Genomic DNA, 56,992 nt, shown 5'->3' on the forward strand with positions numbered 1-56,992 from the left:
ACATTCTTCGCCAAATCTATTCCGATCGTGCTAACTTCCATGGCGGACGCTCCTTCTCTGCAGTGGCTGTTTCAACACCACCATCTTGGCACATTGATGCCGTCGAGGGGGGCGTCCACCCCATCACAGGCCGACGCCGCGGCTGGTCGGATGGAGCTGGAACAGATCGTCCGGGAGCTGCCGCTTGTAGCGCCAGTATTCGTCGCCGGTCTTGGCGTTCAGCGCGATCACCTGCCCCATCGGCGTTGCCACGAACATCACGCCGTTGTTGACGATCGGCGGCGCCTCATGACCTTCGATCACGCCGGTGGCGAAGGTCCAGACCGGCGTCAGATCCTTGACGTTGCTGGTGTTGATCTGATCGAGCGGACTGAAGCCCTGCCCGTCATAGGTGCGGCGATACAGCATCCAGTTGCCGGGTTCCGGATTTTCCAGTCGCTGCGAGGTGACCGGCGCGTAACTCTCGATCGGACCGGCGCCGGCAGAGGTCGAGACGATGCAGGTGAAGGCGACGAAGCCGGACAACCACCATTGTTTTCTGGTCATGGACGTTTCCCCTTTTTGAATTCTTGCTGCTTGAATTCTTGAAGTTTGTTTTGTCTCCTCGCCCGCACGCCTGCGGGCGCGACCTCTTCCGGCGCGCGGGCGCGACCCGCGGCTGATCACCCTGGCTGCTGGCCACCTACCTTTCCGATGAAATTGCCGGCGACGCTGAGCGCGCCGTCAGTGAGTACCAGCGGCAACGCTGCAAGCCGTCGCGGCGCCGGCCCGAACACGACCTGCGCACCCTGTCGCGGATCGTATTCGGAGTTGTGGCACATGCACTTGAACACCTCCTTGTCGCCGACGTCGCTCTTGACCCAGGCGGTGACGGGACAGCCGGCATGGGCGCAGATCGCCGAATAGGCGACGACGCCGTCCTGTGCGCGCGCGCGCGTCTGATCGTCGAGCTCGGCGGGATCGAGCCGGATGATCAGGATCTCGTTGAGGCGCGAGGCACTGCGCACCACCGACGTCTTGGGATCCTTTGGCCAGGCGTGGACCGGCGGCCCGCCCACCGGCAAGTCGGCGAGCGTGATGAGCTTGCCTTCCTGATCGCCTTCGGAGAATACCAGCACATCGCCTTTCTGCGGCCGCTCGTCGGCGCCGGCTGGATCTTCATCCGCCGCCGCTTGCCCTGAACCTGCAAAGCAAGCAGTCGTAGCGATCGCACCGATCAACAAAGTTCGTCTTGTCTGTGCCGCGCTGGCGCGGGCATCAGGTTCCGCAGTGTTGTCGGAGGATGGAGATGACGTGCTGTGCGTTGAATGCGTCATGCACGCCAGCAGGCGCTGCGACTCTGCCAAAAAGAAGGCGAAGAATTTGCGCCGCAGTGCATCATTGTCATGATGCTCGCTTTGATTGAATGCAAAAATGCGCATTCACGAGCGTTTTTCGATTGCAACGTCAGGATGCGCGATAGGTCATGATCATTTTGCAGATCAGACCGAACATGTTGGAATTGGTGCGACGCGCCATTGCGTGACGCGTTGAGGATTCAATTCAAGATGTCGGCACTTTTGTCAGGCAGGCATATCGTACATATCGCGTTCAAGAGCGGAGCATGTGACGCGGCGTAAACATGCGCCCGCTTTGCGTCGCTGCCGCCATTTCAAAGCTGTCGGCGATGCGCCGTGCCTTGTCGATGAACAAAGCCGCCGCGGCCGGTGGGCAGACCTCACGCGCGGTCTGCTCGAACAGATCGAGCCAGCGATCGAAATGATCGCCGATCAGGCTGAGCGGAAGATGCGCACGCATCGGCTGGCCGTGATAGCGCCCGGTGGTCAGCACCACCGACGACCAGAAATCGCTCAGCTTGGAAAGATGCTCGTCCCAGTTCTTCACAATGGCGAACACCGGACCGAGCAACGCGTCCTCGCGCACGCGGCCATAAAACCGCGCGACCAGTTCCCCGATCATCGCCTCGTTGATCCCGGTTCGCTCCATCACGTCCTGGGCCAGCAGGCTGCGCCGCTCCGCCGCCGCCTTGCGATCGATCGTCATCCGGTCAGGCATCTCGTTCTCGGTATCCATTCGCGTTGTTCCAAGTCCTTGTGTTCCAAGCGTTCTTATTCCAAGTCCGTCAGCGCGCCACGAACTTGTCAGCGGTCGATAGCACCGACCCACCGGTTTCGTCGCTGGCGGTGAAAACCACATCGGCATCCTTCGGATTCGCCATGGTCAGGGTGACCCGTAGCGATTCCGAGCCGTCCGCTTCGACGGTGATGGGAGTTCCATCGTCGTGACCAACGATGCTCAGGCTCGCATCTATGCCTTTTATCGCCAAAGTGTAGTGGTGAGCGACGTTTGCCTTGTTGAGAAGCTTGACGGTATAGGCATTTCTAACCGAGCCATCGGACAGGGTCACAGCCAGCGGATCGCGGTCGTGCAGCACCGCTATGGCGCCCGTTGCCTTGGTTGCCAGCAATCCGGCCAGGCCGGCCGCCAATCCAACGCTGACCACCGCGAGCGCGACGGTTTTCGGGCGCACCAACCGTGAGACGCGTGCCTCAGCGCGATGACCCCGCTCGATGTTGCGCCAGCTGTCATAATCGATCAGGCCGCGGGGACGATCGAGCCTGGTCATGACGCTGTCGCAGGCATCGACGCACAGCCCGCAATTGATGCAGGCGAAATTCGGCCCCTCGCGGATGTCGATTCCGATCGGACAGACGTTGACGCACAGGCCACAATCGACGCAATCGCCGGCGGTCTCGCCGCGTGCGCGAAGTTCCGTGGCCTTCTTGGCCGACATCCGCTGCTCGCCCCGATAATCGCGATAGTTGACCGTGAAGGCTTCCGGATCCCAGATCGCGCCCTGCAGCCGCGGCCAGGGGCACATGAAGGTGCAGACCTGCTCGCGCGCGAAGCCCGCAAGGCCATAGGTCGTCCCGGTGAAGACAGCGATCCAGGTCAGAGATGTCGCGGAGACGTCGCCGCCTGCAAGCGCACGAACGAGGCTTGGCGCATCCGTGAAATAGAAGATCAGCGTGCCGCCGGTCATCAGGGAGATCAGCAGCCAGGCCCCATGCTTGATGCCGAGCCGCAGCGCCCGCGCGGTGGTCAGCGGTGCGTTCATGCTTTTCAGCCGCTCGCGCCGGTCGCCTTCAATGAGGCGTTCAACCAGGAGGAACAAGTCGGTCCAGACCGTTTGCGGACAGGCAAAGCCGCACCACACCCGCCCCGCAAGCGCGTTCGCCAGGATGAGGATGACCGAGGCGAGGATCAGCAGCCCGGTGACGAGGTAGAGGTCCTGGGGCCAGATCTCGACGAAGAAGGCATAGAGACGGCCATGCGCGAAATCGAGCAGCACGGCCTGATCGGGCGCATTCGGCCCCCGGTCCCAGCGCAGGAACGGCGTGACGTAATAGATCGACAGCGTCAGGACGAGGATGGCCCACTTGATCCGCCGCATGCGCCCTGAGACGGCTTGCGGCACCACGCGCGATGTTGCCATCGCGGCGCTCTTGCGCATGTCCACCCTGGCCGCACCCGCCCTGGCGCGCGTGCGGGAGTGATCGATTTCGATGACAGTCATCGCAGTCCGCAGTCCCGATTTCGCTGGAGCAAGGCGACGGTATGCGGATAGCGGCACGCCCTCTTTGTTGGGGCACAAACTTCGGAACGAAAGTACAGATTTAGAGAATGGAACTGGCGGCCACTCGAGCGGCCGGCCGCCAGTTACGGAAATGGGTTGGCCGCTTCGGCGATCGCGGCCTCGAGGTCTGTCAGGCGCCGTAAGTATAGAAGCCCTGGCCCGTCTTGCGGCCGAGATGGCCGGCATCGACCATTTCCTTGAGCAGGGGCGCCGGACGGTATTTCGGGTCGTTGAACCCTTTATAGAAGACCTCCATCACCGACAGCATGGTGTCGAGCCCGACGAGATCGGCGAGCGCCAGCGGCCCGATCGGATGATTGCAGCCGAGCTTCATGCCGGCGTCGATTTCCTCGGCAGTCGCAATCCCCTCCTGAAGCGCGAAGATCGCCTCGTTGATCATCGGACAGAGAATGCGGTTGACGGCAAAGCCCGGGCTGTTCTTGGCCGTAATCGCGACCTTGCCGACGCGCTGGGCAAAATCGAGCGCCTTGGCGTGGGTGTCGTCGGAGGTCTGCAAGCCGCGGATCAGCTCCAGCAGTTGCATCACCGGCACCGGATTGAAGAAATGCATGCCGATGAAGCGATCGGGACGATCGGTCGCAGCGGCGAGCTTGGTGATCGAGATCGACGAGGTGTTGGTCGCGACCAGCGTGCGCGGCGACAGCGTCGCGCAGAGGTCTTTCAGTATCTTGACCTTGAGCTCCTCATTCTCGGTCGCGGCCTCGATCACGAGGTCGCAGTCGGCGAGCTTGGCGCGGTCGGTCGTGCCGGTGATGCGTTTGAGCGTCGCCTCGCGATCGGCCACCGACATCTTCTCTTTCTTGACGAGCCGCTCGAGGCTGCTGCCGACGGTCGCAATCCCGCGCCCCACCGCCGCGTCGGAGATATCGACCATCACAACCGAAAGCCCGGCCGCGGCACAGACCTGGGCGATGCCGTTCCCCATGGTGCCGGCCCCGATGATACCAACGGTTTGGATCATTGCTTCAATCCTTCTTCATCCTGTCGGGCGCGCCAACCGGCCCCTTCTGCCTGAACCAGGGATATCCTGCCTGTGGCGGGCCGCCCCGATCCTGATAGGTCCTTCCTTAAAGCATCCATGGCGGGAATAAAGCCGCCTCTTCGGTCGCAGATAGCGCAATCTGGCACTCTCGCGGCCTGTCTGGCCCGAAGTTGCGCCTCGTCCATCCTCGGAAGTGCCAAGGGCATTCCGGATGACGAGACGCTGAACCATCCCCTCGCCGCTTAGTCCATTGGGACTAGCATGAAGTAACGGCTGTCGGCCGGCGCGACGCGAGTTCATGGTCTGTCGCCCGGACGCGTCTGACGGGGAAGCGGCCGAGCGTGCATAGCCGAGCGCAGCATCAGGACGAGGCCGAGCGCAAAGTCAGGCGACCTCTATTCAGATGCAACGCCAAACGCAGAGGGAGATAGCCTATGCGCAGCGCACGAATTCGGATGGCCGCAGCCCTGCTCGCCAGCTTTGCTCTGACAAGCGCGTACGCCATGAACATGAAGCAGTCGGACGGCGGGCGCCCAGCCAAGCCGGCGCCGCACCGGCTGGTGATCCAGGTCGACCAGAACGACCCTGGCGTGATGAATCTGGCGCTCAACAACGCCACCAACGTGCTCGAATATTATCGCAAGAAGGGCGAAGACGCCGACGTCGAGATCGTCGCCTTCGGTCCCGGGCTGCATATGCTGCGTGCAGACACGACGCCGGTCGCCGAGCGCATTCACGCGATGAAGGATATCGCCTTTCCGGGCAAGGTGAGCTTTGCCGCGTGCGGCGTCACCAGGGAGGGCATGGAGAAGAAGGAGGGCAAGCCGCTCGAGCTCGTGCCTGAGGCCTCCATGGTCCCGTCGGGAGTCGTCCACATGATGGAACTGCAGGAGAAGGGATGGAGCTACGTGCGGCCCTGAACGGGAGGCAACAGGAGGATCGTGATGATGCGCAGACTGCTGCTCGCACTGATGTTGCCGCTGCTCCTCGTGTCGCTGCGCGCCCCAGCGGCTGCCGCCCAGGATGCCGCGCAGCGGCCGCGGGGCCAGGCCGCGCACGGAGCCCGCCCGGCGCAGCCTAGCCAGCCGCGGAGCGGAGAGCAGGAGATGAAAGACCGCGTCAACGCCGGCACGGTCGGGCTCGCGGCCGGACTGCTGGAGGGTGCGCCACTCCGCTTCGCCACCGAGATCTCGCGCGTTGTCAACGAAGGCGGAAAGGTGCACGTGCTTCCAGTCGTCACGCGCGGGCCGACCGAGAACGTCAACGACCTGCTCTATCTCAAGGGAATCGACATCGCGATCATCAACAGCGACTCGCTGGACGAATACCGCGCCCAGGTCCCCGAGGTCGGAAAGCGTATCGTCCACGTGATGAACCTCTTTCCGTCCGAGCTGCACGTCTTCGTGCGTCCCGAGATCAACTCGCTCGCCGCGCTCGCGGGCAAGAAGGTGAACTTCAACACGCAAGGCACTGCAGCCGCCTATTCGGGGCCGCTCATCTTCAGCCGCCTCGGCATCGAGGTGGAGAAGAGCTTCCTGCCCCATCCGGTCGCGCTGGAGCAGATGGTGCGCGGCGAGATGGCCGGTGTCGTGTTCGTCACCTCCAAGCCCGTGGATGCTTTCGTGAAGCGCAAATGGGGCGAAGGCTTCAAGTTCCTGCCGGTGCCGTACAGCCCGAAACTCTCTGACTACTACGTCCCGGCCCGGCTGACCCCGGCGGACTATCCCGCGCTGGTGCCTGCCGGGCAGGACATCGAAACGATCGCGGTACCGACGGTTCTGGTTGCGTATAACTGGAATCCGGGCACGCCGCGCTACGACCACGTTACAGCCTTCGTGAACGAGCTGTTCGGCAAGCTCGACCAATTGCGGGGGTCGGGCTTCGATCCGAAGTGGAAGGATGCCGATCCCATCGCCAGCGTCCCCGGCCTGCAGCGCCTAAAGGCAGCCGAGAGCTGGAAGGACGGCCAGATGGCGAACCGGTCGGCGGCGCCGTGAGACGGCTGGCGGCTGTCCTCGTCGTGAGCCTTGCGATCGCGGAAACGCGCGCTCAATCCGCATCGGACTCCATCAGAAGCCTGGATGATTGCTTCGCCCTGACGCGCGCGGCCGAGGCCGCTTGCGACCAGCCAAGCAGCGGCACCACCATGCGTCTCGAATGCCGGCTGAAGGCGCACAGCGCCGAGAAGGCGTGCGTCGACCACCTGATCGCGCATCTGGGCGAAGGCGCAATGCATAATGATACGTCCACCGAATTCCCTACCCAGACGCTGCCGCAACCGTCCCGGCCGGCGCCCGAAACAAAACCGCCCGGGCGCGACACGACGACCATGGAGGCGCCGGCCGGAAGGGGCTGGGTCATGGGCGAGACCGCCTCTCCGGTCGACTTCTCCCCGCTCCTCGTCGCCAAGCTCCACGCGCTTTCCCCCGCCGCGGTCGATGCACCCGAGATTCTAATCCTGCGCTGCCGGAAGCAGCGGACCGAGATGTCCCTCGGCGCCAACGGTTCATGGCGGGCATCGCGCAACGGCGATGTCGAGGTCACGATCTCCGCTCACGAGCCCACGGCCGGGCGACTGCGCTGGTCGCTTTCGACCGACGGCCGAACGGCTTCCATGCCGGAGGACGCAGCCGAAGCGATACGCGCGCTCCGCGGCGAACGGATGTCGATCTCGGTTACCGACGGCGCTGGCCGAAGCACCAGCTCGATCTTCGATCTCGCCGGCCTCGATGCCGTCCGCTCGAGGCTCGCAAGCACCTGCCATTGGCCAAATGCGGCGGCTCAATCGGGCCCGCGATGAGGCCTCGAGGGCAAAACGGACACGGCCCGTCTCGCATCCTGCGAGGTCGCCTGGTGGTCTAAGCAGGTTCGAAAATCATCTGCCAACCCTTCCGGGTATCCATATATTCGCGAACCAGCTTGATGCGGTCGTCTGACAGGACGAAGACGAAGCAATAGTCATTCTCGTAGCGCTTGTCGCCAGGAAGATCGGCTCGCATCCGCTCCTCGACAACCACAGTATCGCCATCGGCGTGAAAACCTCGAAACGAGATATCAACGTTCGAGAACAGACGATGCATCTCAGAGGCAATGAAGTGTGCGATTTGCTCCGGTCCGATCATGTGGTCGGTATGCTTGAGAGCGACTGCCGTGGCATTTCCGGCCGGCGCGATCCATTCGGCATCAGGAGTGAACAGCCCCGCGATCAATCTGGCATCACGGGTTTTGAAGGTCTTCCAGGCGTTGATGACAACCTCTTTGGAATTCGTGCTGTTCATTTTGCTTTCCAGTTATTCAGCGGATCTGGTCTTGCTCTATAAGAAGAGCGAACCGACATCGCTGGCCGGAATCGGACCTGATCATCTCGCGGCTGTTCTTCGAGCCGCAGCCTGCGCTAAAGTGAGCCATGCTCAGTTTTGAGGTATGCAACATCGCGCGCCTGCAGCGCGATCCGGGCTATGACGGCCATTTCTTCACGGCCGTGAAGACCACGCGAATCTACTGCCGCCCGGTTTGCCCGGTGAAGCAGCCGTTGACCCGTAACGTGGCCTATTATCCGACTGCGGCAGCGGCCGAGGCTGCAGGATACCGGCCTTGTCTGCGCTGCCGTCCGGAGACCGCACCCTTTTGCGCTGCCTGGAATGGCACGCGCTCAACCGTCGCACGCGCCTTGAAACTGATCGACGGTGGTGCATTGGATAACGGTTCGGTTGCTGCACTGGCCGACCGGCTCGGGGTGAGCTCGCGCCACCTTGCGCGCCTGTTCGAGCGGCACGTCGGGGCCAGCCCGCAGCAGGTGGCAAAGACCAGGCGTGTACAACGGGCCAAACGCCTGATCGACGAAACGAATGAGCCGCTGGTCCAGATTGCCTATCGGGCCGGCTTCGGCAGCGTGCGGCGGTTCAACGCGACCTTTCTCGAACTCTATGGACGCTCACCGTCCAGCATTCGCCACCGCCGCAAAGTATCCGCCTGAGATTCGCGTCTCGCGAATCCTGTTCGAGGACCGGCCAACCTACTTCGCAATCCGCTCCACGACATCCCGAACCAGGCCAACCAGCAGATCCAGCTTATATCCCGTCATCGGCAGCGGCTTTGCACCTGATGTCGCAAGCTGCGCGGCTTGCGCGATAACGTCCGCGTTTGCCGACCTTCCCTCCAACGCAGCCTGGCACGCCGTCAGCCGCAGCGGCACCGGAGCGATGCCACCGGCCGCGATGCCGACATGCTGGAAGACGCCATCGGATAGCACGGCACGCGCGCAAACTTCGACCAGCGGCCATTCCGCGTAACTGCGGCTGATGGCGCGCTTGTAATGAGCACGCTCGGCCGCGAGCGGCGCGGGCAGTGAGATGGCCTCGATCCTTTCCTCCGGCTTGAGCGCGTTATCTGCGGCGCCGTTGGTGCCGTCGCCGATGAGATCAGGCAGCGACAATCGGCTACGCCGGTCTGTCGCGATCGTCGCATCGTAGGCGAGCAGCGCCATCGCCATGGTCGACGGATGCGGCGCCACGCACGGCCCGAGATCGAATGCTGCATGATAAAGATGATTGCCCGATCGCGCCGGGCAATCGGAGCCGCCCTTCTTGAGACAACCGATCTGCGGATTGCGGAAATACCAGCAGCGCGAACGCTGAGCGAGATTGCCGCCGAGCGTTGCCAGATGCCGGATCTGCGGCGTGGCGAGGCCTTGCGCGGCGGCGGCGATGCCGGGATAGGCACCCCGGATGCGTTGATCGGACGCGATGGCCGCGATCGTGGTGAATGCGCCGATGCGCGCCGAGCCGTCCGCAGCCCATTCGATCCCGGTCGTGCCTGATGTCGCGTAGAGATCGACGATGGGTCCGCGGGACACCCCGCTGCGGCGACGCTCGGACAGATCGGTGCCGGCGGCACGAAACTCGGGCACGGCGCCTGCTGATATTGCTGACGAGGCGTTCATGCCGCAGTTCTCCCCTTCAAGGCAGCGACGATGCGATCGGGCCGGATCGGGATTTCGGCAAGGCGAACGCCGATCGCATTGAAAATCGCGTTCGCAACGGCAGGGGATGTCGGCACGGTTGCCACCTCACCGATGCCGACGCTATTGCCCTGCACATGATCAAAACCGGCCTCATCGAAATGCACGTCGATTTCTGGCGTATCGGCAATGCCGGGAATGCGATAATCCTCCATGCCGGCGGTCAGGACGTCGCCGCTCAGCGGATCGACCTCGCGCGCCTCGTAGAGCGCGTAGCCAAGCCCCTGGATCACCGCGCCGCAGGCCTGGCTGTGCGCGAGCTGAGGCGCCGCGATCTTACCGACCGCCAGTCCCGTGTGCACCTCGAGCACGCGCACGTGACCGAGCCAGGTGTCGACCTCGACCTCGATCACTTGCACCGAGCTCGGCACGCCGGCGCCGATCACGATGTTGGAATTGCGCCGCATCATCCAGCCGAACACGAGGCCGAGAAGTCCCAGGTCCTTCAGCGGTGAGCGGACGCCGGGCGCCGTGTTCTTCCCGTCCTCGGCACGCGTCTCCGAAATAGCGATGTCTCCCGATCGCGCGATCAGCTCGCGCCACGGCGCGTTCGAGCCCGGCGCGGGCTTGCGCGTGGCTTGCTCGACAAGCGCGGCCTTCAACTTCTGGATCGCCGTGAGCGTCGGCGGCAGCACCGAGGCGGTGACGCGGCTGCCGCCGGAGCCCGGGCCTTCGGGAAGCGACGAGTCGCCGATGCGCACCTCGATCTCGCCAGCGTCGAGATCGAATTCGCGCGCAACGGTGTCGGCCAGAACGCTTCGGGTGCCGGTCCCGATATCCTGCGTGGCAGTCGATACGACGATGCGGCCGCCCTTGACCGCGACTTCGACCTTCACCTTGGGTTGCCAGAGATAGAACCAGTAGCCAGCCGCGACACCAACGCCGCGGCGATAGCGACTGCTCCCGGCCGAGGTCCGATTGCGCCAGATGTCGAGGCCCAAGGCCCAATCATAGAGCCTCTGCCGATTGGGATCAGGATCCCAGCGCTTGCGCAGAGCGATCGGATCGGCGTTGAGCTTCAAGGCCGCTTGGTCGATCGCCTGCTCCACCGCGAATGCCATCGGCGGACCGCCGGGCCCGCGAAACGCCGCACCCGGCGGCAGATTGCTGATGACATCAAAATCGGAGAGCTCCTTGGCCTCGGCCGGATACATCAGCCGCGCCAGTCCCGCGATCGTCGAGTTGATCGCGGCACCCGTATCGGCGTGCGCGATGACGGAGAGTGCTTTCAGATCGCCCTGGTCGGAGGGCAGCAGCGCGACCTTCACCTCCGCGGCCGGCCGATAGCCGGCGACCGACAATTCTTCATGACGGTCATAAGCGACCCGCACCGGTGCATTGGCCGCGCGCGCGAGCACGATCGCGGCGATCGTCTCGCCGCCCAGGCTCGCCTTCGAGCCAAAGCCGCCGCCGACATGGTCGGCGATCACGCGGACGCGCGCAGGATCGAGCTTGAAGCGCTTGACGATCTGCTCCTTGAGGTGAAACACCCACTGGGACGAGGCGTGCACGGTCAATTGCTCGCCATCGAAACGCGCCACCGCGGCATGCGGTTCGAGACAGGCATGTTGCTGCGTGCCGGTGCGGAACGTTCCCTCGACGAGAAGACGATTATTCGCCTGCCGCGCCTCGTTCACCCAGTTGCGTGCCTTCTTGGCGCGCTTGGCAAACACCGAGGTCGGCCCGCGGACGTTCTGCTTCCACGGCGCTGGTCCCCCGGCCGCCTCCGAAACATTGCCCGCCTTCTTGCGGTTTGCCCGGTCGAACACCAGGGGCGCATCATCTTTCCGCGCCGCATCAAGCCCGATCACCGCGGGCAGCGGTTCGCAGGTCAGCTTGATCGCGGCGAGCGCAGCGAGCGCGGTCTTGCGGTCCCTGGCCGCAACCGCCGCGATGGGCTCGCCGACATAGCGCACGATACGATCGTCGGACAACAGCGACACCGCAGTGACGCCGTCAAGCGCGTGCGCGGGAGACAGATCAAGCACCGTGACGCGCGCATGCGCATCGCGGGAGCGCAAGACTACACCCTCGAGCTGGCCGCCATGCCTGATATCTACGGTATATTTTGCCGCGCCCGTCACCTTGTCGCGCGCCTCGATGCGAGGACTTGCGAAATGGTCGCCGTCGAAGCGGCCGGCACAGGCGTCCGCCACGGCGCGAAAGATCGCGTCATAGGCGCCGCAGCGGCAGAGATGGCCCGACAGCGCCGCGCCGATCTCCTCGCGCGAGGGTACGGCCGTGCCCTTCGCCGCGCGCCAGCTATCGCAGAACGCAGCCGCCTCCACGATGAAGCCCGGCGTGCAGAAGCCGCATTGCAGGGCGTCATGCGCCATGAACGCCTTCTGCACCGGATGCAGCTCCCGAGCACCGATGCCTTCCACGGTCGTCACGGATTTTCCGGCGGCGGCACGCGCCGGCATCAGACAGCTCGTGACCGGCACGCCGTCGACGAGCACCGTGCAGGCGCCGCACACGCCGCCACCGCAGACAAGCTTGGTGCCGGTGAGACCGAGCTGATCGCGTACGATATCGACGAGTAGCGCATCGGGATCGTCTGGCAGAGGCTCGACGCTGCCGTTGATGGTCATCGTGCTCATGGACGTGCTCCGGCTTTGCTGCGTGAGGATCGTGCTCTGGTTCCGGCCTTGCTCGCGGGCCGCTCCTGCGATTTCGGCACGGCGCCGGCGCAAAGCGTCCGCACCATCATCGCCATGTCCTTCAGGAAAGCCTCGGCCGGCTGCATCGCCGGGTGCTGTGACTTCGATCCGTGCACGGCCATCTCGACGAGCCGCGCGAACTCGACCGCCGACAATCCCTGCGGCAGCGCAAGCTTCTGCTTGCGCGCAACCCGTGCGATCGTCGCGACCAGTCGCTCGGCATAGAGCGCCGCATATTTCTGGTAGAGATCACGCCCATGCACGAGGTGCTCGGAATACAGCTCCTCGATATGCGGCGAGCCGTCGAAGGAAGCGATCATGGTCTGCATGCGCGCCGTCATGCCGGCGACGAGAATGTCGGAAAAGCCGCGTCCCGCCTTCTCCGCTCCGCTGATTGCCACCTCTTCGGAGGCGATGGCGGACTCGTGGACCCGCTCGATGACGGCGCGGAACAGCGCCTCCTTGGATTCGAAATGATGATAGAGCGCCTGCCGCGTCAGGCCGGCGGCCTCGGCAACCTGCTCGATCGAGGAGCGGCGAAAGCCGTGGCGGCGAAACACCAGCATGGTCGCGTCGAGAATGCGGGTTTTCGGTCCCATTTGTCGATTTTTACAAAACATGACGAAGTGTCAAATCGCGATCCTGTGAGTGCTGCGTCGGACCAATCGCGATCGGGCAAGCTGCCGGCACGATTTTCCTCGCGCCTTCCGCGACTTGCGGTTCGCCAGGCGCATCAGAGCCGCAGGATCTTGCCCGGGTTCATGATGTTCTTGGCATCGAGCGCCCGTTTGATCGTGCGCATGAGATCGAGCTCGGTCTTCGAGCGGTAGTGCGCGAGCTCGTCGATCTTCTCGATGCCGATGCCGTGCTCCGCCGAGATCGAGCCGGCCATGGAGGCGATGATGTCGTTCACACCCCTCGTGATCGCGGCGGAATATTGCGTGAGCGTTTCGCGGTCCATCCCTTTCGGACCCATGAAGGAGAAGTGCAAATTGCCGTCCCCGATATGGCCGAGCGGATAGGGGCGGATCGTCGGGAGGATATCGAGGACGGCCTTGAGGCCCTTGTCGATGAATTCAGGGATTCTGGAGATCGCGACCGATACGTCGTAGCTCAAACCAGGTCCTTCGGCACGCGCGGCCTCGGCCACGCTTTCACGAATGCGCCACATGTTGCGCGACTGAGCCTCAGCCTGGGCGATCACCGCGTCGAGCACGCGGCCCGTCTCCAGTTGATCGGCCAGAAACTGCTCCATCTTCTCCGAGATGCCCGCGTCGCCGTCCAGCCGCGGCCGGGACGACGACCATTCGAGCAGGAGATACCATTCGGTCTCCGCCTTGAGCGGATCCTGCGTGCCGGGGATGTGACGCAGCACCATGTCGGTGCAGGCGCGGCTCATGAGCTCGCAGGAGCCGACATTGTCGTCAGAGCCAACGTATGCCTCCGAGAGGATCTCGATGGCAGCCTGCGGATCGCGGATCGCCAGCCACGCCGTGCACACGTCTTTCGGCGACGGCCACAGCTTCAGCACCGCCTTGGTGATGATGCCGAGCGTGCCTTCGGCACCCACGAAGAGATGCTTGAGGTCGTAGCCGGTATTGTCCTTCTTGAGCGCGCGCAGCCCGTTCCAGACGTCGCCGTTCGGCAGCACGACCTCGAGGCCAAGAACCAGGTTGCGCGCATTGCCATAACGCAGCACCTGCACGCCGCCGGCATTGGTGGAGAGATTGCCCCCAATCATGCATGAGCCTTGCGAACCGAGGCTGAGCGGAAAGAAACGGTCGTGGTGCGCCGCCGTCTCCTGGAGCGTCTCGAGAATGCAACCCGCCTCCACGGTCATGGAATAACCGACGGGATCAACGTCGAGCACGTGGTTCATCCGGCCGAGCGACAGGAGGATGCCGCGGTGGATTGGCCACGGCGTGGCCCCGCCCATCAAGCCGGTGTTACCGCCCTGCGGCACGATGGCGATGCCGTTGTCGTAACAGAGCTTCACGACTTGGGACACCTCGGCGGTACTGGCCGGGCGCACGACTGCAGCGGCCTGCCCGGCAAGCACACCCCGCCACTCCGTCACGAAGGGCTGCTTGTCGTGCTCGTCGAGGATCAAGCCCCTGACACCCACGATTTCCCGCAAGACGTCGAGGATGGCGGCCGTCACCGGCGCGCCAGGAACGGAGGGATCGGTGGGAAGGGCTGCACCCGGCATGTGTTCCTCTCCTTTGCGACCGGGCTCGAGCGCGCCGGCCTTCGTTCTTGTCGTCAGTCGTTTTCGACCTTTGGAATTGACTCTAGCATGAAGCTTTCGCCCGCTGGAACGTGCTGACCTCCGACGTTTGCGCAGATCAGGTTCGAGCATCCCCACGAGCGGGCTTCCGCCCACGACCGGCATACCCTAGTGTGACCCGATCAGCCCCCAGGTCAGAGATCATGAGCCGCTTCTGGAGTCCCGTCGTCCACACCTTGTCGCCGTACGTGCCGGGCGAGCAGCCCAAGCAGGGCGGCCTCGTCAAGCTCAACACCAACGAGAATCCCTATCCGCCCCCGCCGCGCGTGCTCGCCGCGGTCGCATCGGCTGCAGAGCGGCTCCGCCTCTATCCCGATCCGCGCGCATCGCAGCTGCGCGAGGCGATCGCCGTTCACTACAAGGTCGCGCCCGCGGAGGTGTTCGTCGGCAACGGCTCGGACGAGGTGTTGGCCCACACCTTCCAGGCGCTATTGAAGCACGACGCGCCGCTTCTGTTTCCCGACGTCACCTACAGCTTTTACCCCGTCTATTGCGCTCTCTATGGCGTCGCCCATCAGGAGGTGCCGCTCGATGCGGCGATGCGGGTGCAGATCGCGGACTACCGACGGCCATGCAGCGCGATCCTTCTCTGCAATCCGAACGCACCGACCGGCATCGGCCTTCCGCGCGATGCGATCGAGGCGCTGCTTACCGAGCATCCGGACCAGCTCGTGGTGGTCGATGAAGCCTATGTCGATTTCGGCGCCGAGAGCGCGGTGCCGCTCGTTGCACGCCACGACAATCTGCTCGTCATCCACACCTTCTCGAAATCGCGGGCGCTCGCCGGCCTGCGGGTCGGCTTTGCGATCGGCCAGCGGCCGCTGATCGAGGCGCTGGAGCGGGTGAAGGACAGCTTCAACTCCTACCCCATCGATTGCCTTGCGCTTGCCGGCGCCGCCGCAGCGATCGAGGATGATGAGTGGTTTCAGGAGACGCGGGCGCGCATCATGGCGAACCGCGAAATGCTGACGCGTGAGCTCTCCGGGCTCGGCTTCGAGGTTCTGCCGTCGCAGGCCAACTTCGTCTTCGCGCGCCATCGAAGCCACGGCGGCGCCGATCTCGCGGCTGCACTCCGGCAGCGCGGCGTGCTGGTCCGACATTTCAAACGGCCGCGCATCGAAGACTTTTTGCGCATCACGATCGGCACGGAGGAAGAGTGCGGCCGGCTGATCGCCGAGCTGCGCAATCTGATCTGATCGTACGCCGGTCCCACGCTGCTCACGCTGCCGCGCGGACGGCCTGCCAAAGCCCCAGCACTTCTTCGCGCGCGATGCTGCGGGTGATGAACACGATGCGTGAACGGCGGTCGGCGTCAGGCCATTTTGCGAGCGCCACCGGCGGATGGAAGACGTGGTGCACGCCGTGGATCGCGACCGGCGCCGGCTCGCCGCGGAGGTTGAGGATCCCCTTGACGCGCAGGAGATCCTCGCCTCGCGCGGAGCGCAGATGCGCAAGCCAGTTCGTGATCGCCATCCAGTCGAGCGGTTCGTCGAAGGCAAGCATGAAGCTGGCGATCGATGCGTCGTGATGGTGATGGCCGTGCCCATGGGCGTGGCCCGCGTGCGCATGGGCCGCGTCGAAGGCCTCCTCGTTGAGCCAGCGCGCGATGTCGACCGTCTTCCGCTCGGGATCGATGAGACCGGCGCCAAACAGCCGCGCCGGATCGATCTCGCCATGCGCCACACGCTCAATTCGCGCACCGGGGTTGAGCCGGTGCAGACGCGCCTCCAGCGCGGCGATGTCGCCGGCCAGGTCGCCCTTGGTGATCAGCAACCGGTCGGCGAGCGCGACCTGCTTCGTCGCCTCGTACTGACGATCGAGCTGATGCGGCGCGTTGACGGCATCCACCGTGGTCACGACCGCATCGAGCCGCAGGAAATGCGAGACCAGCGGATTGTTCAGAAGCAGTTGCACGATCGGAGCGGGATCGGCGAGGCCGGTGGTCTCGACGAGGATACGACGGAACGGCGGCACCTCGCCGCGGTCGCGTCGCACCAGCAGCGCGCGCAACGTCTCCTCGAGATCGCTGCGAACGGTGCAGCAGATACAACCGCTCGCAAGCACGGCCACCTCGCCATCGACGCGCTCGACGAGGAGATGATCAAGGCTGACTTCACCGTATTCGTTGATGATGACCGCGCTGTCCTTCATGGCATCGTCGCGCAGCAGGCGATTGAGCAGCGTGGTTTTCCCGCTGCCGAGAAAGCCGGTGATCAACGATACCGGTAGCCGCTCGGCGGATTTGTCGCTGTCGAACAAGCTCATCGGCGTCCCTCACTTTTGCTGTCTTATTTTTGTCGCTGGACAACAACCTAACGTAGGAGGAGCATGCCGAAAACAATTTAGAGCCCGGCTTCTCCGGGCCACAACCTGGGAGAGTAAAATGCCTAATGAAATCAAGGGCGAAGAACAGCAAGGCGGAATGGTCGCGACCGATCGTCGGACCTTGCTCCGCACGGCAGGTCTCGCCGGCGCCGCAGGAGCAGCGCTTGCGGGCACGATGCATGGCAAGTTCTCGCTCGCACCGGTCAGCGAAGCCCAGGCACAGACTCCCACCTCCATGCCCAAGGGAACAGACAAGCCGTGGTGGCCCTCGAAATGGGGCCAGGACGATGAAGCCGGCGCCTCCAACCACATCACACCGGAAAAGGTTCTCGAAGCGGCGAAATGGATCAAGGACGGCAAGATCTACAAGATCGGTCGCGTCTACGAAGGCGGCATGCCGCTGTTCGGCCCGCGCGTATTCACGTTGCGAATTCCAGGCAGTCCGACCGGCGGTCCGTTCGGTGAGAACAAGATGGTCTATCACGACGAGTTTCTGACCACCGAGATCGGCCAGACCGGCACGCAGTTCGACGGTCTAGGCCATATCGGCATCCAGCTCGGCAAGGACGGCGACAAGAGCGAGATGCGCTTCTACAATGGTCACACTGCGGCGGAGATCAGCGACGCCTACGGCCTGAAGAAGCTTGGCGTCGAAAAGCTCAAGCCGCTGTTCACCCGCGCTCACCTGATCGACATGGTCGCACTCAAGGGCGGGATGATGGATGCCGGCCAGGAGATCACCTCGGCTGACATCAAAGCGGCGCTCCAGAAGCAGAATATGTCCGAGAGCGACATCAAGCCGGGCGATGCGATCATGTTCCACACCGGCTGGGGTTCGCTCTGGATGAAGAACAACGATCGCTTCAACAGCGGCGAGCCGGGCATCGGACTGGACGCCGCGCGATGGGTGATCGAAAAGGACCTCGCGCTCACTGCAGCCGACACCTGGGCGGTCGAAGTGGTGCCCAATCCCGACAAGTCGCTCGCCTTCGTGGTGCATGCGGAGCTGCAAACCAAGCACGGCATCCACAACCACGAGAACCTGATCTTCGACGAGCTGATTGCCGACAAGAAGTACCAGTTCGTCTACTGCTTCACTCCGGCCCCCATCAAGGGCGCCACGGGAAGCAACGGCTGCCCGATTGCGATTACGTGACGCACACGCATCGGCGCGCGGGCGGAAACGCCGCCCGCGCGGGCTTTGGCTGCTGCTACCAGTTGAGACGGATTGGCATGCCCCGACAGCGGATTCCACGCGGTATCGCCGTTACCGTCCGCCGTTCGGTCACTTTCGGCGAGATACACACGATGAGTTTGGACGCGAGCGTTCGCACGAATACTGACGCAGCGCTGCAAAAGGAATTGCCTGCTTCGGACTTAAATGAAACGAGGAGCGAGAAACTCCACCGATCCGCACCGACAGCACTTCACGCTGCCACGATCTTTCCCTCTCGCATCTGATTGGCGTTGGCAGCTTGTTGTGGTTCCACCAGCTCGTTCGAGCCGGCCGTGCATTCCCTGAAATGCTCCTGCACGGCCGCGTCTGCGGCGTGCTCCCAGTATTCCGCCTCAGCGAGCAGCTTCCAGCTTCTTTCAGGACGATACGCCGCGCTCTGTCGGCAGAGCGAGGCCATTGCACGCAGGCGGCGCACGGTTTCCATTCACTTCCTCCCCTTCTTGCCGGCCCATTTTCATGCCGTGTTTTCCCACAGCTTAATTTCTATTTCTGCATCTGAACCATCATGATTATGATCTAGAACTATTTTTTTGCTCGATGATTAACCCATCGCGCGAATGGTTGCCGCGCTTGTTGCGATCCCGTTTCGGTTCCCCTTCACATCGATTTCGAATGCTGCTCTCGCCGCCTCAGTCTCCGTGCTATTACGGCCTCTGATCGGGGCCATCATGAACCGACGCCGGCTTTTTCTGGGATCTGTCCTTGCCGCTACGCTCGCGGGCATCGCTCGCGCGCCTGCGGCGGCCGACGGCAAGCGCGTAGCGCTGGTGATCGGCAACGGTGCCTACAAAAGCGTGCCGGCGCTGCCCAACCCGCCCAACGATGCCGGCGACGTCGCGGCCGCGTTCAGGCGTCTCGGCTTCACGGTCACCCTCATCGCCAACGGTTCGTTCGACGAAATGCGGCGCGGCCTGATCGCGCTCGGCCGCGACGCGGCGGGCGCCGACATGGCGGCGGTCTATTTCGCCGGCCACGGCATGGAGATCAGCGGAGAGAACTGGCTGATCCCGGTCGATGCCGAATTGAAGAAGGACACCGACGCAGCCAACGAGGCAATCAGCTTGCGCAGCGTGATGTTGCAGGTCGCGAGCACCACGAGCCTCGGCCTCGTCATCCTCGATGCCTGCCGCAACAACCCGTTCGCGGCGAAGATGCAGCGGTCGCTGGTGCTGCGTGCGGCGCCGACCAGCGGCCTCGGCCGCATCGAGCCGGCCGGCAACGTCCTGGTTGCCTATGCTGCGCGCGACGGCACGACCGCGCTCGACGGCGACGGCCGCAACAGCCCGTTCACCGCCGCGCTGTTGCACAACATCGAGACGCCCGGCGTCGAGATCACCTTCATGTTCCGCAATGTGCGTGACGACGTCATGGAGGCAACACGCAACGAGCAGCAGCCCTTCGTCTACGGGTCGCTCTCGCGCCGGGCGATCTATCTCACGGGCGCGCCGTCCGCAGCCGAGCAAGCAACCACGAAACAGGCGAATGCCGCCCCCTCGGGCGCGGCGGCGCCGACGCCCCTCGCATCAGTCATCGACCCCGCACTGGTCGGCACCTGGGAGATCATGGTGCCGAACGATCGCGGGACGTCACGCTGGACGTGGCGCATCATGGGCGACGGCACCTATGCGTTCCACGCCGAGGGGCGGCGCGCCGCACCGGCGCATGAAGGCACGATTGCCGCCATCAACGGCCGTTGGTCGCTGCATGCATTGAAAGGCCTTTCGGGTTACGCCGACGCCGGCTCCTACGAGGTCCGCGATGCCACCGCCGTCATCACCGGCAAGCTCGGCACCGGCTACTGGAAGCGCAGCCCGCAGTGAACTTGCACGGCCGGTGCGTCGAAACCGCGAGCGCAATTCGTCCTCGATGCGCATAGTTAGCGGATCGTAACGGCACCAATGTTGTGGAATTTTCGGCCGAAGCGGCCACCTGCTCCGTCCACTATCCTTAACGCCGTCTCAAGCGCGTGCCATGCCGGTAGAAATGCGGAGTTTCGCATGATCTCCGGAGGTTCAGGCATGGAACCCCGCCTAACCCGCCCTTTACTCGTCCTGTGCATGGTCGCGCTTCACGCGACAATTTCGCGGACTCTGGGGCTCGTTTTTCAATGCCAATTGCGAATCTGAAATCCTACCTCGCTGCGGCGGTGCGGCTGTTTCGCGTGCCCGCCGACAATCCCGATCTGACCCGAGCCCAGTTCGACGCCTTCTCGAAGCAGATTCCGCTGCTCTACTTCATCCTGATCACCAACACTCTCGCGGTTGCGTATACCTACCTGCCGCTCGCCCCGGCCTGGCTGACGATGGTGGTGCCGTCGATACTGACCGCGTTTGCGGCCTTGCGGACGTTCTGGTGGCTGCGCCAGCGCCATCTCGTGCGCAGCGACGCGGACATCCTGAAGAACCTGCGCGCCACCAACTGGCTCACTGTTCCGATCGCGGTGGGATTCACCGCCTGGTCCTTCGCGCTCTACCCTTACGGCGATCCCTTCGCCAAGAGCCATGTTGCCTTCTATATGGCAGTGACCGTGATCGGCTGCATCTTCTCGCTGATGCACCTGCGCTCCGCCGCACTGATCGTCACGCTGCTCGTGGACATTCCCTATGTGATCTTCTACTTCGCGACGGGCGAGCCAACGTTGATGGCGATAGCGGTCAACGACCTCCTGGTGTCGGGCGCGTTGGTGACCGTGCTGTTCATCTATTACCGCGACTTCGCCGATCTCGTCGCATCCCGCAAATCGCTGCTCGCGCAGCAGGCCGCGACGCAGGCGCTCTCGGACGAAAACTTTCGTCTTGCCAATCTCGACTCGCTGACCGAGTTGCCGAACCGCCGCCGCTTCTTTGCCGAACTTGCCACCACCTTCGCTGACGCCGAGCACAAGAGTATCCGTCTCGCGGTCGGGATCATCGACCTCGACGGTTTCAAGCCGATCAACGACAATTACGGCCACACCGTCGGCGACCGCGTACTGATCGAAGCGGGCCGGCGCATCCGCCAGGTCTGCGAAGCTTTCGGCTCGCATCGCGTGGAGTTCGCGCGGCTCGGCGGCGACGAATTCGGTCTCGTGGTAAGCGGCGATCCCAGCGACGAGGATGTCGCCGAACTCGGTGCACGGATCGGCGACCGCGTCAAGCTGCCCTATCAACTCGACACGGCGCATACCGGGCTCTCCTGCTCGATCGGCTTTGCACAATATCCGCGCTCGGCGACGGATGCGGAAGCCCTCTACGAATGCGCCGACTATGCGCTCTACCACGCCAAGCGCCACGCGCGCGGCCGCACCGTGATTTTCTCGAGCGAGCTTGAAGCAGAGATCCGCAGCCGCGGCGTCATCGAGAACCTGTTGCGCACGGCAGACTTCGACGCGGAGATGGAGCTCGTCTTCCAGCCGATCGTCGACGCCATGAGCGAGCGCACCGCCGGCTTCGAGGTGCTTGCGCGCTGGCACTCACCGCGACTTGGTCTCGTCTCGCCGGCCGACTTCATCCCAGCAGCCGAGCGCATCGGCTTGATCCGCAGCCTGACCCAGGTACTCCTTGTTCGCGCACTCGCGGCAGCCAAGACGTGGCCCGACGATATCAGCCTGTCGTTCAACCTCTCGGCCCACGACATCTGTTCGTCCGACGGCATCCTGCCGTTGATCGCGGTGATCGAAAAGAGCGGCGTGCCGCCGCGGCGGATCGATTTCGAGATCACGGAGACCGCGGTCACCTTCGATTTCGTCCGGGCGCAGCAGTCGATTGCCGCGCTGAAAGCGATGGGCTGCGGCATTTCGCTTGACGATTTCGGCACGGGCTATTCGTCCCTCAGCCACGTTCACCGCCTGCCGCTCGACAAGATCAAGATCGATCGCAGCTTCGTCGCCGACGTCAACGACAATCCCGTGAGCCACAAGATCATCAAGTCGCTGACTGGCCTATGCGCGGACATGGAGATCGCGTGCGTCGTCGAAGGCGTCGAGACGCGCGCGCAGCTCGAGAGCCTCCGTCGCCTCGGCTGCGACTATATCCAGGGCTACTATTTCGCAAAACCGATGCGAAGAGACGCGGTCTCGGGCTATCTTACCGAAGAGCGACAGCGCCTCGGCGACGACGCCGCGCGCGCGAGAGCCTGAGCCGTTTCGCCGGCAGCCTCAACGCGGCTTCAAAAGCTCGCGCGCAACGATCAATTTCTGGACCTCGCTCGCGCCCTCGTAGATTCGTAGCGCGCGTATCTCGCGGTAGAGTCCCTCGACGATTTCGCCCTTGCGCACGCCGCGTCCGCCGAACATCTGCACGGCGCGGTCGATAACGCGCTGCGCGGTCTCGGTCGCCGTCAGTTTTGCCATCGCAGCTTCACGGGTGGTTGGAAGCCGCTGAACGTCCCGGCGCCAGGCCGCACGGTAGGTCAGAAGCGCTGCGGCATCGGTCTCGGTCGCCATGTCGCCGAGCGCGGCCTGGGTCAACTGAAGATCGCCGAGCGTTGCACCGAACATGTGCCTGCTCTGCGCATGCGACAACGCCTCATCGAGCGCGCGCCGGGCAAAACCGAGCGCGGCAGCGGCGACGGACGCGCGAAATATGTCGAGCGTCTGCATGGCGAGCTTGAAGCCGCCGCCGGGCGCACCAAGACGACGGCTTGCCGGGATCCGGCAATTCGTAAAGCGCAACGTCGCCAGCGGATGCGGCGCGATGACGTCGATACGCTCGGCAATGTCAAAGCCGGGATCACCGGGAAAGACGACAAAGGCCGAAATGCCGCGAGCGCCCGGCGCTTCCCCCGTTCTCGCGAACAGCGTGTAGACGTCGGCGATGCCGCCGTTGGATATCCAGGTCTTCTCGCCGTCGATGACGTAATCGTCGCCGTCGGCGCGCGCGGCGCAGGACATGGCCGCAACATCCGACCCTGCCTCCCTTTCGGATAGCGCGAAGGCCGACAGCCATTCGCCCGATCGAACTTTTGGCAGCACGGCTTTGCGCAGCTCCGCCGAGCCGCCGAGTGCGATCGCGCCGGACCCGAGCCCCTGCATGGCGAAGGCGAAATCGGCAAGGCCATCGGCATAGGCGAGCGACTCGCGCGACAGGCAGATCGAACGGGAGTCGATCGTCGTCGCATCGCCGTCGGGCGCGGCAACGGCGCAATCGAGCAACCCCGCCTCTCCCATCGCGCGCACGAGCTTGCGGCAGGCGCCGTCGACATCGTCGTGGTCGATCTTGTCGAGGGTCCCCGACCGCACGAAGCGGTCGAGCGCCTCACCGATCGCTTGATGGCGCGGTTCGAAGAACGGCCAGTCCAGCCAGTCGCGCCTGATCGCCTTGGCAACGGAGCTCATTTTGAAATCTCCTGCGCGGCCGCTGCCGCGGCACGGGCGAGATTGGTTTCATATTGGCCCTTGGCGGAGAGATATTGCTTGGGCCAGGTGACCGCGGTGATGCCGATGCGCGCGGCTTCGTGCAGCGTCCAGGCTGGATCGGCCAGGTGCGGCCGCGCAATGGCGCAGAGATCGGCACGGCCGGCGGCGAGGATCGAGTTGGCGTGATCGGCCTCGGAGATCGCACCGACCGCGATGGTCTCAATACCGACCTCATTGCGGATCAGGTCGGCGAACGGCGTCTGGTACAGGCGTCCGTAGATCGGCCGATCGTCCTTCCAGACCTGTCCCGACGAGCAATCGATCACGTCTGCGCCCGCTTCCTTGAACAGCGCAGAAAAGATCGCCGCATCGGCCGGCGTGTTGCCGCCCTCGGTCCAGTCATGGCAGGACAGACGCACCGACATCGGACGATCGGACGGCCACACCGCCCGCATTGCTCTGAACACTTCGAGCGGAAAACGCGCACGATTGTCGTGGCTGCCGCCGTATTCGTCGGTGCGCCGGTTGGTCAGCGGCGACAGGAAGCTCGACAGCAGATAGCCGTGCGCGCAATGGAGTTCGAGCCATTCGACGCCGGCTTCGGCGGCGCGACGCGTTGCTGCGACGAAATCGTCGCGCACCCGGTCCATGTCGCGGCGATCCATCGCTCGCGGCACCTGACCATGGGGCAGATAGGGCTGCGCCGATGCGGAGATCAGCGGCCAATTGCCCGACTCGAGCGGCTCGTCAATGCCCTCCCATGCGAGCCTCGTTGATCCCTTCCGGCCGGCATGGCCGAGCTGAATGCCGACTTTGGCGTGTCCAAGGCCATGGATCAGATCGACCAGGCGGCGCCACTGCGCCGCTTGCGCGTCATTCCAAAGGCCGAGACAGCCCGGCGTGATCCGCGCCTCCGGCGAGACGCAGGTCATCTCGGCAAAGATCAACCCTGCCCCGCCCATCGCGCGCGCACCGAGATGGGCGATGTGGAAATCGTTGATGAGCCCATCCTGCGCCGAATACATCGCCATCGGCGAGACCATGATTCGGTTGGCAAGGCTAAGCCCCCGCACGCGGTGGGGCGTGAGCATCGGCGGTGGCACGCGCTCGCCGTCCTTCACGGCTATCCCTGATCGCGCGGCAAACCAGCGCTCGAAGCCTTCCAGCCAGGTGCGGTCACGCAGGCGAAGGTTCTCATGGCTGATGCGCTGCGAACGCGTCAGCATCGAGTAGAAGAATTGCGGCGGCTCGAGCGTATCGGCATAGCGCCGGCCAACGACCTCGAACCATTCCATCGCGTTGCGCGCCGCATTCTGGATGCGGGCGACGTCGACGCGGCGCACATCCTCATACGCTTCCAGCACGCTTTCGATCTTGTCGCGGCTGTGGCCATGGCGATCGAACTGATTGGCGAGCTCGATGGCGTCGTCGAGCGCGAGCTTGGTGCCCGAGCCGATCGCGAAATGCGCGGTGTGCGCGGCATCGCCCATCAGCACGACATGGGACCGGCCGTTGAACACGCTCCATTTGCCGCAGATCAGGCGACTGAAATTGAGCCAGGCCGAACCGCGCAGATGGCGGGCGTTGGTCAAGAGCTTCGCACCGTCCAGGGTCTCGGCGAAGAGCTTTTCGCAGAATTCGATCGAGCCCTGCTGGTCGAGGTCGCCAAGCCCATGGCCGTCGTAGGCCTCTTCCGTGGTCTCGACGATGAAGGTCGAGGTTTCACTATCGAACTTGTAGATGTGCGCCTGGAACCAGCCGTGTTCGGTCCTGCGGAAGTCGAACGTGAAGGCGTCGAACGCCTTCTTGGTGCCCAGCCAGATATAGCGGTTCGGCCGGATCACCATGTCAGGCTGGAACTGTTCGGCGTAGCGGGCACGGATCCTGGAATTGACGCCGTCGGAAGCGATGATCAGGTCGGCGTCGGGGAATTCGAGATCGGATTCGACATCGCGTTCGAAAACGAGCTCGACGCCCAGCGCCTCGCAACGCCGCTGCAGGATGTTGAGCAGGTGCTTGCGCCCGATGCCGATGAAGCCATGGCCGGTCGTCCGCTGACGCGTCCCCTTGAAGACGAGCTCGATATCGTCCCAATGGTTGAAGGCGTCCTCGATCTCGGCCGCACTTTCGGGATCGGCGATCCGCATCGCCTGCATCATCGCATCGGAGAACACCACGCCCCAGCCGAATGTGTCGTAAGGCTTGTTGCGCTCGACGACAGTGACGACGTGCTCAGGGTGACGGCGCTTCATCAGGAGGCCCAGATAGAGCCCGGCCGGTCCGCCGCCGATACAGACTATGCGCATGATCCCTCGCTTTCGCGCGCCGCGCCGTGGAGAGCTGCAAGCTCTTTCAAAGCCGAGCTGCAAATTATTTTAAGTATAAAATATTTCGACGAACCGCGGGTTGTCAAGGCGTCACGGCCAGCCGGCTGGCACATGCCGGCCGCCGGCCGAAAAACGGCGATTTGTTAAGGGTTTGCCGAGCCCGTTGCCCAAAAACTACGGACGCAACGCGAGGTGTGCCCGGCCTTCGAACTTTCCATCGGCTCAGATTTCGAACACCTTCTTCTCGGTCTTGTGCAGACAGGGGCCGGGCCCCTCTTGACCGACGATGTAGTTGTCGCAGATCACCGCGAAGATGGAGGCGGTCTCGTAGCCCGGATGGACCGCGAAGTTCATGCCGGCGGCGATGCCCATGGTCTCGTCGTGGCGGATCAGGGGGCGTTCGACCATGTCGTAGCCCTGGCTGTGGGCATAAAGTCGGATTTCCGGCGGCAGACCATGATCGATCATGTAGGCGTCGTGGGCGGTCGCAATGTCGCGGGCGGTAGCGCCGGGCTTGAGCAGCGAGAGGGTGTAATCCTGTGCTGCCTTGACGGCCGCGAAGCCGTCGAGGAGTTCGGCCGATGCCTTGCCCAGGACCAAGGTCCGGGCGATTTCGCAGAAGAATCCGCCGGGGCCGTTGACCTCGATCAGAAGCGACAGATGATCGCCGGCCGAGAGCGGGCGCCCCTGGAAATGACGCCCCATGAAGGGCGAACGGATCCCGACCTTGGCTGATGCGCCAAGGAAGATGCCCTGCTCACTGCCAAGCTGTTGGGCTTTCATTTGCGCAGCCGACGTGATGTCGATGTCGCGCAGTCCGGGTCGGATGATCGAGCAGACGTGGCTGAAGACATCATCCTGCAGCGCGGCCGTGCCACGGATAAGCGCCTGTTCCTCGGCACTCTTGAAAGCCTTCAGCCCATCAAGCTCTTCAGTCATGTCGACAAAATCGACATTCGTCAGCTCTTGCCGCAAGCGCCGGCTGAAGCCGCTGAGGAAGCCCCCTTCGCTTGCGAACGCCACGCGCCGAACGCCGTGCTCGCGGATATCAGCAGCCGCCAGCTCCGCATCATAGCCGACGCTGTATTCGACAGATGAAAACGACGGTGTCGTCCTGATGGTACCGACACCCCGATGGATCGGATCTTCCCTGAGCTTGCGATGACCGCCGAACGGCCCCATCTCGACGACGCTCATCAGGTCATTCGTGTAAAACAGCACCGTACGCGGATAGCCGTTGTTCGCGGGGATATCCGTCAACCATTTGACGTTGCCGCCGAGCCAATCGTTGGTCGCCTGCACGATCAGCACGTCGACGGCGCGCTCCACCATCCCGGCCCGAATGGCGGCCCATCGCCGCTCGAGTTCGGTATTGCTGATACGAACAGGAATTCGCTCATGCGTCGTCATCATGCCGTGGCTCCCGCCGTGGTTAGGGAAACGCGATTTCGCCCCTGGTCGATCTGCCCTGCCGCATCCAGCAGATCCGCCGCACTGCCGCCGGCATGGACCCGGTGTCCTGGACATGCTTGCGCAACCTTTTCGGCCAGCGCCGGCGCGCAGGTGGTGATAGCAACAACATCAAGCGCGGTGTCAGCCATAGAGCACCTTGGGCAGCCACAATGCGAGCTGCGGGAATATCAGCAGGAGCGCCAGCAAGACGAAAGGTGCGATCAGGAACGGAAGAATGCCGCGGTAGATGCTGCCGAGCCTCACGTCGGGCACCTGGGCCTGGATCACGAACAGGTTCATGCCGACCGGCGGATGAATGAGGCCGAGCTCGACGACGATCACGACAATGATCGAGAACCAGACCGGATCGTAGCCATATTGCGCCACGAGCGGCAGAAACACCGGAACGGTAATCAGCACCATGCCGATTCCCTCCAGGAAACATCCGATCACCACATAGGCCGCGATGATGATGACCATGACCGCGAGACCCGGCAGGTGCAGCGACCTGGCTGCGCCGGCGAGCAGCTGCGGCAGCTGGGTCTGCACCACGAAGTTCGCGAAATAGGTCGCACCGATAATGATGGTAAACAACAGCGCCGATGTGATGACCGCGCCCTCCACGGCCTGGAAAAGCTGAGCCTTTGAGAGGCGGCGGCCGAGCGCGCCGAGCACGATGGCACCGAAAGCGCCGAGCGCCGCGGCCTCGGTGGGGCTGAAAATGCCGCCATAGATGCCGCCGATGGTCAGCACGAACAAAAGGACGAACTGCCAGGGCTGGCGAAGCGCAGCCAGCCGTTCACGCCAGGTGGATGGTTCGCCGAGCGGGGCCAGCTTCGGATTGAGATGTGCCGTGATCAGCGCCAACGCCACATAGGCCGCGGTCAGGATCACGGCTGGAAACAACGCGGCGGCGAATAGTTTCGGCACCGACTGCTCGGCAATGGCCCCATAGATCACCAGAATGATCGACGGTGGAACCAGGATACCGATCGAGCCGCCCGCGGCGACCGCGCCGGCGGCCAATCCATCTGCGTAGTTCGCCTTGCGCATTTCCGGGATCGCGATGCGCGACATGGTGGCGGCGGTCGCGATCGACGAGCCGCAGACCGCTCCAAAACAGGCCGACGCACCGATCGCCGCCACCGCAAGCCCGCCTCGCACGCCGGAAAGCAGCACGCGCGCGGTGTTGAAGAGGTCGGCGGACAACCGCGTGCTGGAGGCGACGTCGCCCATCAGGATGAAGAGCGGGATCACCGACAGCGGATAGGAGTTGGCGACGTCGAACGGCGTCGTTCCCAGCATGGTATAGGCCGCCGACCAGCCGTTGATCACGGTGTTGCCGGCGAGACCGACGATGATCAAAGCCGCCCAGACTGGAATTCGCAGGAACAAGAGCGCAAAGAGACCAAGGACACCGACTGCGCCGATCCACTGTACGCTCACGCAGGCTCTCCGGTCTCGCCATGTGCCGCGCGTGGAGGTGGGAGTGGCCGGAACAGAAGTCCGAACGCACTCAGAGTCGTACCGACGATTCCAACGATCGCGAATATCCAGAGCACCCAGACCTGCAAGCCCAGCTCGAGCTTGCGGTCGCCATAGTCGTAGGCCTGGAGCGCTGGCGCAATCATTGCCGTCGTGACCAGAACCAGGAGGGCGATCGACACGACGTCGGATAGCCGCACGAGAAGGCGCTCGGCGCGCACGCCGATCATGGAATCGATGACATCGATGACGATGTTCTTCCGCGCGAAGAAGCTCGCCGACATGCCGTGAAAGACGAATACGACAAGACATGCTTCAACGATGTCGTAGGCGCCGTGAATCGGCCGGTTGAACAGGAACCGCAGCGCGACGTCGGTACAGGTGCTGCACATCATGATCACCAACGCGATCATCGCGAGCCGCACCTGGGCGTTTTTCAGGCGTGTCGAGAAGGTTTCGAGAGAGGCAGTCGCCATTCGGCTCTCCGGGTCGTCGGGACGGGATCGGTCCCGCCCAGCGATTGAGCGGATCGTCACTGTGTATAGGCGTCGAGGAAGGCTTTCCCGGGCCGTCCGGTCTTCGTCAATTCGGCGAGCGCCTGGTCGCGCAAGGGCGCAAGAGTCTCCTTGATGCGGATGATTTCGGCTTCCGGCAATTGCGCGATCTGCACGCCCTTGGCGATCATGTAGTCGCGTCCGAGCTTCTCGCTGACATCAAACGCAGCACCGAATTGCTCGGCCATCGCCGGCCCCGTCGTTTTCTCGATCAGCTCCTGCAGATCGGCCGGGAGCGACTTGAACTTGTTCAGGTTCATCGCGACCGCAAAAGTGGCCGTGCTCACGCCAGGCTCAAGCGAATATTTCAGGACGGTGCCGAGATCAAAGCTCTGGCAGGCCTCATAGGGAAATGTCGCGCCGTCGATGATGCCCTTGGCAAGGCTGTCCGCCGTCTCTGCCGGCGGGACCGCCAGCGGCGCCGCGCCGAGCAGCGGAATGATTTGCGCCAATTGCTCTCCCGCATAGCGGATACGCAGGCCCTTGAAGTCATCGATTTTGGTGATCTGCCGCTTGCTCGTGTGGAACAAGACGGGATTGGTCACCGCCATCCAGAGTATCTTCATGCCGGCATGTTCGGAGGTGAGATAGGTCGGCGCCAGCTCCGTCAATCGGCGCGAGGTGACTGCGCTATTCTTGCCGGCGGTTGGCGACGAATAGGGCAACGCCACAAGGTCCATCATACGGAAACGACCGGGGGTCGCACCATGCAGACCGACGGCGATGTCGGCTACGCCGTTGCGGACCAGATCGAATTGCCGGTTGACCGGGCCGAGCTGTGACGCGGGGAAGATGCTAAGCGTGAGCTGACCTTTCGATTGCTCCGCGAGAACCTCGCCCCATTTGGTAAGCTCACGGTGAAAGGTGTGGTTGGGCGGAAGATAGTGCGAAACTCTCAGGGCGATCGGGTCGGCGCTGGCGCGCCTTATCGCAAATCCGCTGACAGCAACCCCCGACAGCCCCCCGAGCAAGGCCAAACGCCGCGTTATCATCACGCCTCCTCCTGATTGGCGGGTCGCTTACCCACCCGCAGCAGTCCGAATGCCTCTGCGGACATTTGATGTCGTACTGCTATACGGTACTCCTGTATTGTATTACGGGTTACAAGGCAAGAGGCTCACGATTGCCGTCGTCAGCGAGACAGGATCGCTTCCACTCTTCGCCTGAAGCTGAGGAGCTGGTCCGCCAGGCGATCGCGATTTTCGAGGAAGCGCTGCGTCGGCACCGGAATCGATATCGCCACCGGCCGCCCAAAGTGATCGATCATTGCGGTGCCGATCGCACTGATGCCGTCACCGTGCTCCTCAAGATCATAGGCGAGATGCGTGCGCCGCGTGTCATTCAATTCGTCCGCCAGGCGCTTGCGATTGGTGAGCGGATATTCGGGATGCTCTGCGAGACTCTTCTCGAGAAGTTCGCTGCTCTCCTCCAGAGAGAAGCAGGCGAGAACTGCCTTGCCGTTGGCCGTGCAATGCAGCGGAAAGCGCTCACCGATCGCGGAAAGCGCAGTCAGCCGCTGGCGTCCGGGCACCTGATCAATGAAGACGGCGGAGCCGCCAGAGAGCACGGAGAGATCGACCGTCTCACCAACCTCCTCGCCCAGCGAGACCAGATGCGGGCGGATGATATCGGCTGAGTTGGCCCCGACGGAAGCTGCGATACGCAACAAGCCCGTGCCGATGCGCACCTCGCCCGGGCCTGTCGAGGTGACGAAATCCTCGGCCATCAATGCTGCGACAATGCGCTGAACCGTCGAACGCGCAAGATTCACCGACTTGGCGATCTGACCGAGACTCAAGCCATTGGGATGGCTTTCCAGCGTGCGCAGGATGCTGCCCGCACGCGCCAGCACCTGAATGCCGTTGCTGCCTCGATCCTCTGACGAGCGAGCTTGGGTTGATCGGGGGCGGTGTGCCCGCGATGCGGCTTTCGGCATCTGCGCTTATCCTTCAATCGACAATGGCAACGGCTTCGCCCCAACCGCTCCTGGACGCAACCACGACAACGGCCCCTTGCATCGGTCGCGACTCTGAAAGCCGCTGTACCACAACGCGGTGCAAACATGCAGCGTTACTGACCTAGTCTGCCAACGCCATGCAGCGCTCGCGCTTCCAAAAGGCAACGCTCAGTCATCTGCGGGATGCCTCATTATCGCAGCAAAAAGCCGCGGATTTCCTGCGCCACAGCTGCCTCTCTTGCCGAGCTCGGCTGTCCTTCCCTGCCGACGACCTTGTCGGCCAGCCGAATGGACAATGCATTTTTGGTTGACCTTACCCACAACATGGTACATCTGTATCACTATATGGAGCAACCAAAAACGAAGGTCATGCTCCGCCGCGAGTTCGTCTCGCGGAAGATAAAGAGATTCAGAGGAGGGACGCATGTCCATCGAGGTGCGTGGCATCAAATTCCAGAGCAACTCTGACAATGCCATGGGGCTGAAGTTCACCAATCTCTCGCACCGCTGGGGCTTTCAATGCCCGAACTGGCCCTACTTCGAAGACGTCAAGATCGAGCGTATCCACTACATGGCGAAGTCGGGTGTGCTGTCGCAGCGCATCACGACGTCGATGCATTCCACGACGCATATCGATGCACCGGCCCATGTGGTGCAGGGAACGCCGTTCATTGACGAAGTCCCGCTGCCGCATTTCTTCGGTTCGGGAATCGTCGTTTCCATCCCGAAGAAAAAGTGGGAGTCGATCACCGCGGACGACCTCCAGAAGGCCTGCGGTCACGCGATCCGTCCGCACGACGTGCTGATCATCAACACCGGCTGGCATAAGGTCTACGAGGACGGCGACTACTTCGCCTACTGCCCCGGCCTCGTTCCCTCCGCCGCAGACTGGATGGTGGACAAGCAAATCAAGGTCGTCGGTCATGATACCCAGGCCAATGACCATCCGCTGGCCACCGCAATCGGCCAACACCGCAACGGTCCGCTGCTGCCGCATCTCAAGGAGGAATATCGCGTGTGGTCCGGTGGCCGTGACTGGGCCGACGATTTTCCGGAATGGGAGCCGGTGCACAACAAGCTGTTCAAGCACGGCATCCTCGGAATCGAGAATGTCGGCGGCGATCTCGACGAGGTCACCGGCAAGCGCTGTACCTTCGCCTTCTTTCCCTGGAATTGGGATCGCGGTGATGGCTGCATCATCCGCCTCGTCGCCATCACCGATCCGAAGCAGGCCTATCGGATCGAGAAAGGTGAGGCGTTCTAATGCACCTCAAACGCTTTGCAGACGCCAAGCCCTATGACGCGCCCAATCACCATGGCGTGGTTGGTCTACGTCTCCAGGGCTTTGAACCGGGAGGCCCCACCAATCAGTGGGTCGGGCTCTCGCAGTTCCTGCCTGGCGGCGGCGCCGGGCCGGACTCCACGCCGTTCGAGAAGGTCTATGTCGTTCTCGACGGCGAAATGACTGTCATCATCGACGGGCGCGAGACCGTGCTCGGCCGCTATGACAGCTGCACGATCGCGCCCGGCGAGATCCGGGAGATCGTCAACCGCCGCAACGATGTTTGCACCATGCTGGTCGTCATTCCCTATCCGCCAGGAGTGAAGCCATGACCGCGTCCGCCGACTTCCTGAAGAATCCGCTGTCACTGTTCGATATCCGCGGCAAGACGGCCATCGTCACCGGTGCCTCCGGCGCATTCGGCGCGCTCGCCGTGCAGGTGTTGGCTGGCGCGGGCGCGAAGATCGCCGCTGTCGCGGGCAATGCCGCAGCGCTGGACGACACGGCGAAAGCAGCGCGGGCGCTCGGAGCCGAAGTCCTGTCAATCAAGGCTCGCCCGACCGACGAGGCTGTCTGCGAGGACATCGTCGCGCAGACGGTCACGGCCTTCGGCGGCATCGATATTCTCGTCGTCGCCTCCGGCAAGAATGACGTCAGCAAGATCGTCGACATGGCGCCGGCGCGCTTTCTCGACGTGATGGATGCCAACGTGACCCAGTCATGGCTGATGGCGAAGGCCGCCGGCAAGCAGATGCTGGCGCAGGGCCGCGGCGGCAAGATCGTGCTGATGTCCTCCGCGCGCGGCAAGCTCGGGCATCCCGCCGGTTACTCGGCCTATTGCGCCTCGAAGTCGGCGGTCGACGGCATCACCCGGGCGCTTGGCTGCGAATGGGGCGACACCGGCATTACCGTCAATGCGATCGCACCGACCGTGTTTCGCTCCCCCCTCACCGCCTGGATGTTCGAGGATACCGAGCGCGCCCGTGACGTGCGCAAGGGCTTTCTCGCGCGGGTACCCAAGGGCCGGCTCGGCGAGCCGCAGGATCTCGCCGGCCCCCTGTTGTTCCTCGTCTCGAAAGCATCGGACTTCTACACCGGGCACATCCTCGATGCCGACGGCGGTTACACGGCGGGCTGACCTTCGCCGCGGATTCCTTTCGATACATGGAGGCCGACATGTTGCGAAAAATCGGCGTCATCGGCGGCGGCACCATGGGGCATGGTATCGCCGCGGCCTTCGCATTGCATGATCTCTCGGTGCATCTATACGAGCCGTTGGCGAAACAACGGAGCGGGATCATCCCGGCAGTTGCCGCTGGCTACGAGTTGTTGGTCGAAGAAGAGTTCATCGATGCGCGGACCGCTTCGGTCGCACTCGGCCGGATCAAGATATTCGACGAGCTTGCGCCGACCGTCGTCGATCGCGACTTCGTCGTGGAGGCGATCCCCGAGCGGATGGAATTGAAGCAGGCTCTGTTCGCCGAGCTCGACCGGCTCTGCCCTCCGGAGACTATCTTCGCCACCAACACGTCCAGCCTGCCGCTCGCGCCGATGATCGCGGACCTGCCTTCTTCCAGGCGCGGCCGTACGCTGGTGACGCATTGGTACAATCCACCACTGATCATGCCGCTGGTCGAGATTTCCGCCTTCGGCAACATGACGGCCGAGATTTACGACTCCGTCGCAACACTCCATCAGGCGATTGGCAAGCGCACGGCAAAGATCCTGAAGGACATTCCGGGCCTCGTCGCCAATCGGATCCAGCAGGCAGTGGCGCGCGAGGTGTTCTCGCTGATCGAGCAAGGCGCGGCCGACGCGGCCGACATCGACACTGCGCTGAAATTCGGGCCTGCTTTCCGATACGCCACCACCGGCCAGCTCGAGGTGGCCGATTTCGGCGGCCTCGATATCTGGCTCACGGTCGGAGATAATCTCCTCTCCGTCATGGACGCCTCACGCGAAGCAAGCCCGCTGCTGAGACGGAAGGTCGCCGAGGGCAAGCTCGGCGTGAAGACCGGAGCTGGCTTCTACAGCTATGACGACGCCGCCCTTCCCGCAATCCGCCGTGCCTTTCTCGGACGACTGGTGAAACAGCTCAAGGCGTCACGCGCCTATTCGTAAGCATTCAGGCGCGATCTGCGCCGCGCAAGAGGGAAGTCACTCATGGCCGACACCATCATCACCGTAGCTCCCACCGGCGCGTTTCCCACCAAAGAACACAATCCGGCCATCCCCCTTTCGCCACGCGAAATCGCCGAAGACGTCCACGAGTGCTGGCAGGCCGGCGCCGGCATTGCCCATCTGCACATGCGCGACGATGCCGGCAAGGGCACGATGGACAAGGGCCGCTTCATCGAGACGGTTGGCCGCATTCGCGAGCGCTGCGACATCGTGTTGAACCTGACGACGTCGGGCGATCTCAACGCCACGGATGACACCCGCATGGCTCATCTGATCGAATTGAAGCCCGAGCTCGCCTCCTTCGATGCCGGCTCGATGAACTGGATGCATTCGACCCTGTTCATCAACCACCCGGCATTTCTCGAAAGGCTCGCCGGCGTGATGAACGACAACGGCGTAAAGCCCGAGATCGAGGTGTTCGATCCCGGCATGTTCTATAACGCCACGCACTATATGAAAAAGGGAATCCTGCGCGGTCCCGGTTATTTCCAGTTCGTGCTCGGCGCTGCCGGCGGCATTGCCGCAACAGTCGAGAACCTCGTCTTCCTCAAGAGCCTGCTGCCAGCGGACGCTCCCTGGTCGGCGTTCGGCATCGGCGCGGGACATTTGCCGATCCTGTTCGCAACCCTGGCACTCGGTGGCCACATCCGCGTCGGCATGGAGGACAATGTGTTCTATGCCAAGGGGCGTCTCGCCAAGAACAACGCCGAATTCGTCGCTCGCGCCGCGCGCCTCGTCCGCGAGGCCAATGGCAGCGTCGCGACTCCGGCCAGCGCCCGCGAGATCCTCGATCTTCCATCGCGCGCATCGCTTGCCGCCTAGCACGACGACACCGCGCCGATACGGCGCGGACCACGATCCGACGGCCAAACGTCGCGACGTTCATTTCGGGAGGACGCCATGGAATTCGAGGACTGCAACCTGCTGCTCGACCCGGGTTATCTACCGTTCGAGTCGGGCTACAAGGACCTCTCCGGGGGCAAGAAGCTGGTTGCCGCCCTGACCCGCATGCCGGGCTGCCGCGCCAAGATGGTGCACTGGTGGTTCGGCTGGCTCGGCGGCATCGAGCAATACAAGCTCTGGCATCCGCGTGATCATGTCGCCAGCGACTGGGTGAACCGGGTCGACGGAAACTATATCGGCGCCTCCCACGTCGTCAGCGAATATCTCGCCGGCCCGACCGGACCCGTCTACGATCTCACCATCGACTTCCACCATCCCCACGAGATCTTCGACGCCGCGCGCTACGACGACTCGGGCGCGGTCGCGATCTGCGCCCGGATCGGCGACCAGGATGCTCCGGTCCATGTCGGTCGCATGACTCACTTCGTGCGCAACACCGATTACGGCTGCGAAATGCGCTCGCGCTTCTGGCTCGGCATTCTTGCAGACAAGACGACGCGCGAACCCGTCCCGGAGCACATCGCCGTTGAAGCGCGCAAACGCCAGCTCAACGACGATTTCGCGCGTCGCCTGCATCAGCATGCCACCGAGGAGATGGGTTATCTCGCGGAGATCCTGCCGGTGCTGTATCGCCGCTACACCGGCGACAACGCGTTCTGACGACGACAGCTTCGAGATCAAAAACAAAGGCCGGAACGGCCAAGTCATCATCACGGAGGAAAAGCATGACGGTTCAATTGTTGCATGACTTGGGACGTCGCCTCGTCTCACGTCTTTTATCGATCGCCCTCTCATGCGCCGCGATCGCAATCGCCGCACATCCGGCTTGCGCTGCCGACGAGATCGTCATCGGTGCGTCAATTCCCCTGAGCGGCCCCTTGGCCGGTTTCGGCGGCTTCCAGAAATGGGGCTATAGCCGCGCCGTCGACGAGGTCAACAAGGCCGGCGGCATCACCATCGGCGACAAGAAGCTTCAGGTACGCCTGGTGCTGCGCGACGACAAGACCGATCCCAATGCCACCGCGGCCAATACAGAGAGTCTCTTGTCACGCGACAAGGCGACTGCCCTGCTCGGCTCCTGCACGCCGGCACTGGTGAATGCCGGCGCGCTCGTCGCCGAGCGCAAGAAGATCCCGCTGGTGACGGCCTGCAATCCGCTCGAAGCCTTCAAATCCGTCCGCAAATGGACTTATGTCTGGGATCTGTTCTTCCATGAACCGGAGCTCGCCGGCATGCCGTTCAAGGCGCTGCGCGACCTCAAGCTCGAGACCAACAAAAAGGTCGCGATCTTCCACGACAACGGTCCAGACGGTCAGGTGGTTGGTGGAACACTCTGGCCCAATATGGCCAAGGAAGCCGGCTACGAGGTGGTGCAGAACTCATCCTTTCCCATCGACAACACCCAGTTCACCTCGATCGTTGCAGAGGCCAAGGCGAAGGGCGCCGACGTCGTGCTGGTCGACGCGATCACCCCTCAGGCCGTCTCGATCCGCAAGCAGATCGCGTCCGCAGGTTACGCGCCAAAGCTGCTGGTGATCGAGAAGGGAGCGGAGCCGGTGCAGTTCGCCGAGGCTCTCGGCAAGCTCGCCGACGGCGTCGTGGTCGGTGGCTACTGGGATCCGAGCTTTCCCTATCCCGGCGCCAAGGACTTGGCGGCGGCGTTCGAGAGCGAGACCAAGCTGACCTCGAGCCAGCACATCGCCGACAGCTATGCGGCCGCGCAGGTGCTGCTCGACGCCATCGCTGCCGCGGGTTCGCTGGATCCGGAAAAGATCAACGCGGCGATCACGCGCACCGACAAGACCTACGTCGTCGGACCGATCAAGTTCGACGAGAATCACACATCGAAGCTGCCGCTGGTCATGTTGCAATGGCAGTCCGGCAAGACACCCATCGTCTGGCCGGGTGATCGCTCCAACGGCAAGATCCTGTTCCCGATGCCCTGACCCGGCTCCTCATGGCCTGGGCCCGGTTCGCTGCGGCGGCCGGGCCCAGTTTCTCAGTCTGGAATGGATGCGATGGCCAGTTTCGACGTCATTCTCAATGCGCTGATCTCCGGCGTGCTGCTCGGCGGCATGCTGGCACTGACGGCGCTTGGTCTTTCCATCATTCTGGGCGTGATGCGACTCGTGAATCTCGCCCATGGCGAATTCCTGGTTGCCGGCGCCTATGCCGGGCTGTTTCTGCTGCAATGGACCGGCCTCGATCCACTTGCGGGTCTCATCCTGATCGGCCTCGTGCTGGCGTTGATCGCCTATCCCATCCATCGCTTCCTGCTGGCACCGCTCGCCGACAAGGGGCCGGAAGCATCGATGATGACCACGTTCGGCCTCTCGATCATCCTTCAGAATCTCTTCGTGCTCCTGTTCAGCGCCGACACCCGCGCGATCGAGCGGAGCTATGCCACCGTTCCGCTCGAATTCGGGCCACTCAGCGTGCCGCAGATCTATGTCATCGGCTTCGCGATCTCGGTGACCTTGATCACCATCGTGCATCTTCTGATCACCCGCAGCCGCTTCGGCAGCGACCTTCGGGCCAGCGCCGACCAGCCGCAAGCCGCCGCCATCATCGGCATCAATGTCCGCCGCGTACATGCCCTCACCTTCTGTCTCGGTGCCGCCTGCGCCGGAATCGGCGGCACGCTGATCGGGGTCGCGCTGTCCTTCACGCCGACGAGCGGTGCGGCCTATCTGCTCACGGATTTCGCGGTGATCGTTCTCGGCGGCCTCGGCAACGTCTTCGGCACGCTCGTGGGTGGCCTCGTCCTTGGCGTGCTGCAGAGCCTCGGCGGACTCGCGCTCGGCGACGGCTATCGCGATCTCGTCGCCCTGGTCTTGTTCCTGGCGGTCCTGTCGCTACGGCCACAAGGCATTCTCGGGAGCCGCGCATGACAGCGGTGTCCTCGGTGGAGGCTGATCGAAATGCCTTCATCGACCGGCGCGTGATCGTCAGCGCCACCGCGACCGGGCTGGCTTTTGCGCTGCTTATGGTCGCGCCCGCAGCGCTTTCGACCTATCTCGTCGAAATCGGCTTCAAGCTCCTGCTCTACATCGTGCTGGCGGAAGCATGGAATCTCCTGGCCGGCTACGGGGGGTTGGTCTCGCTCGGAACTTCCTCCTTCTTCGGGCTCGGCGCTTACGTGACCGCGGGGCTGCTCAATCATTTCGGTCTCGGCCTGCCACTCGCCCTCGGCGTGTCGGCACTCGCGGGCATGGTGGTCGCGCTCGTCATGTCGCGCGGCCTGTTTCGCCTGCGCGGCCTCTATTTCACGGTTGGCACGTTGGCGCTTGCGGAAGCGCTGCGGCTGTTTGTGGTCAACGTCCCCTGGTTCGGCGGCGCCACCGGCCTGTTCGTGACCGTCGATCTTCCGGACACGCCGGAGCTGTTCCGCTATGCAGCCGGCCTGCTCGCCCTGACCACCGCCGTGATGATGCTTGCGACCGGTTCACGCTTCTCGGTCCTGCTTCGTGCCGTGCGCGATGACGAAGACGCGGCAAGCCAGGTCGGCGTGCGTGCCTTCCGGGTAAAGCTCATCGCCTTTCTCGCGGCGAGCGCGCTGGTCGCAATGGCAGGTGGTCTTCAGGCAGCCAAACTGGGCGCCATTGAGCCCTATGGCAGCTTCGGTCTGCAATGGTCCGTCGATCCGCTCGCCATCGTCATCATCGGAGGGCTCGGCCTGCGATTCGGCGCGCTGGTCGGCGGTGTCTTCTTCGTGGTCATCGGCGAGTTGCTCGCCGACTATCCTGAACTCCATGTCGCGATCACGGGCGTCATCCTGATTCTTCTCATCCGCTTCGCGCCACGCGGTCTATGCGGACTTGCGCAAGCGCTGCTCAAGCGACGTTCCGGTGCGCACATGACGAGGGAGCCCGGACTGTGATCGACGCCCCATCTCCCCAGGCCCTGCTTGATGCCACGGCTCTCGGCAAGCGCTACGGCGGCGTCATCGCCAATGACGGCATCGATATCCGACTGGATCAAGGTCAAGCCCTTGGCGTGATCGGTCCGAACGGTGCCGGCAAGTCGACCCTGGTCGGCCTCCTCGGGGGCGCCATCACCCCGAGCACCGGGACCATCCGCTTCGAAGGACACGACATCACCGCGTTTCCCGCTTCCGAACGGGCGCGGCGCGGGATCGGACGGACATACCAGATCCCACGACCATTCCTCGACATGACGGTCGCGGAGAACCTCGCGGTCGGCCAATTCTCGATTTCCCCTTTCGTGTCGGCCAGCGTTGCCAGGGCGGAGCGACAACACATCCTGGAACGCTGTGGCCTCGCCGATGCGGCGAATGTCAGGGCAAAGGACCTGCCGCTGTTGCGGCGCAAGCGCCTCGAGATGGCACGGGCGCTTGCACTCAAGCCCAAGCTTCTTCTGCTTGACGAGGTCGGGGCCGGCCTCATCGATAGTGAAGTCACCGAGTTGATCGCGCTGATCAGTTCGCTCCAGGACGGGACGCGAGCCATCATCATCATCGAGCACGTCATTCGTATCGTGAAGGAGTGCTGTGAGGACCTGATGGTCATCAACTTCGGTAAAGTCCTGACCAAGGGACGCACGGCGGACGTGCTGGCCAGCGACGAGGTTGGTGCGATCTATCTCGGCACCAGCCATGGCAGCACCGCGCGCCCGGCGCAGGCGACGGCCCCAGTCGCCACTCCAACGGCCTCCCCGGCGCCGTCGCCATTGCTCACCCTCGAGAACGTCTCGGCGGGCTATGGCCAGGCCCGCGTCCTTCACGATCTGAGCCTGTCGGTGATGCCCGGTCAGGTGGTCGGCATTCTCGGCACCAATGGCGCCGGCAAGACCACGCTCGCCCATGTGATCAGTCGCGCCTTGCCGATCACCGCGGGCAGAATCCAGTTCGACGGCGAGGACATCACGGACCGGCCCGCCCATGCCGTCGCGGCGCGCGGCATCGCCCATTGCATGGAGGGGCGCCGAATCTTCGCGTCCCTCTCGGTTGAGGAGAACCTGCTGGTGGCCGCGCGCGACGTCAGCGTTGGAGAGCGCAACCGACGCCTCGAACGGGTCTATGCACTCTTCCCGATTCTGGCCGAGCGGCGCCGCGCGGGCGGCACGTCCATGTCCGGCGGCCAGCAGCAGGCGCTGGCCATCGGCCGCGCACTCATGGCCGGGCCCCGCCTCGTCATATTCGATGAGATCAGCCTCGGCCTTGCGCCCGTCATGATGGACCGGCTTTACGAAGCGCTCGCCGAACTCAAACGCGAGGGGTTGACGATGCTGGTCGTGGAGCAGGACGTGGAGCGCGCGCTCGACCTCGCCGACGTCGCCCACATCATCAACAAGGGCCGGATCACCCTGTCGGGCCCGGCCGCGACCGTGCGCGCCGACGAACGCCTGCGCCATCTTTATTTCGGCACCGAAGAATAACCGGAAAGCTTGGGGAGAACCGCGTGAAGCGCATCGCGATCGAGGAAGCATTCGTCACTGCCGACATTGCGGCGGAATGGAAGAAGGTTCTTGCACGGGCCGACGTCGAACCGGGCTTCGCCAAGATGGGCGAAAGCATTCTTGCCGAAACGCCCGGCAACGCACTCCTGCATTCTCGGCTGCTCGATATCGGCAAGGGGCGCATTGCGCATATGGACGAGGTCGGCATCGACATGCAGGTGCTGTCACTGACCTCGCCCGGCGTGCAGGTCTTCACCTCGGAGCTCGCCACCCGCCTCGCCGCTGACGCGAACGACGCCTTGGCCGACGCAGTGTGCTCCGCGCCGACCCGCTTCGCAGGGCTCGGCGCGATCGCGCCGCAGAACCCCGAGGCCGCCGCCCGCGAGATCGAACGGATCAAGACGCTCGGGCTCTGCGGCTTGATCGTCAATTCCCACACCTTCGGCGAATATCTCGATGCGCCCCACTATGCGCCGATCTTCGAGGCGATGGAGGCGACCGGCCTGCCGATGTATCTGCACCCGCGCGAGCCGGCCCCGAGCCTGGTCACACCCTTCCTCGACTATGGCCTTTATTTCGCCGGCTGGGGCTTTGCCGTAGAGACCGGCCTTCACGCCATGCGCCTGATCATGTCCGGCACGTTTGCGCGCTTCCCGAAGCTGAAGGTCATCCTGGGCCATATGGGCGAAGGAATTCCGTTCTGGCTGCAACGCATCGACAACCGCTATCTGCTGCAGGTCAAGATCGGCGCCGTCGCCAGACTGCCACGCCTGCCGAGCGAGTATTTCCTCGACAATTTCGTTATCACCACGGCCGGAGTCACGTCCATGCCGGCGCTTCGACTCAGCATCGACGTTCTCGGCGCCGAGCGCATCCTGTTCGCCGCCGACTATCCTTATGAGGACGATGCCGAGGCGGCTCGCTTCCTCGATGGGGCCGCGCTGACACCGCGCGAACGCGATCTGATTTCGCACGAGAATGCCGAACGGTTGCTCGGGCTCCCCCGATCGTGACCAATCGCGTCGATCGCATTTCGTCGTTGCCCATTCATTCACGGACCCAGCAGTCGGGGTAGCCAAAGAGCCAGATCAGGAAATACGGTCAGCAATACGAGGATGAGGAAGTCGGCGACGAGGAATGGAACGACTCCACGATAGATCGTGCTCATTCTGATCTCTGGCGCTTGCGCATGCAGCATGAAGACAATGATCCCGAACGGCGGATGGATCAGCGCCAGTTCGGCCTCGATCACGTTCATCACGCCCCACCAGACCGGATCGTAGCCCGCGTGCACGACGATGGGCAGCACAAACGGCAACGTGATCATGATCGCCGATAGTTCCTCGAAGATCGTGCCAAGCACGATGTAGGCGGCGAGAAGGATCGCGATCACCCCGATCGGGGAGAGATGCAGGCCATCGATGAAAGCGAGCAATGCCTCGGGGATATGGGCGAGCGTGATGAAATAGCTGAAGACCGACGCGCCGATCAGGATCATGTACAGCATGACCGCCGTCCCGGCCGTGGTGTACAGTGACCGCATGAACGTTGGCCAGCTCAGGCGACGGCGCGTGATCGCGAAGGCGAGCGCCAGAACCGCCGCCACTGCAGCGGCCTCGTTCACCGTGAAGACCCCGCTGTAGAGGCCGCCGAAGACGGATGCGAGGAGAACCATCGCCGGCCCGGCGCGGCGCAAAGCGGCGAGCTTCTCCTCGCGACTCACACGCGGAGCGACCGGGGCCAACTTGGGATTGGAGTGTACCGTCGCCGCGACGGCCACCATGTTGAATACGATCGTGAGCAGCGCCGGAACGGCGGCGGCGAGGAACAGATCGAAGATGAAGGTCTTCGCCTGGACGCTGTAGAGGATCATGAGAAGCGACGGTGGAATCAGCGACTTCAGCGTACCTCCCGCGGCAATCGCACCCGTGGCGAAACTCGCAGCATAGCCGCGCTTCAACATCGCGGGCAAAGCGATGCGGCCGAACGTCGCGGCCGTGGCGGTTGTCGAACCGCAGATGGAGCCGAAGGCGGCGGATCCGAGAATCGTCGCATAGGCAAGCCCGCCGCGCCGATGTCCAAACAAGGCGCTGGCAAGAACGTAGATGTCCTCGGAGAAGCCAGCCTCATTTGCGAACGCTCCCATCAACAAGAAGAGCGGCGTAGTCGCCATGTCGATGCTGCCGAGCAGCCGCACGGGTTCGGTTGCAAGGAAGGTCAGGGCCGGCGCCCATCCGGCCTGGAGGGCAAATCCGACCACGCCAACGAGCATCATCGCAAACGCCACCGGAACCGAGAGCAGGATCAGGAGGAAGAGCGCGAGGAGACCGACAAGACCAATGGCGAGTGGGCTCATGCCGCGTGTCCGTCAACCGGTCAGTGGACGGATGGAGCCGCACGCGGCGGCACGCCGGCGAAAGCACGCCGGATGCCGTCAACGACAATCACGACTTGAATCGCGGCCGCAACAGCCAGGACGAAGGCGACATAGTACCAGACGGGAGCGGTCGGAATGTCGAGCATGGCCGTGCTGTCGCCGGCGACAGCGGAGTTTCTGGCGTAGATGAACATCTGCCGCGCAACGGCGATGATCACCGCGAGCACCATCACGTCGGCAAATAGCCCCAGCGCCCTGTCCAAGCCAGGCAGCAGAGCCGTGGCGAGATTGATGCGGATGTTCGATTTCTGCCAGAGGGCGATCGGAAAGCAGCTTGCGACAGAGACGGCGACGATGAGGCTGCCGGCATCGTTGACCAGATCGATCGGCATGCTGAGAAGCGACCGGCCGACACCACTGGCCAATGTCAGCGCCGCAAATGCGATGAGGCACAGAAGACCGAGCGCGGCAAAGACTTTCGATATCGTGTCAACGAGGGCAAAGAGGCGCACTGACATGATGACGGGCCTGGTCAGCGCGCCCGGACGGCGTCGAGCTCTGTCCGGAGCGTCTTGATCAGTTCCTCATTGCCGGGCCGCTTGCGGCTCCAATCGGTGACGACGTTCTGGAAGACCTCGTTTGCCGTCTTGAGCTCATCGGGACTGGGTTTGGTAAGCACGCGCGCCTTGTCTGCCGCCAGCTTGTCGTACAGCCCCTTCAGGTAGCTGCCGTACTCATTGGTAAAACGGGCGCCAATCCAATCCATCCCGAACCGGTCCAGCACGGCCTTCGCTTCAGCCGACAGAGAATCGTATTTCGCCTTGTTCATGAGCAATGTCAGTGATGAAACGCCCACCGGAAGCGCGTAATCGTACTTGGTCACGCGGTCGACGCCGAAATCCAGCAGTGGCCCGGGAAACTCGGTCGCGCCATCGATCGTGCCACGACCGATCGCTTCGGTGATCTCGTTCACGGGCATCAGGACCGGAACCGCACCAAGCGCCTTCAGTGTCGCACTCTGGCTCGGATTTGTGCCGCGTAGCTTCCTGCCCTTGATGTCCGCAAGGCTTGCGATCTTGCTTCGAGAATCGATCCAGAACGGCGGAGTGCCCATTGCCGCCAGCACGCGATAGTTCTCGAACCCGCGAAGCGCACCCTTCTTCATCAGATTGATGTAGACTGCGGTGGCTTCTTCCGAGCTGCCAAAGAAGCCGGGAAGATCCATCAGTTCGTTGTCCGGAAAGCGTCCCGGTGTCACACCAGGGATCACGAAAGCGATGTCGGCAACGCCGTCGAGCACCAATTGTGGCTGCTCCGGAAGTGCGCGTCCGAGCGCGCCGTTCGGAAACGGATCGATCTGCAGGACGCCCTGACCGGCGGAATTGACGGCATCTGCCCACGGCTTGATGACGGTAACCCACGTCATCTCGGTGTCGGCGGAGAACATCGCCAGTTTGAGGTGCACGGGCTCCGCATGTGCCGACGTGGCCGCCAGCATCGTGCAGGCTTGAAGGAAGCGGAGCAGCCATTTGGGCATTGCTCGCGTGCTGGACATGCCGACCTCCCGTTGACCCGTATTACGGTACATTTGTATTGCTTTGTGGACACCCTATGTGTCAGTTTCGGAGAGGTCAAGAGTCAGCCAGGGTGCGGAGGCCGCGCAGTGCCAACGATCGTCGAGCACAAGACCCCATCATCGAACAGTCGACCGTACATTCTGACCTTCGGGCCAGATGGCGGGCTCTGGTTCTGCGAAAGTGGAACGGGAAAAATCGGCCGGCTCGACATCATGACCGGGCGCTTTCGCGAGATCGCGCTGCCTTCCTCGGATTGCCAGCCAGTGGGCATCATCACCGGTCCCGACGGCAATCTCTGGTTCACCGAATATGCCGGTCACAAGGTTGGTCGGCTGACCGTGGACGGCGCTCTCAGGGAATTCGACCTTCCGACACCTGCAGCAGGACCGAACGGGATCATCGACGGCCCCGATGGCAACGTCTGGTTCTCGGAGGCTGACGTATCCCAAATCGCCTCGATCAAGCCGGACGGTACCGTCACTGAAATGCGCGACGGAATTCCATCCGAGAGCCGGCCGCTGGCATTGGCCGTGCGTGGCAGCGAGATCTGGTTCACGCTCGCCTCCGGCAGCGGCATCGGATGCCGCCGCCCCGACGGCTCTGTGCATGTGATCGAGACACCTTCGCGCAACAGCCAGCCGCGAGCGCTGACGATTCATCCGAACGGCGATCTGTGGTTCGTGCTGACCGATGCCAACGCGCTTGCACGCGTCGACCCAGATGGAAACATCAGTGAGCATCGCGTGCCGACCGCCAACGCTTCGTTGCGCGGCGTTACCCCCGGCGCCGACGGCGATCTCTGGTTCACGGAGAATGCCGCCAACAAGATCGGCCGGATGAGGACCGATGGGACCGTGGTCGGCGAGTACGACATCCCGACACCCGGCAGTGGCGCTCGCGCCATCGTTGGCGCTCCCGACGGGCGGCTGTTTTTCAGCCAGCACGATATCGGATGCATCGGCGAAGTGCGTCCATAAGCAAGACGGAGATCACCATGCCGATCAAGACGACCGTCGTCCCCTATCACGTCGGCGAGGCCCCATACGAGGGCGTTCTCGTGGGAAGCGCGAATCCGGCCGAGCCACTCGCGATCATGGCGCCTGACTGGATGGGCGTCAGTCAGGGCGCGATCATCATGGCGCAGACCATTGCGAGCTGGGGCGCGACGGTTTTTGTCGCTGATATGTATGGCGCAGGCCGACGTCCCAATACGATGGAAGAGGCGCAAGCTCTATCCGACCCGCTGAAGTCCGACCAGGCCGAGGTCCGAATTCGGATCCGCTCGGCGCTGGACGTCGCGCGGACGCAATGCGCCTCTCCCCGACTAGCAGCGATCGGCTTCTGTTTCGGGGGCATGAACGTCCTCGAGCTCGCGCGATCGGGAGCCGATCTGGCCCTCACCGTTTCCATTCATGGCGATCTCCTGACCAGCCGTCCGGCGGATCGAGGAGGCATCAAGGGAGAGGTCATCGTCCTGCACGGAGCCGCGGATCCCGTCTCGCCCAAGCCGCAGCGCGACGCGTTCGAAGCTGAAATGGAAGCGGCCGGCGCAACCTGGATGATGTCGACCTTTGGCAAGGCGGTCCACTCCTTCACCAATCCGGACGCGCGCCTGCAAGGCATCGCGCACTATGATGACTATGCGACGAACTGGACGCTGGCGACCCTGCGCCGCGCTTTGTGCGAGCGCGTTTGATCAGGCCGGCGGAAAGACACAAGCGTCAATCGCGCAGCGGGCCGCATCGGTATTCGCAACTACGCCTCGAGCGCCTTTCGACTGGCGGCCTGCATTGCCTCCCAGAGCTTGCCCGGCGTGACCGGCATGCAGACATCCCGCACGCCAAGCGGACGGACCGCGTCGAGAATCGCATTCACGATGGCCGCAGGCGTTCCCACCGTCCCGGACTCGCCGATGCCTTTGACGCCGAGCGGGTTGGACGTGCTCGGAATTTCGATCAACTTGGTGATCATTGACGGCACGTGGTCGGCACGCGGCAAGCAATAGTCCATGAATGATCCGCTCACGAGTTGCCCGGCCTCGCTATAGACGACCTCCTCGCAGAGCGCTTGCCCAAGCCCTTGCGCGAAACCGCCATGGATCTGTCCCTCGCAGATCATCGGGTTAAGTGCTCGCCCGACATCGTCGACAGAGATGAAACGGTCGATACGAATCTCGCCGGTTTCGCGTGTCACCTCGACCTCACAAACCTGACATCCATTCGGAAAATTGGGTTGTGCGCCGGGCTTTCCGGCCGACGTCCCTTCGCCGTAGAGGCCGAGAGAAAACTTCATGACCGGCCCCGCGGGCAGATAAAAGAAGTTGGCGACCTCGCGCAGCCCCATTGTCGCCTTCGACGAGCGCGACTTGAACAGACCGGACTCGAAATAGATATCGGCCTCCTGCGCCTGCATCAGCACGGCAGCCATTCTCCCCGCCTTCGCGAGCAAGTCCTGTACCGCATTCAGAAGCGCCGTTCCGCCAAGCATTGAACTGCGCGCCGCGAAGGTGCCGCGCCCGATCAAGACCTTGTCGGTGTCGCCCTGGATGAAGCGAATATTCTTGGGATCGATCGACAGCCAATCCGAGACCATCTGGCCGAAAACGGTCGCATGTCCCTGGCCGTGTGAATGGGTCCCGGCGACGATAGTCGCCGTTCCCGATGGATCGAGACGAATCTCCATCCGCTCGTTCATCACGCCGGCAATCTCGATATAGGATGTGACTGAGCGCCCTCTGAGACGCCCATTCCGTTCGCTCTCAGCCTTTCGTGATGCGTAATTCTCCCAATCGGCGAGCTGAACGCATTCGGCGGCGACACGAGCAAACTCACCGGAATCATAGGTGATGCCGGCCGAATTTGCGTGCGGCATCTGATCGGGTCCGACATAGTTGCGCTTGCGGATTTCGTAGGGGTCGAGTCCGAGCTCTGCGGCAACCTCGTCCATCAGCCGTTCCACGACAAAGGCGGCCTCCGGCCGTCCGGCGCCCCGATAGACCGAAAGCGGCGCGACATTCGTGAAGACCGCATGAGTCCTGAGATCGACGGCCGGCACGTGATAGGTGCCCGGGATGAGCTGCATGGAAAAGAACAGCGGCGGCGTCGCAGTACCCCAGAAATAGGCGCCGAGATTGTGATAGCCGCGGACCCGGATCCCGAGAATCCTTCCCTCCGCATTCACTGCCATCTCGGCGTCAGCAGTCTGGCCTCGCCCCTGCGTATCGGTGAGCATGGCTTCGCTGCGCGTTGCAATCCACTTCACGGGCCGTCTGACCTTTCGTGAAGCCCACAGGACGATGGCGTCCTCCGGATGCATATGCGCCTTGAGGCCAAATCCGCCGCCAACATCAGGCGAGATCACACGCAGGCTCGATTCCGGAATCTTCAAGACAACCGACGCCAGAATCCGGCGAAAGCCGTGGGGATCCTGCGAACTCGTGTGGAGGGTGTAGCTATCTTCGCCAACGTTGTAGTCACCGATGCAGCCACGCGGCTCGAGCGAGGCCGGCGCGATGCGGCCGGACGAAAAGCGGCGACTGACGACGCAATGCGCGCTCGCAAAGGCCTTCGCCGTCGCGGCCGCATCACCAAACTGCAAGGCGACTGACAGATTTCCCGTTGGGCATTCATCCCAGAGAATCGGCGCATCGTTCTTCAGCGCCTCCTCCGCGTCGATCACCGCGGCCAGCTCTTCATAGGTCACCTCTACCGCCTCGGCGGCATCGCGCGCCTGCTCTTCCGTTTCGGCAATGACAACCGCAACGCGCTCTCCCACGAACCGAACGCGATCGTGCACCAGGATCGGCCGCAACGTCGCATGTCCCTTGGGTCCGCCCCACACCTCCGGCATAAAGAACGGCGGCACGTCGCCGAGCTGGTCGGCTCTGACATCCGCGCCGGTCAAGACCATCAGAACGCCCGGCATTGCCAGCGCGTTGGAGGTGTCGATGGCCGCGATGCGGGCGTGCGCATGCGGCGAGAGTACGAGCGCTGCATGGCATTGTCGGGCGAGCGTGATATCGCCGACATATCGCCCCTCGCCGGTGATGAAACGCTTATCCTCGACCCGAAGGGCCGGCTTTCCGATCGTCATAGTCCCCTCCCTGCCCGACCGTTTTTTTGTCAGGTGCTTTGGCCTTCAGCAGTGCAAAGCAAATCGCCAACCGCTCCGGCTCTTGAAATCAGGCTCCTGCCAACATCCAAAAACGAACAGCAGCTTCTTCTCACAACCGGAAACGGGGGCAGATTCGTGATAATTCGTTCTGCCGAACACCCCTCAGAATTCCTGGTTGAGGACCGCGAGCGCCTTCTCGACGACTGCGGTCTGGGCCTGCGGCGGCGAACATTCGCGTTCGAGGCGGCTGATCTCGAGCGAGGACTCCACAACCATCTTGCAACGCTGATAACGACGCTCCATGAAGCGCGTCAGCGCTTCGGAAATGTCGGCGCTATTGCCAAGCTCCTCGCCAAGCACCAACCCGTCTTCGATCCCCATTCCGGCTCCCGACGCCAACTGCGGCGTCGTGGCGTGAGCCGCATCGCCGATCAGGAGCGAGTGTCCTCGCACCCATGTCTCCCCGGCAAACACCGTCTCCAGTGGCCGGCAGATGACCTCCGACTGTGGGCTGAGCCCGTCACGCACGTCCTTCAGCACGCCCCCATAGCCTTGCAGCAGCGACCTCAAAATCTCATGCTGGTTGACTTCGTCACGCCACTCGGGCTCGGGCTGCGCTTCGAGGTAGAACATGTACATCCGGTCGGGAGCAACGGGATTCAGTCCGACCTTGGCAGGCCCGCCCAGAAAGAAGGTTCGGCGCGCGATCTCGGGATGACGCGGCATCATCAGGCGCCAGCAATACTGTCCGGCATATTGCGGCGGCAGCGCATTGGGGAACAACTGCTGGCGGGTCTCCGAATAGATGCCGTCTGCTCCGACGACAAGATCGTAGCTTGCGGCACCGCCGTTGCTGAATTGAGCGGTCGTCCGGTCGCCATCGACCACCAAACTATCAACGCTGATGCCGAGCATGATTTCGGGTCGCAGCGCCAAGAGCCGGCGCGACATGATCTTGTGCAGGGTGGGACGCAGGATCCCGCCGGCACTCGGAAGGCCAGCAAGCGCGTCATCGCGCGTATCGATGGCGAACATAAGCTCGCCGCCGGCCGAGCAGATATCGATCCCATCGGCGGCATAGCCCTCTTTGAGGACATCGTCGAGAATGCCGAGCTTACCCATGGCCCTCAGCGTCGGACCGGTGATGGTGATGCCGGCGCCGTAAACCTTCCATTGCGGATCGCGCTCGCAAAGATCGACGGCCCAGCCGATCGAACGCATAGCGATGGCCGCGGACATTCCCGCTATTCCGCCTCCGATGACGAGCGCCTTCCGGGAACTAGCCATGTGCCGGACTCGTCTTTTTCCCGGAGGTCGGCGCGAAATGGCCAATTCCTATTCCGGTGTACCAGTCGTTGACGGCGCGATAATAGGCGCGCCTGAACGGCAGATTGCCGGCAGCGCCCATGGCCGCCATCCACATGCGGATCTCTTCGGCACCGTTTCCGGCCGTGTGGACCTGCTCAGTGGCGTATTGCACGACCCGATTCGGATCTCCGTCTTCCATCAACTGCAAAAGGGTCTCGTCAAACTCGCGGTTGACCATGCCCATCCGCGGCGTCGCAATGTCGTGACTAATGCCGCCGGTCGCCAGAATGGCGACACGTTGGACACCGGGGTAATCGCGAATGGCCTGCCCCAGGAATTTCCCGAATTGATAGCAGCGACGCATCGTCGGCATCGGCGGCTGCACGCAATTGAACAGGATAGGGACGATGGGGAGCGCGGGATCGAGCCCCGCAAGTTCCAGCGGCGTCAATGAGCCGTGATCGAGCACCATTTCCATTGAGAATGCGGGATCGAAATCGGCGTTCAGCGCGGCCTGGAGCAGATAGGCCCCAAAGGCCTGATCCCCCGTGAAGACGCGTCGCTTGGCTTTCAACCAATGCTCGATCGGGCTTTCATAGTTCTCCGCGACGCCGATGCAGAGCGCTGGAAAATTGTTGAGAAAGAAGTTGTGCAGGTGATCGTTCGACAGAACGACGAGAACGTCGGGTTGACCTGCTTCGAAATCGCGGCCCATCGCCTCGTATGCGCCGAATATCTCATTGCGCAATGCCGCCGGGATCCGCTCGGGGAAATTCAGCATCACCGGCGTGTGGCTCGCGGTGTAGATGCCAGTCAGCTCAGCCATTTGTCGTCGCCTTCTTTCATGAGCGTGCGCAGGGCTGCGAGCGACACATCCTCCGGGATGCGAACGCCGATGCAATGCGCTCTGAGCAGATACGGATTGACGCCGGCCTCGTAGAGGCCCGCCACGTCGTTGTTGCTGATCTTCGCGGCCATTTCCGCGGTCAATTTGAAACGGGCGAGATACGCGACCTTGTCCCTGTTATAGGCGGCCAGGTCATCAGCATTGTGGTGAAGTTGATAGAGGACCTTGTCCAGAAGGTAGGCCTCCGTGGTGGGCATCATATGTCGCCAGTTGCTCACGCCGCGCGCCTTCTATTTGAGTTGATTTGCCACCCACGCGACGATCGTGGGCACCGTGTGAGGGCCAAAGCCCATATGGCCGCCGGGAAACAGACGGACCGTCTTCGGACTGCCGTGCTCGAGCAGAAGGTGAATGTCGGCGATCGGGCATTGCTTGTCGTCCTTGCCGTTGACCAGCAACAAGGGCGCGCTCGGTTTCGCCAACAATCCCTGGTCGAGCAGCGACAGGACGCGGAAACCCTCGGCATATTCGGCGTCATTGGTGGCGCCAAGCATGCGGCTGCGGGTCTCGACCAGCTCCATCAGATAGCTATCCGGATAGCGCGACTGTTCGATCCAGTCGCGCTGAAACATGTAATGAATCCCGCCGCCCCAATTGACGGCGCAGCGCAACGCTTCCGGCATCTGATGCGCAAGCTTTGTCGCCCAGTGACCGCCGAACGAGCGCCCCAGAAGTGCCATCCGAGTGCCGTCGATGTCGGAATGACGGCGTGCCCATTCGATCACCGGCAGGAACTGGATCTCACCGTTCTGCCGCGCCTTGATCGGTGACTGCCCCGTTCCGACATTATCCATCGCGATCGTGGCAATGCCGGCCGCGATGAGCGTGTTGGACAGCTCGGTCATCTCCTCTTTCCAGGCATCGACACCGCCCCACATGATCATTACCGGCGGCCGCGCTACATGGCTCGGCTTGCGAAAGTAGAAGGTAATCTCCGATGACAGCGCGTCAGGCGCGCTAAATGGTATCGTGACCGGCACGATCGGCGGGTCAGCCAGCGCGCCAAACTTCTGATAGGCTTTCAGCTCGAGCGCATAGCTGGCTTCCTTGGCTGGGTGATTGGGGCACGGGAAGCGGCCGAGAAAATAGAATCCATAGGCCTGGTAATAGGCGTCACGTGCGGCCTTGCGGTCGCCTGCCGCCTCATATTCAGAGGCTTTGTCAAAAAAGCTGTTGCCGGTTGCGACCCATGCAGCCGCCCATCTCTCGCCATCGAGACCCTCGAGCCGAGCGATGGTCTGTAGGGTGGCGTCGGGATCCGTCAGGCCGAGCGGGTGAACGCGCTTCGCCAGGCGATCCCGCATCCAGGCTTTGGCGTTGTCGAGCGAACGAGGTCCGGATAGCTCGCCCGCCACTGCTTGAACCGTCAATGTCACACTCCTCCCACCGGGCGTTACCAGCGCGTTCGAGCCACCTGCTGTTGAAGCGACCGGTGATCCGGTCCTCAACACTCCGGTACAAACGCCGCGCGATTAAAATTGATCATGTTCAATAATAACGCAACGAAAAACGGTGTCAATCTTGAGCATAGTCACTTTCCTGCGGCGGTCCGTCTCAGGATGAGCGCCTCTGGACGAGGCGAGAGACCGTGCATGACCACACGGATCTGCCGCCCCACCTGGACCATGGCCCCTTCAATGTCCGGATTGTCAGTCGCGAGCCACCGACGCAAATGGACCTGATAGAGGGCAAAAATGGTCTCGGTGACGCAGTCGATGCCTTCTGCCGAATGAATCACCTTGTCGTCGATGGCCTTGGCCACGAGTTCCCGTAGCAGCCTTGCCAGTCGCTCGCGCGTTTTGATGAACCGCTCCGCCTGCTTGCCCGACTCGTAAAAGAACATTTCGCGAAGTGCTGCTCGCGATACGACGGGTGTCTTCGCAAAGTACCTGTAGTGAATGCGCAAGACGACGAGAAGACTTTCGAGCAACGAAAAACCGTTGCTCTCAAGCTCGCGGCGGGCCTCATCCACACAAGCTTCAAGCTCATCGTTGATGATCAGAAACAACAGGTCCCGTTTCGTTTCGGCGTAGACGAACACGGTGCCCAACCCCACCCCGGCACGGGTCGCAATTTCGCGGGTTGTCGTATCGTCGTATCCCTTCCGCGTGAAGAGATTGACGGCCGCGGCCTTGATGCGGCGCAGCTTTTCCTCCTTGTTGAGCTCTCGTCGCCCCTTTTCCGCTTTCACCTGTGCCTCCGAAGGAATCCCCAGACACATATATTCACGGATGGAGGCCATGGCGAGGGGCCATGAGGATCTCGCCCCAGCGGGCTGAGGCCGACCCTCTCTTGTACGGCCCAGTGCCCCCCGGGGGCTTTGCCGACGAGCCGGTCCTAGGCCCGACGCTTTGCGATTCGCTTTAGCTCTCGCCGAAGGCTGTCAACGGGTCCGGCGTCTTTGCCACGGCGCGCTGGCGGAATTGCCCTCCGTGAATCGCGTGATGCCGAACCCGATGGGCGGACGGCGATAGCCCGGCAACGTATGATCGAGGCCCCAAATTGCCTGATAGGTGTCGATGCAACGGACACGCCGTTGAAGCGCGACGAAAACAACGACGCAGGTCAGCCACCACAGGGCGATCGCGAGCCACATCCATCGCGGCGCGTCCGCCGCCTGAAGGCCCGTCGCAATCGTCGTGATCGCGACGGGAATAAGGACGTAGCCCAATCCCTTATGCGTATACTCGAAGATGACACGCCGATTGGTCATGCTGAAATGGTCGCCGGGCCATTGCTCCACCGGCTTTGGCTGTCGAGTAAAGGGATTGATGGGCCCTCCATGCGTGCCTCGCAGCAATGCGCCAACGAGCTGAAGCAACCCGAGAATGACGACAAGCCACCCAAGCGAAGTGTGGAAACTCCGCCATGGCGCAAAGCTGCCGCCGCCGCCCAGAATGACGAAACCCGCGCCAATGAGCGTTACGGCGACGAGTGCGTAGCCGAGCCGCCGATGCGTGAGGAACCAGAATGGATTATCGAGTTCGCCCGGCCATCGTTGACGAGGTGTGACCTTGAAGAATCGCGCAACGATGATGGCGGCCGGCATCAAGATGGCCCAGGCGAACACCATCAGCCGACCATGCCATGCAGCGGTCGTGGCGATGGAATGCTCGGCCGCTCCGCTGATCGGCGTGAGAAGCCACTCGATGCCGCTCGCATGGCTGGCCGGTGTCAGCGCAAAGGCCGCAACGACGCCAGCCAGCCAAAGGTAAATAACCACCGCATACATCCAATCAGGCACAAAATGCGCCGTCGACCATCAGCGCCGAGCCGCTGACGTAGCTACTTGCATTCGATGCCAGGAACAACACGGCCTGCGCTACCTCTTCGGGCCTTCCGTGCCTTCCGATCGGGATCTGCTCGTCGAAAAATTGCCCGGCCTCGCGCCCGAGCAACTGGCTCATGCTCCGCTCCGCGGTTCGCATGAACTCGTTGTCGATCGGCCCCGGGTTCACGGCATTGACGCGGATTTTCCGAGGCGCGACTTCCCTGGCGACACACCGCATCAGCCCCATCAGGCCGTGCTTGGCGGCAACGTAGGAGCAATTGCCCGGGACTCCCTTCACGCCGACGATGCTCGACGTCAAAATGATGCTCCCGCCGTCGTTCATCTGCGGGATGGTGTATTTGCACGCCAGAAAGCCGCCTTTGATATGGGTCGCGATGATCGAATCGAAGAGCTCTTCCGGGTATTCCGTGGTCGGCATCAAAGGCCCATCGTTGCCGGCGTTGCTGAAGAGCACGTCGATCTTGCCGAAGCGATCGACCGTTCGGGCAACATAGTTTCGAACCTGCTCGGCTTTCGTGACATCCGCGACCGCATAGTCAACCGGATAGCCGGAGAGATCGGCAACCACCTGTTTCAGCTGCGGTTCCTTGAAGTCCACGATCATGACTTTCGCGCCCTCGGCAAGGAGCGCACGTACGCTAGCCAGACCAATGCTACCGGCCCCACCCGTCACGATGCAAACTTTGTCTTTCATAGCCCCCATGACACTCTCCTTTTCGTTCACTAATCGTTGGCCGGTTGAGGCACGATTCTCCGCACGCTCAACCACTCGAGACCAAACCTCTGCTTCACAGCCGGCCAGAGCCCCCTTGGCGCGAAGAGGATTGTGGCAACCGCGACCGTTCCCATTGCGATCAGGTACCAACTGCCGGGAAGGGCGAACGCGACTGTAAATATCTCGCGCAAACCATAGTAGACCACGGCGCCGAAGATCGGCCCCTCCAGGGTTCCGATGCCCCCGACAATCACGATGAAGATCATCGCGACCGCCCAATTCATATCGAAGGCGGTGGTCGTCGTGACGAACATGGCCGCTGTAAAGCTCAGGCCTCCGGCGAGACCGCATACCGCGGCAGCCGCAACATAGGCGATGAACCGATTGCGCCAGACATTGACGCCAATGCTGCTCGCGGCCAGTTCATCATCGCGAACGCTCATCAAGCCGAGGCCAAGCGGCGATTTCATTGCCAGATAACAACCAGCGAATGAAGCGGCGACAATCCCGCCTGCCAACCAGAAATTGACCCGCTCAAACGTGTCGAAATCGACCAGCCGAGCGGTGACGAGCGTCATCCCCGTCACGTGGCCGAGGCCCGGCGCGATGAAGACCAGCATCGCGACGATTTCGGCGAGCACCCAGGTGCTGATCGAGAAATAGGCGTCGCGCAATCTCAGGAGAAAGACGGCAGTCGCCGCGGCAAAGGCTGCACACAGCACAGGCGCGGCGGACAGCACCCAATATGCCGGCACCTCCAGCGTGTTCGACAGGTAGATCACCGTATAGGCGCCGAGGCCTACGTAGCATTGCATGCCCATCGAAACGAGCCCCGCGTACCCCGCGAGCAAATTCCAGAGCTGCGCCATCGCAAGCATCAGAAATGCTTCGAACATCAGCGCCATGACGCCTTCACCAAAAAGCCATGGCCCGGCGGCCACCAGCACCAGAAACAATACGAGGGTGAGAAGCGGCGGAGAGATACGCATTACGACCGGGTTCCGAAAATGCCGTTCGGCCGCACCGCGAGGAAGACGAAGAACAGCAGATTTGCGTAGAGAAAGCCCGAGTTTGGATTAAGCCGGAGACCAACGAGCTGTGCGATGCCAAGCGCGATACCGCCGAGCATGGCGCCCCAGAACGACCCCAGTCCGCCCAGCACGACGACCTCAAATGAGATCAACAGCCGCTCCACGCCGGAGAACGGCGTAAAGGTCGTCCGCATGGCAAGCAGCACGCCCGCGACACCGGCGAGCGCGAAGGACAGGCCCATGACCGTATTGTACACGACCGTCGGCTTGATCCCCATCAGCCGGGCGACTTCAGCATTGTCCGCGGTCGCGCGCACGACGCGGCCAAGTTCGGTATGTCGCAACAGGAACTGCAGGAGAATGAAAAGGAAGATGGCGATGCCCAGCGTGGTCAGCGGCAGGACGCCGATGTGGAATCCAAACAGGTCGAAACTTGCCTGGGGAAAGTCGCCCTGCTGGATCGCACGGGGGCTTACGCCGAACAATTCCGCCATCAGATTGCGAACGATGACCGAAAGACCGAATGTGAGGAGCAACGGTGCCAGCGGATCGGCAAGCCGCATTGCGCGATCGATCAATACCGCCTGAAGGAGGTAGCCGAGCCCAAAG

The 56,992-nt window shown here is 62.9% G+C and carries 52 protein-coding genes and 1 pseudogene (1 of these 53 cut by a window edge); 21 read left to right on the forward strand and 32 right to left on the reverse strand.

Features of this window, described 5'->3' with window-relative positions; all coding sequences use genetic code 11:
* Positions 1-126 precede the first annotated feature (126 nt).
* The 5 genes and pseudogenes from ACV1FX_RS28965 to ACV1FX_RS28985 form a co-directional block, all read right to left on the reverse strand.
* Positions 127-546, reverse strand: a pseudogene (locus ACV1FX_RS28965) (outer membrane protein assembly factor BamB family protein); the annotation flags it as partial.
* 116 nt (positions 547-662) lie between these two features.
* Positions 663-1,316, reverse strand: coding sequence for a QcrA and Rieske domain-containing protein (locus tag ACV1FX_RS28970; RefSeq protein WP_473120975.1), 654 nt, complete (start codon positions 1,314-1,316; stop codon positions 663-665).
* A 274-nt stretch (positions 1,317-1,590) separates the two neighbouring features.
* Entirely contained in the window at positions 1,591-1,986 is a 396-nt protein-coding gene (locus ACV1FX_RS28975) for a group III truncated hemoglobin (protein WP_473121075.1), read from the reverse strand.
* 136 nt (positions 1,987-2,122) lie between these two features.
* A complete protein-coding gene (ccoG, locus tag ACV1FX_RS28980; RefSeq protein ID WP_473120976.1) occupies positions 2,123-3,577 on the reverse strand; it encodes a cytochrome c oxidase accessory protein CcoG in 1,455 nt (484 codons plus the stop codon).
* Between the two features lie 190 nt (positions 3,578-3,767).
* Positions 3,768-4,619 carry a 3-hydroxybutyryl-CoA dehydrogenase gene (locus ACV1FX_RS28985; protein ID WP_473120977.1) on the reverse strand — a complete coding sequence of 284 codons (852 nt, stop codon included), beginning with the start codon at positions 4,617-4,619 and terminating at the stop codon, positions 3,768-3,770.
* A 455-nt stretch (positions 4,620-5,074) separates the two neighbouring features.
* Between ACV1FX_RS28985 and ACV1FX_RS28990 the strand changes: the two genes are divergently transcribed.
* The 3 genes from ACV1FX_RS28990 to ACV1FX_RS29000 are packed head-to-tail and all read left to right on the forward strand — an operon-like array spanning position 5,075 to position 7,440.
* Complete coding sequence (locus ACV1FX_RS28990; protein WP_473120978.1) at positions 5,075-5,560, forward strand: DsrE family protein; 486 nt, start codon at positions 5,075-5,077, stop codon at positions 5,558-5,560.
* A gap of 24 nt (positions 5,561-5,584) precedes the next feature.
* Positions 5,585-6,637 carry a TAXI family TRAP transporter solute-binding subunit gene (locus ACV1FX_RS28995; protein ID WP_473120979.1) on the forward strand — a complete coding sequence of 351 codons (1,053 nt, stop codon included), beginning with the start codon at positions 5,585-5,587 and terminating at the stop codon, positions 6,635-6,637.
* Positions 6,634-7,440: a hypothetical protein gene (locus tag ACV1FX_RS29000; protein ID WP_473120980.1), complete on the forward strand. Its 807-nt coding sequence runs from the start codon at positions 6,634-6,636 to the stop codon at positions 7,438-7,440. The genes ACV1FX_RS28995 and ACV1FX_RS29000 overlap by 4 nt, the downstream gene beginning before the upstream one ends.
* A gap of 58 nt (positions 7,441-7,498) precedes the next feature.
* Here ACV1FX_RS29000 and ACV1FX_RS29005 read toward each other — a convergent pair whose 3' ends face one another.
* Positions 7,499-7,918, reverse strand: coding sequence for a nuclear transport factor 2 family protein (locus ACV1FX_RS29005; RefSeq protein WP_473120981.1), 420 nt, complete (start codon positions 7,916-7,918; stop codon positions 7,499-7,501).
* Positions 7,919-8,046: 128 nt separating this feature from the next.
* Here ACV1FX_RS29005 and ACV1FX_RS29010 point away from each other — a divergent pair, with 128 nt between their 5' ends.
* Entirely contained in the window at positions 8,047-8,616 is a 570-nt protein-coding gene (locus ACV1FX_RS29010) for a bifunctional transcriptional activator/DNA repair enzyme AdaA (RefSeq protein ID WP_473120982.1), read from the forward strand.
* Positions 8,617-8,655: 39 nt separating this feature from the next.
* On the opposite strand, the gene ACV1FX_RS29015 is transcribed toward ACV1FX_RS29010, so the two are convergent.
* The 4 genes from ACV1FX_RS29015 to ACV1FX_RS29030 all read right to left on the reverse strand — a co-directional run bounded on the left by ACV1FX_RS29015 (position 8,656) and on the right by ACV1FX_RS29030 (position 14,529).
* Complete coding sequence (locus tag ACV1FX_RS29015; protein ID WP_473120983.1) at positions 8,656-9,582, reverse strand: FAD binding domain-containing protein; 927 nt, start codon at positions 9,580-9,582, stop codon at positions 8,656-8,658.
* On the reverse strand, positions 9,579-12,260 hold the full coding sequence (locus tag ACV1FX_RS29020) for a molybdopterin-dependent oxidoreductase (RefSeq protein ID WP_473120984.1): 2,682 nt from the start codon (positions 12,258-12,260) through the stop codon (positions 9,579-9,581). Before ACV1FX_RS29020 ends, ACV1FX_RS29015 begins: the two co-directional genes overlap by 4 nt.
* A complete protein-coding gene (locus tag ACV1FX_RS29025; RefSeq protein ID WP_473120985.1) occupies positions 12,257-12,919 on the reverse strand; it encodes a TetR/AcrR family transcriptional regulator in 663 nt (220 codons plus the stop codon). Before ACV1FX_RS29025 ends, ACV1FX_RS29020 begins: the two co-directional genes overlap by 4 nt.
* A 134-nt stretch (positions 12,920-13,053) precedes the next feature.
* Positions 13,054-14,529, reverse strand: coding sequence for an FAD-binding oxidoreductase (locus tag ACV1FX_RS29030; RefSeq protein WP_473120986.1), 1,476 nt, complete (start codon positions 14,527-14,529; stop codon positions 13,054-13,056).
* Positions 14,530-14,750: 221 nt separating this feature from the next.
* On the opposite strand from ACV1FX_RS29030, the gene hisC reads away from it, so the two are divergent.
* On the forward strand, positions 14,751-15,803 hold the full coding sequence (hisC, locus tag ACV1FX_RS29035; RefSeq protein ID WP_473120987.1) for a histidinol-phosphate transaminase: 1,053 nt from the start codon (positions 14,751-14,753) through the stop codon (positions 15,801-15,803).
* Positions 15,804-15,825: 22 nt separating this feature from the next.
* Here hisC and ACV1FX_RS29040 read toward each other — a convergent pair whose 3' ends face one another.
* Positions 15,826-16,872, reverse strand: a complete 1,047-nt coding sequence (locus ACV1FX_RS29040) for a CobW family GTP-binding protein (protein WP_473120988.1) — start codon at positions 16,870-16,872, stop codon at positions 15,826-15,828.
* A gap of 118 nt (positions 16,873-16,990) precedes the next feature.
* Between ACV1FX_RS29040 and ACV1FX_RS29045 the strand changes: the two genes are divergently transcribed.
* The gene (locus ACV1FX_RS29045; protein ID WP_473120989.1) at positions 16,991-18,088 is read left to right on the forward strand and encodes a cyclase family protein; all 1,098 of its coding nucleotides are present in this window, start codon (positions 16,991-16,993) and stop codon (positions 18,086-18,088) included.
* 271 nt (positions 18,089-18,359) lie between these two features.
* Here the strand turns inward: ACV1FX_RS29045 and ACV1FX_RS29050 are convergent, their stop codons facing one another.
* Positions 18,360-18,593: a hypothetical protein gene (locus ACV1FX_RS29050; protein WP_473120990.1), complete on the reverse strand. Its 234-nt coding sequence runs from the start codon at positions 18,591-18,593 to the stop codon at positions 18,360-18,362.
* Between the two features lie 244 nt (positions 18,594-18,837).
* On the opposite strand from ACV1FX_RS29050, the gene ACV1FX_RS29055 reads away from it, so the two are divergent.
* The gene (locus ACV1FX_RS29055; RefSeq protein WP_473120991.1) at positions 18,838-19,989 is read left to right on the forward strand and encodes a caspase family protein; all 1,152 of its coding nucleotides are present in this window, start codon (positions 18,838-18,840) and stop codon (positions 19,987-19,989) included.
* A 287-nt stretch (positions 19,990-20,276) separates the two neighbouring features.
* Positions 20,277-22,286 (forward strand): putative bifunctional diguanylate cyclase/phosphodiesterase, encoded by a 2,010-nt coding sequence (locus ACV1FX_RS29060; RefSeq protein ID WP_473120992.1) that lies wholly within the window; start codon positions 20,277-20,279, stop codon positions 22,284-22,286.
* A gap of 18 nt (positions 22,287-22,304) precedes the next feature.
* Here the strand turns inward: ACV1FX_RS29060 and ACV1FX_RS29065 are convergent, their stop codons facing one another.
* From ACV1FX_RS29065 to ACV1FX_RS29095, 7 genes are all read right to left on the reverse strand, one after another.
* A complete protein-coding gene (locus ACV1FX_RS29065) occupies positions 22,305-23,483 on the reverse strand; it encodes an acyl-CoA dehydrogenase family protein (protein WP_473120993.1) in 1,179 nt (392 codons plus the stop codon).
* Complete coding sequence (locus ACV1FX_RS29070; protein ID WP_473120994.1) at positions 23,480-25,810, reverse strand: bifunctional salicylyl-CoA 5-hydroxylase/oxidoreductase; 2,331 nt, start codon at positions 25,808-25,810, stop codon at positions 23,480-23,482. Before ACV1FX_RS29070 ends, ACV1FX_RS29065 begins: the two co-directional genes overlap by 4 nt.
* A gap of 243 nt (positions 25,811-26,053) precedes the next feature.
* Complete coding sequence (locus ACV1FX_RS29075; RefSeq protein WP_473120995.1) at positions 26,054-27,244, reverse strand: M24 family metallopeptidase; 1,191 nt, start codon at positions 27,242-27,244, stop codon at positions 26,054-26,056.
* A gap of 180 nt (positions 27,245-27,424) precedes the next feature.
* Entirely contained in the window at positions 27,425-28,729 is a 1,305-nt protein-coding gene (locus ACV1FX_RS29080; RefSeq protein WP_473120996.1) for a TRAP transporter large permease, read from the reverse strand.
* The gene (locus ACV1FX_RS29085) at positions 28,726-29,244 is read right to left on the reverse strand and encodes a TRAP transporter small permease (protein ID WP_473120997.1); all 519 of its coding nucleotides are present in this window, start codon (positions 29,242-29,244) and stop codon (positions 28,726-28,728) included. Before ACV1FX_RS29085 ends, ACV1FX_RS29080 begins: the two co-directional genes overlap by 4 nt.
* Positions 29,245-29,300: 56 nt before the next feature.
* Positions 29,301-30,314: a TRAP transporter substrate-binding protein gene (locus ACV1FX_RS29090; protein WP_473120998.1), complete on the reverse strand. Its 1,014-nt coding sequence runs from the start codon at positions 30,312-30,314 to the stop codon at positions 29,301-29,303.
* A gap of 140 nt (positions 30,315-30,454) precedes the next feature.
* Positions 30,455-31,258: an IclR family transcriptional regulator gene (locus tag ACV1FX_RS29095; RefSeq protein WP_473120999.1), complete on the reverse strand. Its 804-nt coding sequence runs from the start codon at positions 31,256-31,258 to the stop codon at positions 30,455-30,457.
* 445 nt (positions 31,259-31,703) lie between these two features.
* Between ACV1FX_RS29095 and ACV1FX_RS29100 the strand changes: the two genes are divergently transcribed.
* The 11 genes from ACV1FX_RS29100 to ACV1FX_RS29150 all read left to right on the forward strand — a co-directional run bounded on the left by ACV1FX_RS29100 (position 31,704) and on the right by ACV1FX_RS29150 (position 42,076).
* Positions 31,704-32,543, forward strand: coding sequence for a cyclase family protein (locus ACV1FX_RS29100; RefSeq protein ID WP_473121000.1), 840 nt, complete (start codon positions 31,704-31,706; stop codon positions 32,541-32,543).
* A complete protein-coding gene (locus ACV1FX_RS29105; protein ID WP_473121001.1) occupies positions 32,543-32,893 on the forward strand; it encodes a cupin domain-containing protein in 351 nt (116 codons plus the stop codon). The genes ACV1FX_RS29100 and ACV1FX_RS29105 overlap by 1 nt, the downstream gene beginning before the upstream one ends.
* Positions 32,890-33,699 carry an SDR family NAD(P)-dependent oxidoreductase gene (locus ACV1FX_RS29110; protein WP_473121002.1) on the forward strand — a complete coding sequence of 270 codons (810 nt, stop codon included), beginning with the start codon at positions 32,890-32,892 and terminating at the stop codon, positions 33,697-33,699. The genes ACV1FX_RS29105 and ACV1FX_RS29110 overlap by 4 nt, the downstream gene beginning before the upstream one ends.
* Before the next feature lie 38 nt (positions 33,700-33,737).
* Complete coding sequence (locus ACV1FX_RS29115; RefSeq protein ID WP_473121003.1) at positions 33,738-34,682, forward strand: 3-hydroxyacyl-CoA dehydrogenase family protein; 945 nt, start codon at positions 33,738-33,740, stop codon at positions 34,680-34,682.
* 42 nt (positions 34,683-34,724) lie between these two features.
* Positions 34,725-35,564 carry a beta-keto acid cleavage family enzyme gene (locus tag ACV1FX_RS29120; protein ID WP_473121004.1) on the forward strand — a complete coding sequence of 280 codons (840 nt, stop codon included), beginning with the start codon at positions 34,725-34,727 and terminating at the stop codon, positions 35,562-35,564.
* Positions 35,565-35,642: 78 nt separating this feature from the next.
* Positions 35,643-36,305 (forward strand): DAPG hydrolase family protein, encoded by a 663-nt coding sequence (locus tag ACV1FX_RS29125; protein ID WP_473121005.1) that lies wholly within the window; start codon positions 35,643-35,645, stop codon positions 36,303-36,305.
* A 65-nt stretch (positions 36,306-36,370) separates the two neighbouring features.
* Positions 36,371-37,591 carry an amino acid ABC transporter substrate-binding protein gene (locus tag ACV1FX_RS29130; protein WP_473121006.1) on the forward strand — a complete coding sequence of 407 codons (1,221 nt, stop codon included), beginning with the start codon at positions 36,371-36,373 and terminating at the stop codon, positions 37,589-37,591.
* A gap of 72 nt (positions 37,592-37,663) precedes the next feature.
* Complete coding sequence (locus ACV1FX_RS29135; RefSeq protein ID WP_473121007.1) at positions 37,664-38,536, forward strand: branched-chain amino acid ABC transporter permease; 873 nt, start codon at positions 37,664-37,666, stop codon at positions 38,534-38,536.
* Entirely contained in the window at positions 38,533-39,525 is a 993-nt protein-coding gene (locus tag ACV1FX_RS29140) for a branched-chain amino acid ABC transporter permease (protein WP_473121008.1), read from the forward strand. The genes ACV1FX_RS29135 and ACV1FX_RS29140 overlap by 4 nt, the downstream gene beginning before the upstream one ends.
* A complete protein-coding gene (locus tag ACV1FX_RS29145) occupies positions 39,522-41,042 on the forward strand; it encodes an ATP-binding cassette domain-containing protein (RefSeq protein ID WP_473121009.1) in 1,521 nt (506 codons plus the stop codon). Before ACV1FX_RS29140 ends, ACV1FX_RS29145 begins: the two co-directional genes overlap by 4 nt.
* A gap of 23 nt (positions 41,043-41,065) precedes the next feature.
* A complete protein-coding gene (locus ACV1FX_RS29150; RefSeq protein WP_473121010.1) occupies positions 41,066-42,076 on the forward strand; it encodes an amidohydrolase family protein in 1,011 nt (336 codons plus the stop codon).
* 38 nt (positions 42,077-42,114) lie between these two features.
* Here the strand turns inward: ACV1FX_RS29150 and ACV1FX_RS29155 are convergent, their stop codons facing one another.
* The 3 genes from ACV1FX_RS29155 to dctP are packed head-to-tail and all read right to left on the reverse strand — an operon-like array spanning position 42,115 to position 44,995.
* The gene (locus ACV1FX_RS29155) at positions 42,115-43,419 is read right to left on the reverse strand and encodes a TRAP transporter large permease (RefSeq protein WP_473121011.1); all 1,305 of its coding nucleotides are present in this window, start codon (positions 43,417-43,419) and stop codon (positions 42,115-42,117) included.
* A 20-nt stretch (positions 43,420-43,439) separates the two neighbouring features.
* Entirely contained in the window at positions 43,440-43,958 is a 519-nt protein-coding gene (locus ACV1FX_RS29160; protein ID WP_473121012.1) for a TRAP transporter small permease, read from the reverse strand.
* A 14-nt stretch (positions 43,959-43,972) separates the two neighbouring features.
* On the reverse strand, positions 43,973-44,995 hold the full coding sequence (dctP, locus tag ACV1FX_RS29165) for a TRAP transporter substrate-binding protein DctP (protein ID WP_473121013.1): 1,023 nt from the start codon (positions 44,993-44,995) through the stop codon (positions 43,973-43,975).
* A 108-nt stretch (positions 44,996-45,103) separates the two neighbouring features.
* Between dctP and ACV1FX_RS29170 the strand changes: the two genes are divergently transcribed.
* Positions 45,104-45,994 carry a Vgb family protein gene (locus ACV1FX_RS29170; RefSeq protein WP_473121014.1) on the forward strand — a complete coding sequence of 297 codons (891 nt, stop codon included), beginning with the start codon at positions 45,104-45,106 and terminating at the stop codon, positions 45,992-45,994.
* 17 nt (positions 45,995-46,011) lie between these two features.
* Positions 46,012-46,713, forward strand: a complete 702-nt coding sequence (locus tag ACV1FX_RS29175; protein WP_473121015.1) for a dienelactone hydrolase family protein — start codon at positions 46,012-46,014, stop codon at positions 46,711-46,713.
* A 59-nt stretch (positions 46,714-46,772) separates the two neighbouring features.
* Here the strand turns inward: ACV1FX_RS29175 and ACV1FX_RS29180 are convergent, their stop codons facing one another.
* The 10 genes from ACV1FX_RS29180 to ACV1FX_RS29225 form a co-directional block, all read right to left on the reverse strand.
* Entirely contained in the window at positions 46,773-49,109 is a 2,337-nt protein-coding gene (locus ACV1FX_RS29180; RefSeq protein WP_473121016.1) for a xanthine dehydrogenase family protein molybdopterin-binding subunit, read from the reverse strand.
* A gap of 183 nt (positions 49,110-49,292) precedes the next feature.
* Positions 49,293-50,417, reverse strand: coding sequence for an FAD-dependent monooxygenase (locus ACV1FX_RS29185; RefSeq protein WP_473121017.1), 1,125 nt, complete (start codon positions 50,415-50,417; stop codon positions 49,293-49,295).
* On the reverse strand, positions 50,410-51,264 hold the full coding sequence (locus tag ACV1FX_RS29190; protein WP_473121018.1) for a DODA-type extradiol aromatic ring-opening family dioxygenase: 855 nt from the start codon (positions 51,262-51,264) through the stop codon (positions 50,410-50,412). Before ACV1FX_RS29190 ends, ACV1FX_RS29185 begins: the two co-directional genes overlap by 8 nt.
* On the reverse strand, positions 51,252-51,542 hold the full coding sequence (locus tag ACV1FX_RS29195; RefSeq protein ID WP_473121019.1) for a subunit of meta cleavage enzyme: 291 nt from the start codon (positions 51,540-51,542) through the stop codon (positions 51,252-51,254). The genes ACV1FX_RS29190 and ACV1FX_RS29195 overlap by 13 nt, the downstream gene beginning before the upstream one ends.
* A gap of 33 nt (positions 51,543-51,575) precedes the next feature.
* A complete protein-coding gene (locus ACV1FX_RS29200) occupies positions 51,576-52,715 on the reverse strand; it encodes an alpha/beta hydrolase family protein (protein WP_473121020.1) in 1,140 nt (379 codons plus the stop codon).
* Positions 52,716-52,876: 161 nt separating this feature from the next.
* Positions 52,877-53,536 carry a TetR/AcrR family transcriptional regulator gene (locus ACV1FX_RS29205; protein ID WP_473121021.1) on the reverse strand — a complete coding sequence of 220 codons (660 nt, stop codon included), beginning with the start codon at positions 53,534-53,536 and terminating at the stop codon, positions 52,877-52,879.
* 192 nt (positions 53,537-53,728) lie between these two features.
* Entirely contained in the window at positions 53,729-54,568 is an 840-nt protein-coding gene (locus ACV1FX_RS29210) for a cytochrome b561 domain-containing protein (RefSeq protein ID WP_473121022.1), read from the reverse strand.
* A 13-nt stretch (positions 54,569-54,581) separates the two neighbouring features.
* Complete coding sequence (locus tag ACV1FX_RS29215; protein WP_473121023.1) at positions 54,582-55,361, reverse strand: SDR family NAD(P)-dependent oxidoreductase; 780 nt, start codon at positions 55,359-55,361, stop codon at positions 54,582-54,584.
* On the reverse strand, positions 55,361-56,341 hold the full coding sequence (locus ACV1FX_RS29220) for a branched-chain amino acid ABC transporter permease (protein ID WP_473121024.1): 981 nt from the start codon (positions 56,339-56,341) through the stop codon (positions 55,361-55,363). Before ACV1FX_RS29220 ends, ACV1FX_RS29215 begins: the two co-directional genes overlap by 1 nt.
* Positions 56,341-56,992: the 3' portion of a branched-chain amino acid ABC transporter permease gene (locus tag ACV1FX_RS29225; RefSeq protein ID WP_473121025.1), read on the reverse strand. It continues 215 nt past the right edge of the window; 652 of the gene's 867 nt are visible here — the last part of the coding sequence; its start codon lies off the right edge, out of view — the gene reads right to left on this strand; the stop codon is at positions 56,341-56,343. Before ACV1FX_RS29225 ends, ACV1FX_RS29220 begins: the two co-directional genes overlap by 1 nt.

It is taken from the genome of Bradyrhizobium ingae (assembly GCF_055791185.1).

Excerpts from the sequence above, each read along its gene's own strand:
- ACV1FX_RS29175 (WP_473121015.1), top strand. The coding sequence starts at position 46,012 with ATGCCGATCAAGACGACCGTCGTCCCCTATCACGTCGGCGAGGCCCCA.
- ACV1FX_RS29115 (WP_473121003.1), top strand. The coding sequence starts at position 33,738 with ATGTTGCGAAAAATCGGCGTCATCGGCGGCGGCACCATGGGGCATGGT.
- ACV1FX_RS29005 (WP_473120981.1), bottom strand. The coding sequence starts at position 7,918 with ATGAACAGCACGAATTCCAAAGAGGTTGTCATCAACGCCTGGAAGACC.
- ACV1FX_RS29140 (WP_473121008.1), top strand. The coding sequence starts at position 38,533 with ATGACAGCGGTGTCCTCGGTGGAGGCTGATCGAAATGCCTTCATCGAC.
- ACV1FX_RS29155 (WP_473121011.1), bottom strand. The coding sequence starts at position 43,419 with ATGAGCCCACTCGCCATTGGTCTTGTCGGTCTCCTCGCGCTCTTCCTC.
- ACV1FX_RS29015 (WP_473120983.1), bottom strand. The coding sequence starts at position 9,582 with ATGAACGCCTCGTCAGCAATATCAGCAGGCGCCGTGCCCGAGTTTCGT.
- ACV1FX_RS29130 (WP_473121006.1), top strand. The coding sequence starts at position 36,371 with ATGACGGTTCAATTGTTGCATGACTTGGGACGTCGCCTCGTCTCACGT.
- ACV1FX_RS29050 (WP_473120990.1), bottom strand. The coding sequence starts at position 18,593 with ATGGAAACCGTGCGCCGCCTGCGTGCAATGGCCTCGCTCTGCCGACAG.
- ccoG (WP_473120976.1), bottom strand. The coding sequence starts at position 3,577 with ATGACTGTCATCGAAATCGATCACTCCCGCACGCGCGCCAGGGCGGGT.
- ACV1FX_RS29105 (WP_473121001.1), top strand. The coding sequence starts at position 32,543 with ATGCACCTCAAACGCTTTGCAGACGCCAAGCCCTATGACGCGCCCAAT.
- ACV1FX_RS29095 (WP_473120999.1), bottom strand. The coding sequence starts at position 31,258 with ATGCCGAAAGCCGCATCGCGGGCACACCGCCCCCGATCAACCCAAGCT.
- ACV1FX_RS28985 (WP_473120977.1), bottom strand. The coding sequence starts at position 4,619 with ATGATCCAAACCGTTGGTATCATCGGGGCCGGCACCATGGGGAACGGC.
- ACV1FX_RS29120 (WP_473121004.1), top strand. The coding sequence starts at position 34,725 with ATGGCCGACACCATCATCACCGTAGCTCCCACCGGCGCGTTTCCCACC.
- ACV1FX_RS29045 (WP_473120989.1), top strand. The coding sequence starts at position 16,991 with ATGCCTAATGAAATCAAGGGCGAAGAACAGCAAGGCGGAATGGTCGCG.
- hisC (WP_473120987.1), top strand. The coding sequence starts at position 14,751 with ATGAGCCGCTTCTGGAGTCCCGTCGTCCACACCTTGTCGCCGTACGTG.
- ACV1FX_RS29055 (WP_473120991.1), top strand. The coding sequence starts at position 18,838 with ATGAACCGACGCCGGCTTTTTCTGGGATCTGTCCTTGCCGCTACGCTC.
- ACV1FX_RS29010 (WP_473120982.1), top strand. The coding sequence starts at position 8,047 with ATGCTCAGTTTTGAGGTATGCAACATCGCGCGCCTGCAGCGCGATCCG.
- ACV1FX_RS28990 (WP_473120978.1), top strand. The coding sequence starts at position 5,075 with ATGCGCAGCGCACGAATTCGGATGGCCGCAGCCCTGCTCGCCAGCTTT.
- ACV1FX_RS28975 (WP_473121075.1), bottom strand. The coding sequence starts at position 1,986 with ATGGAGCGAACCGGGATCAACGAGGCGATGATCGGGGAACTGGTCGCG.
- ACV1FX_RS29125 (WP_473121005.1), top strand. The coding sequence starts at position 35,643 with ATGGAATTCGAGGACTGCAACCTGCTGCTCGACCCGGGTTATCTACCG.
- ACV1FX_RS29060 (WP_473120992.1), top strand. The coding sequence starts at position 20,277 with ATGCCAATTGCGAATCTGAAATCCTACCTCGCTGCGGCGGTGCGGCTG.
- ACV1FX_RS29085 (WP_473120997.1), bottom strand. The coding sequence starts at position 29,244 with ATGGCGACTGCCTCTCTCGAAACCTTCTCGACACGCCTGAAAAACGCC.
- ACV1FX_RS29180 (WP_473121016.1), bottom strand. The coding sequence starts at position 49,109 with ATGACGATCGGAAAGCCGGCCCTTCGGGTCGAGGATAAGCGTTTCATC.
- ACV1FX_RS29100 (WP_473121000.1), top strand. The coding sequence starts at position 31,704 with ATGTCCATCGAGGTGCGTGGCATCAAATTCCAGAGCAACTCTGACAAT.
- ACV1FX_RS29090 (WP_473120998.1), bottom strand. The coding sequence starts at position 30,314 with ATGATAACGCGGCGTTTGGCCTTGCTCGGGGGGCTGTCGGGGGTTGCT.
- ACV1FX_RS29190 (WP_473121018.1), bottom strand. The coding sequence starts at position 51,264 with ATGGCTGAGCTGACTGGCATCTACACCGCGAGCCACACGCCGGTGATG.
- ACV1FX_RS29195 (WP_473121019.1), bottom strand. The coding sequence starts at position 51,542 with ATGCCCACCACGGAGGCCTACCTTCTGGACAAGGTCCTCTATCAACTT.
- ACV1FX_RS28970 (WP_473120975.1), bottom strand. The coding sequence starts at position 1,316 with ATGACGCATTCAACGCACAGCACGTCATCTCCATCCTCCGACAACACT.
- ACV1FX_RS29065 (WP_473120993.1), bottom strand. The coding sequence starts at position 23,483 with ATGAGCTCCGTTGCCAAGGCGATCAGGCGCGACTGGCTGGACTGGCCG.
- ACV1FX_RS29075 (WP_473120995.1), bottom strand. The coding sequence starts at position 27,244 with ATGATGACGACGCATGAGCGAATTCCTGTTCGTATCAGCAATACCGAA.
- ACV1FX_RS29020 (WP_473120984.1), bottom strand. The coding sequence starts at position 12,260 with ATGAGCACGATGACCATCAACGGCAGCGTCGAGCCTCTGCCAGACGAT.
- ACV1FX_RS29040 (WP_473120988.1), bottom strand. The coding sequence starts at position 16,872 with ATGAGCTTGTTCGACAGCGACAAATCCGCCGAGCGGCTACCGGTATCG.
- ACV1FX_RS29185 (WP_473121017.1), bottom strand. The coding sequence starts at position 50,417 with ATGGCTAGTTCCCGGAAGGCGCTCGTCATCGGAGGCGGAATAGCGGGA.
- ACV1FX_RS29070 (WP_473120994.1), bottom strand. The coding sequence starts at position 25,810 with ATGCGCATAGTCTGTATCGGCGGCGGACCGGCCGGGCTCTATCTGGGC.
- ACV1FX_RS29110 (WP_473121002.1), top strand. The coding sequence starts at position 32,890 with ATGACCGCGTCCGCCGACTTCCTGAAGAATCCGCTGTCACTGTTCGAT.
- ACV1FX_RS28995 (WP_473120979.1), top strand. The coding sequence starts at position 5,585 with ATGATGCGCAGACTGCTGCTCGCACTGATGTTGCCGCTGCTCCTCGTG.
- ACV1FX_RS29025 (WP_473120985.1), bottom strand. The coding sequence starts at position 12,919 with ATGGGACCGAAAACCCGCATTCTCGACGCGACCATGCTGGTGTTTCGC.
- ACV1FX_RS29160 (WP_473121012.1), bottom strand. The coding sequence starts at position 43,958 with ATGTCAGTGCGCCTCTTTGCCCTCGTTGACACGATATCGAAAGTCTTT.
- ACV1FX_RS29220 (WP_473121024.1), bottom strand. The coding sequence starts at position 56,341 with ATGCGTATCTCTCCGCCGCTTCTCACCCTCGTATTGTTTCTGGTGCTG.
- ACV1FX_RS29030 (WP_473120986.1), bottom strand. The coding sequence starts at position 14,529 with ATGCCGGGTGCAGCCCTTCCCACCGATCCCTCCGTTCCTGGCGCGCCG.
- ACV1FX_RS29135 (WP_473121007.1), top strand. The coding sequence starts at position 37,664 with ATGGCCAGTTTCGACGTCATTCTCAATGCGCTGATCTCCGGCGTGCTG.
- dctP (WP_473121013.1), bottom strand. The coding sequence starts at position 44,995 with ATGTCCAGCACGCGAGCAATGCCCAAATGGCTGCTCCGCTTCCTTCAA.